This window comes from Actinomadura sp. GTD37 (genome assembly GCF_041951365.1).
In the GTDB taxonomy this organism is placed as follows: Bacteria; Actinomycetota; Actinomycetes; order Streptosporangiales; family Streptosporangiaceae; genus Spirillospora.
In genome coordinates this window covers 2,238,140-2,295,279 of record NZ_JBGNUS010000001.1, presented here as the reverse complement: position 1 = coordinate 2,295,279, position 57,140 = coordinate 2,238,140, and the positions used below count along the sequence as shown (strand labels likewise).

The 57,140-nt window shown below is 70.7% G+C and carries 51 protein-coding genes (1 of these 51 cut by a window edge); 21 read left to right on the top strand and 30 right to left on the bottom strand.

Annotated features, from left to right (window positions below; translation table 11 throughout):
• From ACA511_RS11045 to ACA511_RS11025, 5 genes are all read left to right on the top strand, one after another.
• A protein-coding gene (locus ACA511_RS11045; protein WP_375024019.1) for an endo-1,4-beta-xylanase crosses the window boundary here: on the top strand, window positions 1-999 show its 3' portion. It extends 369 nt beyond the left edge of the window; only the last 999 of its 1,368 coding nucleotides appear in the window; its start codon lies off the left edge, out of view; it ends in the stop codon at window positions 997-999.
• Between the two features lie 157 nt (window positions 1,000-1,156).
• Window positions 1,157-2,938, top strand: coding sequence for a glycoside hydrolase family 15 protein (locus tag ACA511_RS11040; protein WP_375024018.1), 1,782 nt, complete (start codon window positions 1,157-1,159; stop codon window positions 2,936-2,938).
• Window positions 2,939-2,987: 49 nt separating this feature from the next.
• Window positions 2,988-4,040, top strand: a complete 1,053-nt coding sequence (locus ACA511_RS11035) for a glucose 1-dehydrogenase (protein ID WP_375024017.1) — start codon at window positions 2,988-2,990, stop codon at window positions 4,038-4,040.
• Between the two features lie 152 nt (window positions 4,041-4,192).
• Complete coding sequence (locus tag ACA511_RS11030) at window positions 4,193-4,477, top strand: hypothetical protein (protein ID WP_375024016.1); 285 nt, start codon at window positions 4,193-4,195, stop codon at window positions 4,475-4,477.
• Window positions 4,478-4,795: 318 nt separating this feature from the next.
• Window positions 4,796-6,916 (top strand): tetratricopeptide repeat protein, encoded by a 2,121-nt coding sequence (locus ACA511_RS11025; protein WP_375024015.1) that lies wholly within the window; start codon window positions 4,796-4,798, stop codon window positions 6,914-6,916.
• Here ACA511_RS11025 and ACA511_RS11020 read toward each other — a convergent pair.
• Genes ACA511_RS11020 through ACA511_RS11010 form a run of 3 tightly spaced genes read right to left on the bottom strand, consistent with a single transcriptional unit; the run spans window position 6,861 to window position 9,720 of the window.
• Window positions 6,861-7,355 (bottom strand): hypothetical protein, encoded by a 495-nt coding sequence (locus ACA511_RS11020; RefSeq protein ID WP_375024014.1) that lies wholly within the window; start codon window positions 7,353-7,355, stop codon window positions 6,861-6,863. The two genes, ACA511_RS11025 and ACA511_RS11020, sit on opposite strands and share 56 nt — an antisense overlap.
• Entirely contained in the window at window positions 7,355-8,590 is a 1,236-nt protein-coding gene (locus tag ACA511_RS11015; protein ID WP_375024013.1) for a hypothetical protein, read from the bottom strand. Before ACA511_RS11015 ends, ACA511_RS11020 begins: the two co-directional genes overlap by 1 nt.
• A complete protein-coding gene (locus ACA511_RS11010) occupies window positions 8,587-9,720 on the bottom strand; it encodes a hypothetical protein (protein ID WP_375024012.1) in 1,134 nt (377 codons plus the stop codon). Before ACA511_RS11010 ends, ACA511_RS11015 begins: the two co-directional genes overlap by 4 nt.
• Window positions 9,721-9,959: 239 nt before the next feature.
• Between ACA511_RS11010 and ACA511_RS11005 the strand changes: the two genes are divergently transcribed.
• Window positions 9,960-13,091, top strand: coding sequence for a tetratricopeptide repeat protein (locus ACA511_RS11005; protein WP_375024011.1), 3,132 nt, complete (start codon window positions 9,960-9,962; stop codon window positions 13,089-13,091).
• Window positions 13,092-14,262: 1,171 nt separating this feature from the next.
• Window positions 14,263-14,796: a hypothetical protein gene (locus ACA511_RS11000; RefSeq protein WP_375024010.1), complete on the top strand. Its 534-nt coding sequence runs from the start codon at window positions 14,263-14,265 to the stop codon at window positions 14,794-14,796.
• Window positions 14,797-14,948: 152 nt separating this feature from the next.
• On the opposite strand, the gene ACA511_RS10995 is transcribed toward ACA511_RS11000, so the two are convergent.
• Window positions 14,949-15,434 (bottom strand): ATP-binding protein, encoded by a 486-nt coding sequence (locus ACA511_RS10995; RefSeq protein ID WP_375024727.1) that lies wholly within the window; start codon window positions 15,432-15,434, stop codon window positions 14,949-14,951.
• Between the two features lie 116 nt (window positions 15,435-15,550).
• Between ACA511_RS10995 and ACA511_RS10990 the strand changes: the two genes are divergently transcribed.
• Window positions 15,551-16,363: a helix-turn-helix transcriptional regulator gene (locus ACA511_RS10990; protein WP_375024009.1), complete on the top strand. Its 813-nt coding sequence runs from the start codon at window positions 15,551-15,553 to the stop codon at window positions 16,361-16,363.
• On the top strand, window positions 16,360-16,563 hold the full coding sequence (locus ACA511_RS10985; protein WP_375024008.1) for a DUF397 domain-containing protein: 204 nt from the start codon (window positions 16,360-16,362) through the stop codon (window positions 16,561-16,563). Before ACA511_RS10990 ends, ACA511_RS10985 begins: the two co-directional genes overlap by 4 nt.
• Window positions 16,564-16,636: 73 nt before the next feature.
• Here ACA511_RS10985 and ACA511_RS10980 read toward each other — a convergent pair whose 3' ends face one another.
• Window positions 16,637-17,374, bottom strand: a complete 738-nt coding sequence (locus ACA511_RS10980) for an SDR family NAD(P)-dependent oxidoreductase (RefSeq protein ID WP_375024007.1) — start codon at window positions 17,372-17,374, stop codon at window positions 16,637-16,639.
• Window positions 17,375-17,486: 112 nt separating this feature from the next.
• Here ACA511_RS10980 and ACA511_RS10975 point away from each other — a divergent pair, with 112 nt between their 5' ends.
• The gene (locus tag ACA511_RS10975; RefSeq protein ID WP_375024006.1) at window positions 17,487-18,128 is read left to right on the top strand and encodes a TetR/AcrR family transcriptional regulator; all 642 of its coding nucleotides are present in this window, start codon (window positions 17,487-17,489) and stop codon (window positions 18,126-18,128) included.
• A gap of 7 nt (window positions 18,129-18,135) precedes the next feature.
• Here the strand turns inward: ACA511_RS10975 and ACA511_RS10970 are convergent, their stop codons facing one another.
• Window positions 18,136-18,882: an SDR family oxidoreductase gene (locus ACA511_RS10970; protein WP_375024005.1), complete on the bottom strand. Its 747-nt coding sequence runs from the start codon at window positions 18,880-18,882 to the stop codon at window positions 18,136-18,138.
• Window positions 18,883-19,120: 238 nt separating this feature from the next.
• Window positions 19,121-21,901 (bottom strand): AAA family ATPase, encoded by a 2,781-nt coding sequence (locus ACA511_RS10965; RefSeq protein ID WP_375024004.1) that lies wholly within the window; start codon window positions 21,899-21,901, stop codon window positions 19,121-19,123.
• 211 nt (window positions 21,902-22,112) lie between these two features.
• Between ACA511_RS10965 and ACA511_RS10960 the strand changes: the two genes are divergently transcribed.
• Window positions 22,113-23,393: a phosphodiester glycosidase family protein gene (locus ACA511_RS10960; RefSeq protein ID WP_375024003.1), complete on the top strand. Its 1,281-nt coding sequence runs from the start codon at window positions 22,113-22,115 to the stop codon at window positions 23,391-23,393.
• Here ACA511_RS10960 and ACA511_RS10955 read toward each other — a convergent pair.
• From ACA511_RS10955 to ACA511_RS10940, 4 genes are all read right to left on the bottom strand, one after another.
• On the bottom strand, window positions 23,390-24,169 hold the full coding sequence (locus tag ACA511_RS10955; protein ID WP_375024002.1) for an NYN domain-containing protein: 780 nt from the start codon (window positions 24,167-24,169) through the stop codon (window positions 23,390-23,392). The two genes, ACA511_RS10960 and ACA511_RS10955, sit on opposite strands and share 4 nt — an antisense overlap.
• Window positions 24,170-24,269: 100 nt before the next feature.
• Entirely contained in the window at window positions 24,270-25,085 is an 816-nt protein-coding gene (locus ACA511_RS10950) for an SAM-dependent methyltransferase (protein ID WP_375024001.1), read from the bottom strand.
• Between the two features lie 75 nt (window positions 25,086-25,160).
• Window positions 25,161-26,198 carry a phosphotransferase gene (locus ACA511_RS10945; RefSeq protein WP_375023999.1) on the bottom strand — a complete coding sequence of 346 codons (1,038 nt, stop codon included), beginning with the start codon at window positions 26,196-26,198 and terminating at the stop codon, window positions 25,161-25,163.
• Window positions 26,195-27,169 (bottom strand): hypothetical protein, encoded by a 975-nt coding sequence (locus ACA511_RS10940; protein WP_375023998.1) that lies wholly within the window; start codon window positions 27,167-27,169, stop codon window positions 26,195-26,197. Before ACA511_RS10940 ends, ACA511_RS10945 begins: the two co-directional genes overlap by 4 nt.
• Window positions 27,170-27,364: 195 nt before the next feature.
• Between ACA511_RS10940 and ACA511_RS10935 the strand changes: the two genes are divergently transcribed.
• Both ACA511_RS10935 and ACA511_RS10930 read left to right on the top strand, forming a co-directional pair.
• Window positions 27,365-28,495: an acyl-CoA dehydrogenase family protein gene (locus tag ACA511_RS10935; protein ID WP_375023997.1), complete on the top strand. Its 1,131-nt coding sequence runs from the start codon at window positions 27,365-27,367 to the stop codon at window positions 28,493-28,495.
• On the top strand, window positions 28,492-29,427 hold the full coding sequence (locus ACA511_RS10930; protein WP_375023996.1) for an acyl-CoA dehydrogenase family protein: 936 nt from the start codon (window positions 28,492-28,494) through the stop codon (window positions 29,425-29,427). Before ACA511_RS10935 ends, ACA511_RS10930 begins: the two co-directional genes overlap by 4 nt.
• Here ACA511_RS10930 and ACA511_RS10925 read toward each other — a convergent pair.
• The gene (locus tag ACA511_RS10925) at window positions 29,414-30,988 is read right to left on the bottom strand and encodes a FadD3 family acyl-CoA ligase (protein WP_375023995.1); all 1,575 of its coding nucleotides are present in this window, start codon (window positions 30,986-30,988) and stop codon (window positions 29,414-29,416) included. The genes ACA511_RS10930 and ACA511_RS10925 overlap by 14 nt on opposite strands.
• 284 nt (window positions 30,989-31,272) lie before the next feature.
• On the opposite strand from ACA511_RS10925, the gene ACA511_RS10920 reads away from it, so the two are divergent.
• Window positions 31,273-32,898, top strand: a complete 1,626-nt coding sequence (locus tag ACA511_RS10920; RefSeq protein ID WP_375023994.1) for a Coagulation factor 5/8 type domain-containing protein — start codon at window positions 31,273-31,275, stop codon at window positions 32,896-32,898.
• A gap of 112 nt (window positions 32,899-33,010) precedes the next feature.
• Here the strand turns inward: ACA511_RS10920 and ACA511_RS10915 are convergent, their stop codons facing one another.
• On the bottom strand, window positions 33,011-33,604 hold the full coding sequence (locus ACA511_RS10915; protein ID WP_375023993.1) for a TetR/AcrR family transcriptional regulator: 594 nt from the start codon (window positions 33,602-33,604) through the stop codon (window positions 33,011-33,013).
• Between the two features lie 52 nt (window positions 33,605-33,656).
• The gene (locus ACA511_RS10910) at window positions 33,657-34,436 is read right to left on the bottom strand and encodes an SDR family NAD(P)-dependent oxidoreductase (protein WP_375023992.1); all 780 of its coding nucleotides are present in this window, start codon (window positions 34,434-34,436) and stop codon (window positions 33,657-33,659) included.
• Between the two features lie 189 nt (window positions 34,437-34,625).
• Here ACA511_RS10910 and ACA511_RS10905 point away from each other — a divergent pair, with 189 nt between their 5' ends.
• Entirely contained in the window at window positions 34,626-35,192 is a 567-nt protein-coding gene (locus ACA511_RS10905) for a hypothetical protein (protein ID WP_375023991.1), read from the top strand.
• Here ACA511_RS10905 and ACA511_RS10900 read toward each other — a convergent pair.
• Both ACA511_RS10900 and ACA511_RS10895 read right to left on the bottom strand, forming a co-directional pair.
• Entirely contained in the window at window positions 35,149-35,517 is a 369-nt protein-coding gene (locus ACA511_RS10900) for a DUF1330 domain-containing protein (protein ID WP_375023990.1), read from the bottom strand. The two genes, ACA511_RS10905 and ACA511_RS10900, sit on opposite strands and share 44 nt — an antisense overlap.
• Before the next feature lie 195 nt (window positions 35,518-35,712).
• On the bottom strand, window positions 35,713-36,342 hold the full coding sequence (locus ACA511_RS10895; protein ID WP_375023989.1) for an HNH endonuclease family protein: 630 nt from the start codon (window positions 36,340-36,342) through the stop codon (window positions 35,713-35,715).
• Between the two features lie 778 nt (window positions 36,343-37,120).
• Here ACA511_RS10895 and ACA511_RS10890 point away from each other — a divergent pair.
• The 6 genes from ACA511_RS10890 to ACA511_RS10865 are packed head-to-tail and all read left to right on the top strand — an operon-like array spanning window position 37,121 to window position 42,177.
• Window positions 37,121-37,492, top strand: coding sequence for a PEP-utilizing enzyme (locus ACA511_RS10890; RefSeq protein WP_375023988.1), 372 nt, complete (start codon window positions 37,121-37,123; stop codon window positions 37,490-37,492).
• Window positions 37,489-38,349, top strand: coding sequence for a hypothetical protein (locus ACA511_RS10885; RefSeq protein WP_375023987.1), 861 nt, complete (start codon window positions 37,489-37,491; stop codon window positions 38,347-38,349). Before ACA511_RS10890 ends, ACA511_RS10885 begins: the two co-directional genes overlap by 4 nt.
• The gene (locus tag ACA511_RS10880; RefSeq protein ID WP_375023986.1) at window positions 38,349-40,013 is read left to right on the top strand and encodes a hypothetical protein; all 1,665 of its coding nucleotides are present in this window, start codon (window positions 38,349-38,351) and stop codon (window positions 40,011-40,013) included. The genes ACA511_RS10885 and ACA511_RS10880 overlap by 1 nt, the downstream gene beginning before the upstream one ends.
• A 10-nt stretch (window positions 40,014-40,023) precedes the next feature.
• A complete protein-coding gene (locus tag ACA511_RS10875) occupies window positions 40,024-40,812 on the top strand; it encodes an MBL fold metallo-hydrolase (RefSeq protein ID WP_375023985.1) in 789 nt (262 codons plus the stop codon).
• Window positions 40,809-41,372, top strand: coding sequence for a hypothetical protein (locus ACA511_RS10870; protein ID WP_375023983.1), 564 nt, complete (start codon window positions 40,809-40,811; stop codon window positions 41,370-41,372). Before ACA511_RS10875 ends, ACA511_RS10870 begins: the two co-directional genes overlap by 4 nt.
• A gap of 10 nt (window positions 41,373-41,382) precedes the next feature.
• Window positions 41,383-42,177, top strand: coding sequence for a PEP/pyruvate-binding domain-containing protein (locus ACA511_RS10865; protein WP_375023982.1), 795 nt, complete (start codon window positions 41,383-41,385; stop codon window positions 42,175-42,177).
• Here the strand turns inward: ACA511_RS10865 and ACA511_RS10860 are convergent.
• The 14 genes from ACA511_RS10860 to ACA511_RS10795 all read right to left on the bottom strand — a co-directional run bounded on the left by ACA511_RS10860 (window position 42,146) and on the right by ACA511_RS10795 (window position 57,016).
• Window positions 42,146-42,811, bottom strand: coding sequence for a nucleoside monophosphate kinase (locus tag ACA511_RS10860; protein ID WP_375023981.1), 666 nt, complete (start codon window positions 42,809-42,811; stop codon window positions 42,146-42,148). The two genes, ACA511_RS10865 and ACA511_RS10860, sit on opposite strands and share 32 nt — an antisense overlap.
• 104 nt (window positions 42,812-42,915) lie before the next feature.
• Window positions 42,916-43,737, bottom strand: a complete 822-nt coding sequence (locus ACA511_RS10855; RefSeq protein ID WP_375023980.1) for a MaoC/PaaZ C-terminal domain-containing protein — start codon at window positions 43,735-43,737, stop codon at window positions 42,916-42,918.
• Between the two features lie 185 nt (window positions 43,738-43,922).
• Complete coding sequence (locus tag ACA511_RS10850; RefSeq protein WP_375023978.1) at window positions 43,923-45,098, bottom strand: lipid-transfer protein; 1,176 nt, start codon at window positions 45,096-45,098, stop codon at window positions 43,923-43,925.
• Window positions 45,095-45,526, bottom strand: coding sequence for a MaoC family dehydratase (locus tag ACA511_RS10845; RefSeq protein ID WP_375023977.1), 432 nt, complete (start codon window positions 45,524-45,526; stop codon window positions 45,095-45,097). Before ACA511_RS10845 ends, ACA511_RS10850 begins: the two co-directional genes overlap by 4 nt.
• Window positions 45,523-46,599, bottom strand: a complete 1,077-nt coding sequence (locus tag ACA511_RS10840) for an acyl-CoA dehydrogenase family protein (RefSeq protein WP_375023976.1) — start codon at window positions 46,597-46,599, stop codon at window positions 45,523-45,525. The genes ACA511_RS10845 and ACA511_RS10840 overlap by 4 nt, the downstream gene beginning before the upstream one ends.
• Window positions 46,599-47,540, bottom strand: coding sequence for a bifunctional MaoC family dehydratase N-terminal/OB-fold nucleic acid binding domain-containing protein (locus ACA511_RS10835; protein ID WP_375023975.1), 942 nt, complete (start codon window positions 47,538-47,540; stop codon window positions 46,599-46,601). Before ACA511_RS10835 ends, ACA511_RS10840 begins: the two co-directional genes overlap by 1 nt.
• Window positions 47,537-48,700 (bottom strand): acyl-CoA dehydrogenase family protein, encoded by a 1,164-nt coding sequence (locus ACA511_RS10830; protein WP_375023974.1) that lies wholly within the window; start codon window positions 48,698-48,700, stop codon window positions 47,537-47,539. Before ACA511_RS10830 ends, ACA511_RS10835 begins: the two co-directional genes overlap by 4 nt.
• A gap of 17 nt (window positions 48,701-48,717) precedes the next feature.
• Window positions 48,718-50,388: an AMP-binding protein gene (locus ACA511_RS10825; RefSeq protein ID WP_375023973.1), complete on the bottom strand. Its 1,671-nt coding sequence runs from the start codon at window positions 50,386-50,388 to the stop codon at window positions 48,718-48,720.
• A 203-nt stretch (window positions 50,389-50,591) separates the two neighbouring features.
• Window positions 50,592-50,942 carry a hypothetical protein gene (locus ACA511_RS10820; protein WP_375023972.1) on the bottom strand — a complete coding sequence of 117 codons (351 nt, stop codon included), beginning with the start codon at window positions 50,940-50,942 and terminating at the stop codon, window positions 50,592-50,594.
• A 6-nt stretch (window positions 50,943-50,948) separates the two neighbouring features.
• Window positions 50,949-51,698 carry an ABC transporter ATP-binding protein gene (locus tag ACA511_RS10815; RefSeq protein WP_375023971.1) on the bottom strand — a complete coding sequence of 250 codons (750 nt, stop codon included), beginning with the start codon at window positions 51,696-51,698 and terminating at the stop codon, window positions 50,949-50,951.
• On the bottom strand, window positions 51,691-52,455 hold the full coding sequence (locus ACA511_RS10810; RefSeq protein ID WP_375023970.1) for an ABC transporter ATP-binding protein: 765 nt from the start codon (window positions 52,453-52,455) through the stop codon (window positions 51,691-51,693). Before ACA511_RS10810 ends, ACA511_RS10815 begins: the two co-directional genes overlap by 8 nt.
• On the bottom strand, window positions 52,448-54,655 hold the full coding sequence (locus tag ACA511_RS10805; protein ID WP_375023969.1) for an ABC transporter permease: 2,208 nt from the start codon (window positions 54,653-54,655) through the stop codon (window positions 52,448-52,450). Before ACA511_RS10805 ends, ACA511_RS10810 begins: the two co-directional genes overlap by 8 nt.
• Before the next feature lie 41 nt (window positions 54,656-54,696).
• Window positions 54,697-56,109, bottom strand: coding sequence for a hypothetical protein (locus ACA511_RS10800; RefSeq protein ID WP_375023968.1), 1,413 nt, complete (start codon window positions 56,107-56,109; stop codon window positions 54,697-54,699).
• A gap of 145 nt (window positions 56,110-56,254) precedes the next feature.
• The gene (locus tag ACA511_RS10795; RefSeq protein WP_375023967.1) at window positions 56,255-57,016 is read right to left on the bottom strand and encodes an SDR family NAD(P)-dependent oxidoreductase; all 762 of its coding nucleotides are present in this window, start codon (window positions 57,014-57,016) and stop codon (window positions 56,255-56,257) included.
• Between the last annotated feature and the right edge of the window lie 124 nt (window positions 57,017-57,140).

Sequence of the window (57,140 nt, the reverse complement as noted above, 5' to 3'; positions counted from 1 at the left end):
ATCTCGTCCCGCGACGACCTGCTCGGCGTCATGCGCAACCACATCGCGAAGGAGGCCGGGCACTTCGCCGGGAAGGTCGACTACTGGGACGTCGTCAACGAGGCGTTCCAGGACGGTTCCGGCGCGCGGCGCGACTCGGTGTTCCAGCGCGTCATCGGCGACGGCTACATCGAGGAGGCGTTCCGGGCGGCCCGCCAGGCCGATCCGAACGCCAAGCTCTGCTACAACGACTACAACATCGACGGCCAGAACGCGAAGAGCAATGCCGTCTACACCATGGTCCAGGACTTCAAGGCGCGCGGCGTCCCGATCGACTGCGTCGGCCTCCAGGCGCACCTGACCCTGGGGAACGTCCCGTCCGATATGCAGGCCAACATGCAGCGGTTCGCGGCCTTGGGCGTGGACGTCCACATCACCGAACTCGACATCCGCATGAACACTCCGGCGGACAGTTCGAAGCTCGCCACGCAGGCGAACGACTACAAGAAGGTCGTCCAGGCGTGCCTCGCCGTGCCGCGCTGCACCGTCATCACCGTGTGGGGCATCACCGACAAGTACTCGTGGGTTCCCGACACGTTCCCCGGTGAGGGCGCCGCGCTGCTCTTCGACGACAACTACAACAAGAAGCCGGCGTACGACGCGGCCCTCGAAGCACTCGGCGGCGAACCCGGCGATCCCGGCGACCCGGGCGACCCCGGGTCCGTCTCCTGCGCCTACACCCGCACCTCGCAGTGGAACAACGGCTTCAACGGCCAGGTCACCATCACCGCCGGGAGCAGTGCGATCAGCTCGTGGACGGTCGTCATGACCCTGAACTCCGGCCAGACGATCTCCGCTCTCTGGAACGGCAGTGCCGGCACGAGCGGCAACGTCGTCACGGTGAAACCGGTGGGCTGGAACTCCACCCTGGCGGCGGGCACGTCGGCCTCGTTCGGCTTCACGGCGAGCGCGCCGGGCGGGAACGTCTCCGACCCGTCCGTCACCTGCGGCACCCCCTGATATCCCGCGGCAATTCCGGTCTCCGGCACGGCGGCAGCTCCCAGGTCGCCGTGCCGGCGCATTTCCGGATTCCCCGGCGGGAACGACACGCATCCACTATCACGGGGTAGTCGGAGTAGGCCGGACGACCGAATGCGGGGGGTGCGCCGTTTTGGCGTTGAAGATCGAGGATTACGGGCTTCTCGGGGACACGCAGACGGCGGCGCTGGTCGGCCGGGACGGATCGGTCGACTGGCTGTGCCTGCCCCGGTTCGACTCCCCCGCCTGCTTCGCCGCCCTGCTCGGCGACGAGAGCGCCGGGGCCTGGCGGCTCGCCCCCGCGTCCGGCGGCCTGTGCACGCGGCGCCGGTACCGCGGCGACACGCTGGTCCTGGAGAGCGAGTGGGACACCCCGGACGGCACCGTCCGGCTCATCGACTTCATGCCGCCGCGCGGCGAGGCCGCCGACGTCGTCCGGATCGTGGAGGGCGTCAGCGGGCGCGTCCCGATGCGCATGGCGCTGCGGCTGCGCTTCGACTACGGCCGGATCGTGCCGTGGGTGCGGCACCGCGAGGGCGAGCGCAACGCGATCGCGGGCCCGGACGCGGTCTGGCTGAAGACCCCCGTCGAGATGGAGGGGCACGACCTCGGCACGTTCGCCGACTTCGCCGTGTCGGCGGGCGACCGGGTGCCGTTCGTGCTGACCTACAGCCGGTCCCACCTGCCGCGGCCCCACGCCGTGGAGCCCGAGCAGGCGCTCCGCGACACCGAGCGGTTCTGGTCGGACTGGATGCGGAGCTACGACTACACGGGGCGCTGGGACGAGGCCGTCCGCCGGTCGCTGATCACGCTGAAGGCCCTCACCTACGCCCCGACCGGCGGCATCGTCGCCGCCGCGACCACGTCCCTGCCGGAGCAGCTCGGCGGGCCGCGCAACTGGGACTACCGGTACTGCTGGCTGCGGGACGCGACGTTCACGCTCCAGGCGCTGCTCGGCACCGGGTTCGCCGCGGAGGCCGCGGCGTGGCGCGAGTGGCTGCTGCGCGCGGTCGCCGGCGACCCCGCCGACCTGCAGATCATGTACGGCATCGACGGCACCCGGCGGCTCCCCGAGTTCACCCTCGACTGGCTGCCCGGGTACGAGGGGTCCTCGCCCGTCCGGGTCGGCAACGCGGCGTCCGACCAGTTCCAGCTCGACACGTGGGGCGAGGTCCTGGACGGCCTGCACCTCGCGCGGACCGCCCGCATCGGGGCGGACGAGAGCGCCTGGGACCTCCAGCTCGCGCTGATGGACTTCCTCGAAGGGCACTGGAACGACCCCGACAACAGCCTGTGGGAGGTGCGCGGGGAGCGGCGCCACTTCGTCCACTCCAAGGTGCTCGCGTGGGCGGGCGTCGACCGGATGGTGCAGGGCGTCGAGCGGTACGGCCTGGAGGGGCCCGCCGACGTGTGGAAGGCGCTGCGGCAGCGGATCCACGACGACGTGTGCGGCAAGGGCTTCGACGCGGGCCGCGGCACGTTCACCCAGTTCTACGGCTCGCAGGGGCTGGACGCGGCGCTGCTGCTCATCCCGCAGACCGGGTTCCTGCCGTGGCACGACCCGCGGGTCGTCGGCACGGTCGACGAGGTGCGGCGCGAGCTGTACCGGGACGGGTTCATGCTCCGCTACGACACGGACGCGGACGGCGGCGTGGACGGGCTGCCCGGCGCCGAGGGCTCGTTCCTCGCCTGCACGTTCTGGCTCGCGGACGCGCTGCACGGCATCGGCCGCACCGGGGAGGCGACCGAGCTGTTCGAGCGGCTGCTGGGGCTGCGCAGCGACCTGGGCCTGCTCAGCGAGGAGTACGACACGACTACCGGGCGGCAGATCGGGAACACCCCGCAGGCGTACTCGCACGTCGGGCTCGTCAACACCGCGCGGCACCTGAGCGGGACGCGTCCCGCCGCGCGCCGGTCCTGACCGCCCGCGGCCCGCAACGAACGCTGGAAGTCGTGGAAGGAGAAGCGCCATGCGCGCCTTGACCGTCCTGCCGGAGAAGCGCGGCTCACTGGCCGTCGTCGACGTGCCCGACCCCGAACCCGGGGCGAACGACCTGCTCGTCGACGGCATCGCCGTCGGGGTGTGCGGCACGGACCGGGAGATCGCCGCCGGCGACTACGGCTGGGCGCCGCCCGGCCACGAGCGGCTGGTCATCGGGCACGAGTCGCTCGGCCGGGTGCGGGAGGCGCCGCCCGGCAGCGGCTTCTCCCCCGGCGACCTGGTGGTGGGCGTCGTCCGGCGCCCGGACCCGGAGCCGTGCGGGGCCTGCGCGCACGGCGAGTTCGACATGTGCCGCAACGGCCGGTACACCGAGCGCGGCATCAAGGAGCTCGACGGGTACGCGAGCCGGGCGTGGCGGGTCGAGGCCGACTACGCCGTCACGCTGGACCCGCGCCTCGCCGAGGTCGGCGTGCTCATGGAGCCGACGACCGTCGTCGCGAAGGCGTGGGAGCAGATCGAGAAGGTCGGCGCGCGGGCGTGGTTCGAGCCGCACCGGGTCCTCGTGACGGGCGCGGGCCCGATCGGGCTGCTCGCCGCGCTGCTGGGCGTGCAGCGCGGGCTGGACGTGCACGTCCTCGACCGGGTCGCGGACGGGCCGAAGCCGCGGCTGGTCGCCGACCTCGGCGCGACCTACCACCACGAGGGCCTGGAGAAGGCCGTCGAGGGCGGCGAGCCGGACGTGGTGATCGAGGCGACCGGGGCGTCCCAGCTGGTGTTCGGCGCGATGGCGAACAACGCCCCGTACGGGATCGTGTGCCTGACCGGGGTGTCGTCGGCGGGCCGCCCGCTCCAGGTGGACGTCGGGGGGCTCAACCGCGACATCGTCCTGGAGAACGACGCGATCATCGGCTCGGTCAACGCGAACATCGGCCACTACGCGGCCGCCGCGCGGTCTCTGGCGGAGGCCGATCTGGACTGGCTGAACCGCCTCATCTCGCGCCGCGTCCCGCTCGAAGACTACGCGGACGCCTTCACGCCCCACCCCGACGACGTGAAGGTCGTCATCACCCTGGACGACTGACCGTTCGGCGGGGCGGGGCGGCGCCCGGTCGCCGTGGTGTGTCCGAAAAAGGGGACGAAAAGGGCCGAAATTGCGGTCAAGCCGCACGGCCCGGCACGGGAATGCGGCGAAAACCGTGCGCGGGAACCGGCCGCCCGGCCAGGATTCGGGGCATGACCTTCGCGTTGCTGCGCGGGTACGACCACATCAGCGTGGTCGCCCGCCTCGATCCGGTCGCGGCGGTGCGCGGCCGGGAACCCGGCGGGCGGATCTCGCGCCATCCGAAGATCTCCCCCGCCGGCTCCCCCGATTTCGGTCATGCGGTGCAATGCGGAGACGAAGGGGAGATCGGCGACCGCCGGTACCGGATCGTCCGGGTCGAGAGGTTCGTCCACTTCGGCGGCTCCGGCCGTCCGGGACGTCCCGGAGCCGAATCACCTTCCCGGCGCGGCCATTGAGGATGTGCGCCCTCGCCGTCCGATCGCGGCGGCGCCATCGGCCCGCGCCCGGTTCCAGAAGTGCCGTGCGCCGTCACCGCACCTCTCCCCCCAGCTGGGACGACGCCGGAATGGCGGCCCGTCCCGGCGTGCCGGGGGCGGCTTTCGCGGCCTGATTCTGACCCGACTGGTCAGCGCCATTCTGACCCGTTTCCGAGAAGTCGCATGACCAAAATTGGACATCAACGGCGCCTGTTATCGAACAAACCGGGCGTCCGGGTAGATTAGCCATAAAACGGGGCGATCGACACGCCACCGAACCAATGGGATGGATGGAACGTGCAGTCTCCCGACGAACGGGGCCGGTGGACCAACGAACTGACGGGGAGGATCGAGGGTTCCAGCGTCCAGGCCGGGTCCATCGCCGGCGGGGTGCACATCAACGCGCCCGGCCCGAGGCCCCTTCCCGCCCCCGCGCAACTGCCGCCGCCCGGACTGTTCGCCGACCGGCGCAGCGAGCTGCGGCGGCTCGCGGCGCTCGCGGACGACTCGGGGCTCGTGGTCCTCACCGGCCCCGGCGGCGTCGGCAAGACCACGCTCGCGCTGCGCTGGCTGCACGAGATCAAGGACGGGTACGAGGGCCAGCTCTTCATCGACCTGCGCGGCTTCTCCGGCGCCGAGCCGCTGCCGCCCGACGAGCCGCTGGAGCGCTTCCTGCGGGCCCTCGGCGCGGCCCCGGAGCACATCCCGGCCGCCGCCGACGAGCAGTCCGCGCTGTTCCGGTCGATGACCACCGGGCGCCGCCTGGTCGTCATGCTCGACAACGCCGTGTCGGCGGCGCAGGTCCGCCCGCTGCTGCCCGGCGCGGGGGCGTCGCTGGTCGTGGTCACCTCCCGCCACCGCCTGACCGGGCTGGTGGTGGACGGCGCGCGGTTCGCGGACGTCGACCCGCTCGGCGAGCCGGGTGCGCTGGAACTGCTGGAGCGCCTGATCGGCGCGGACCGGCTCGGCGCGGAACGCGACCATGCCCGGTCGCTGGTCGCGCTCTGCGGCACCCTGCCGCTGGCGGTCTGCGCGTCCGGCGCCCGGCTCGCGGCGCGGCGCCGCTGGCCGATCGCCCGCGCGGTGGCCGAACTCGGCGACGAGGCGAGGCGGCTGTCCGCGCTGCGCACCGGCGAGGGCGACATCTCGGTGAGCGCCGTCTTCAACACCTCCTACCAGGCGCTCGACGAGGAGCAGGCGGCGGCCTACCGGCTGCTCGGCGTCCATCCGGGGCCCGATCTCGGCGCCGCCGCCGCGGCGGCCCTCATCGGGACGGACGAGGAGCACGCCGCGAGACTCCTGGACGACCTGGTGGACGCCAGCCTGCTGCTCGAAGGCCCCGGCGACCGGTACGGCTTCCACGACCTGGTCCGCCTGCACGCGCGGGACGCGGGCCGCGCGGCGGCGCGGGACCGCGGGACCGCGTTCGCCCGGCTCGCCGGCTGGTACCTGACGACCGCCGTCGCCGCCGACCGCACCCTGATGCCGGGCCGGTGGCACCTCGGCGAGCAGTACGCGACGCCGCCGGACGACCGCTTCGCGTCCCGCGCGGAGGCGCTGGGGTGGCTCGAACAGGAGCGCCTGAACCTCGCGGCGGTCGCGCAGGAGGCGCACGACACCGGGCTGCACGCCGTCACCTGGCAGCTCGCCGAGGCGATGTGGCCGCTGTTCCTGCAGCGCAAGCACTACTCGGCCTGGATCCGGATGTACGAGCTGGGGCACACCGCCGCCGAGTCCTGCGGCGACATCAAGGCGCAGGCGCGGATGCTGGAGTGCCTGGGGATCGTCTACAACAACCTCCAGGACCACGGGAAGGCGGCCGGTCATTTCGAGACCGCCCTCGCTCTGGAGCGGCGGTCCGGTCACCGGCTCGGCGAGGCGTCGGCGCTCGAAGGACTCGGCGCCGTGGCGCTCGCCACCGGTGCCCCGTCCCGCGCGATCGAGCTGTTCGCCCTGGCGCGGGACGTGCACATCGATCAGGGGCGTCCGCGCGGGATCGCGCTGATGGACCGGCACATCGGCGAGGCGCTCAGCGTGGCGGGCCGGCACGCCGAGGCGGACGCGACGCTGACCGGCGTCCTGGAGAAGTTCTCCCGGCACGACGAGCCGTACCACCATGCGCGGACGCTCACCTGCCTCGGCCAGGCGCGGCTACGGGCCGGACGCCCGGACGAGGCCGCCGCCGTCCTCCACGAGGCGCGCGAGGTCGCGCGGGAGATGGACGCCCCGCATGTGGAGGCCGGGGCGCTGCGCGAGCTGGCCCGGATTGCGGAGGGCCTGGACGACCCGGCGGCCGAACGCCTGCTGCTGGAACAGGCGCTCGGCATCTACACCGCGCTGAGCTCGCCGCAGGCCGCGGAGGTCAGCGCGCGGCTCGCCGATCTGCCGGTCGCACCGCCCGGAGATCCCGCATCCTGACCACCGTGACCGTGTTGTCGCGGACGAGCGTGAGCCGGGTGAGCACGCCGGGCGGCCCGCCCGCCACAAGCCAGGCGTGCAGGGCGGACGCGTACCGGGCCGCGTCGCCCGGCGTGCACGGCCCGCCGAGGACCGGGTCGAGCCGCGCCTCCACGCCGCCGGCCGTCACCAGGCAGCCCAGCCCGGTGACGGTCACCGCGACGAGGCAGCCCGGATGGGCCGCCAGGAGCCGGGCCGGGGTCACGGCCCGGCTGATGATCACGTCCGCGCACGCCAGCCAGGCCGGCGAGGTCTCCTCCGGCCCGGCGACGAGATGCTCGTCGCAGGGCGGCGGCTCCGGGCCGTCCGCGGGCGGACGCCGCAGCGTCAGCGCCCGCCCGCCGGCGAGCACGCGCTCCGGCCCCGCCAGGTCGTCCCAGACCCGTACCAGCCCGGCCATCACGCCGCCCTCAGCCCGCAGGAGACCGGCAGCGGGACCGGCTCGACGTCCGGCGGGCGGTCCCGGTCCGGCAGCCGCAGCAGCCGGTACATCTCGCCGCGGATGAGGCGGGCCGCCTCCCCCGGCCGGGAGCTGATGGCGCCCCGCATCGCGGCATGGACCCGTCCGGTGAAGGCGTGCGCCGCGTCCTCCAGTTGCGGGGCCAGCGGCCGGTCCCAGTCGACGCGCGGCGCGAACGCGCCGAGCCCGGCGACATGCGTTCCCGGCGCCACGCGGTCCTCCGGAAAGGTGCCGAGCAGCACCGGAACGCCGATGGCGGCGCCATAGCAGGTGACCGACCCGTGATCGCCGACGAGGACGTCGGCGGCGACCAGGCCGGCGCGCCAGCCCTCCTCGGGCGGGAACAGCCGGACGCCGAGCCGCAGGCAGTCCGCGTGCCAGGCGAGCACCTGGCGCCTACCGTGGTAGGACCACACATTCGGGTGCAGCGCGGCGACGACCTGGTACCTGTCGCGCGGCAGCCCGGCGGCGACGCGCAGCAGCAGGTCGGGATGTCTGCCGAGCAGCGAGTCCCCCCTCCAGGTGGAACTGACGAAGACGAGCCGCCGGCCCGGCCGCACGCCGAGCGCCCGCCGGTACACGTTCCGGTAGGGCAGGCTCGCCATCAGGCGATCCAGGCAGGGGTCGCCACCGGTGAACCCCACTGGACGCGCTTCCGGGCACTCGCGTTCCAGCATCTCCAGATGCCGGTCGTGCGCCAGGACGATCGAGGACGGCACGACCCGGCCGGCGATGACGAGGCGCTCCCTGATCAGGCCGCTGACCGGACGCGCGGCGGCCGGCCCGGCGCCGGCGCCGCGGGCGACCAGCTTGCCGGGACCCGCCCCGTGCAGCAGGGTCATGACCGGCCCGTGCAGCTTCTCCAGCATTCCGTGACCGGCCGCCACGACGAGATCCCACTTGGTGCTCATGGCCTGCCGCCAGGGCACCACCAAGCCGTCAAGGTCACGCAGATGCGCGTCCAGTCCACCGGTGTAGGCCGATGCAGGCGAGGCCGTGTACGCGACCGCGACCCGCTGGTCGCTCTCCAGCAGCGGCATGACGTCGGCGAGCCGCGTCGCCGCCGTCAGATGGTGCGCGACCGCGAGCACCGCCCGCCGCGCCGGAACGGTCGAGCCCCTGAGCGCGTCCAGCCCGAACGGGCCCGGCACCCACGCGTCCGCCGAGAAGTTCATCTCAGCCCTCCCTGGCAGGCGTGGCCGGGAGACTCCACCCGGCTCTCGATGCGGAACGGCGGCGAGACCGGGTCCGCCACGGGGATCGTGGCGGGCTGCGGCAGCCGCAGCAGCCCGTACATCAGGCTGCGCATGTTGCGGTCGAACCGTCCCGGCTCGGACGTGATCCGCCCGAGGACGGGCCGGACCCGCTCCGGCCGCCACCGCGCCGCGGCCTCGGCCAGCTGCGGCCGGACGGGCCGGTGCGCCGCGAGCCGGACGGCGAGGAGGCGCAGTGCGTCCCCCGGCGGCGGACCGGTGACGATCACCGGGACCCCGATGATCGTCCCGTACCGCGTGACGGGGCCCGGCGGCCCGAGGATCCAGTCGGCGGCGACGAGCGCGGCCCGCCAGTCCGCCTCCGGCGGCATGAGGCCGAGCCCCGACCGCAGGTGGACGGCGAGGCCCGGCCCGTCCGGGCAGCGGTCGCCGCCCGGCTCCGGGACGCCGAGGACCTGGTACCGGTCGGACGGCAGTTCGGCGAGCAGGCGCCGCACGACGTCCGGTGACCGGCGGCACGCGCACGCGCCGCCGGACGAGGGCAGCGCCACCACGACGAGCCCGCGCCGCCCGCCGACGCCCAGCGCGCGCCGGTAGAAGTCGCGCAGCGGGAGGCTCGCCACCAGCCGGTCGTGGTCGGAGTCGCCGACGACGACCCCGCGGCCGTCCCCGGCGTCCGGAGGCCGGTCCAGGTGGTGGGCGTAGGTGAACACGGCCGGCGCGGGCCGGTGCGCGACCTCCGCCGGGATCGTTCCGGGCAGTGCGATGAGCGGCGCGCCCGGCGGGCGCGCCGGAACCCGGTGCGCGGTGACGACCAGGCCGACGTCACCGTCCGCGAGTTCAGACCAGCGCAGCGGGGCTGCGCCCGCGTCCTTGAGCATCACCTCCACCGCGGCCGAGGACGGCCCGGGGGCCGCCGAGAAGAGCACGCGCAGCCGCGGGTCGGTCCCCGCGAGCCGCGCCACGTCCAGTGCGGGCTGCCCGGGTACGGGCGAGCCCACCACAACCAGCACGGTGCGCCGGTCCCCCAGCCGTCCCCACCAGCCGGGGTCGAACCCGCTCAGGGCCCGACGCCATTCGAAGCCGGTCATTGCCGTCAACGAACCCCCTTTGACCTCGGATGCGAACATCCGTCCCTCCGTCGCAGATCGAATAGACCTGCCTCCGGAATCGAGTGTCGATCGGAGAGCTTGACGAAAACTTGCAATCGTCCTGACTTGGTGAGTAGTGAGATCAGGGGGAAGTCGCGTCGAGCACTGCTCGGCTCTGGCCATTCGGTACGCATGATGCCAAAATCGGCGCAGGAGGAGATTTCCACAAAGGGGAACCGGTGGAGTTCCGCGTCATAGGCCCCGTCGAGCTGTGGGTCAACGGCCGGCGGCGCGACCTGGGAACGCCCAAGGAACGCTGCGTGCTCGCCGTGCTGCTGCTCGGCCGGCGGCAGCCGGTGCCCGCCGAGACCCTGATCCGGCGGGTGTGGGACGACGCCCCGCCCGCCAAGGCCCGGCAAGGGCTCCAGGTCTACATGACGCGGCTGCGCCGCAGGCTGGAGGACGTGCAGGGCGCCGCGCTGATCTCCCGGCGGGGGTCCTATCTCGTCGATGTCGACGACGAGTCGGTCGACCTGCACCGGTTCCGGCTGCTGCGCGACCAGGCCCGCGCGATCTCCGAAAGCGGCGATGACGAATACGCCCTCGACCACCATCGCCGGGCGGCGGAGTTATGGCGGGCCGAACCGCTCGCCGACCTGTCCGGGGGCTGGGCGGAGCGCACCCGGCACAATCTGGAACAGGAACTGCTGAGCGCCGCGTTCGTGCGCATCGACCTGGAGCTGAAGCACGGCAACCACGCCGACCTGCTCCGCGAGTTGTCGGACCTCGCCGAACGTCATCCGCTGGACGAGCGTCCGGTCGAGCGGCTCATGATGGCGCTCTACCGCTGCGGGCGGCAGGCCGAGGCCCTGGAGGTCTACCGGCGCACGCGCGGCCTCTTCGTGGCGGAGTCCGGAACCGACCCTGGTCCGGGGCTGCGGCGGCTCCAGCAGCAGATCCTGCAAGGCGATCCGGATCTGCTGCGGGTTCCCGGCACCCAGTTGAGCGTGGACCGGCGCCCGCACACCCTGCCGCACGGGGCGCGGGTGTTCGTCGGACGCGACGACGAGCTGCGGCAGCTCATGGACACGGTGCCGGGCATCGCGGGCCCGCCGGCCGGTTCCGCGGTGACCGTGGTGGCCGTCGACGGCATGGCCGGCGTCGGGAAGTCGGCGCTCGCCGTCCACCTCGCGCACCGGCTGGCGGAGCACTACCCCGACGGGACCATGTACCTGGAGCTGCACGCGCACGACGCCCGGCAGAAGCCCCTCGACCCGGCGGACGCGCTCGACACGCTGCTCCGCATGATCGGCGTCCCGGTGGCGCGGGTGCCGCGAGCGCTGGACGAGCGCGCCGCGCTGTGGCGGTCCGAGCTGGCGGGCAGCCGCGCGATCATCGTGCTGGACGACGCCGCCGGGCACGACCAGATCCGGCCGCTGCTCCCGGCGTCCGCCGGCTGCCTGGTGATCGTGACCAGCCGCCGCCGGCTGACCGGGCTGCACGACGCGTGGCCGCTGTCACTGGAGATCCTGCCCGTCCGGGACGCGATGGTCCTGTTCACCGGTATCGCGGGCCCCGGCCGCGCCGAGACCGACGTCGCCGAGGTGGTGGAGCGCTGCGGGCGCCTGCCGCTCGCGGTGGGCATGGCGGCGAGCCGGCTGCGCCACCGCCGCGCCTGGGACACCCGCGATCTGCTGGCCCGGCTTACCCCCGACGACCGCCGGCTGGACGAGCTGCGCGACGAGGACCGCGAGATCACCACCGTGTTCGAGGTCTCCTACCGCGGTCTCCCGTCGCCGCTGCGGAACGCGTTCCGCGCCTTCGGCCTGCACCCCGGCCCCGACCTGACGGCCGACGCGGCCGCCGCGGCGCTGGCCTGCCCGGTCCGGGAGGCCGAGCGGATCTTGGAGGAGCTGCTCGACCGGCATCTGATCACCGAGCCCGCCCGGGGCCGCTACCGTTTCCACGACCTCGTCCAGGACTACGCCCGCCGCGTGTCCCGCGAGACCGACTCCGCCGAGCATCGGCACCGGATCGTCCTCCGGATCCTCGACCACCACCTCGCGGCCGCCGCCCGCGCGGGGCGCCTGCTGGCCCCGCACCGTCCGGCGGACGACGTCCCGCCCGGCCCGCCGCCGCTCCCGCCGATCTCGGACGAGGCGGCGGCGGCCGATTGGTTCGCCGCCGAGCACGAATGCCTGCTGAACTCCGCCGCCGAGGCCGCACGGATCGGCTCCGCCGACCGTGTCGCCCATTTCGCCCGCCTGCTCGCCGCGCACCTCGAATCGCGCGGTCACTGGGACGCGGCGGCACGGCTGCACGGTGACGCGGTCGAGGCGCTGCGCAGCCTGGACGACCGTCCGGGCACCGCCTGGGCACTGGCCGACCTCAGCCACATCCGTTTCCGCCGCGGCGAATACGACGCCGCGATGGAAGAAGCGGAAAAGGCCCTTGCGATCCACCGCTCCACCGGCGACCGCCGGGGAGAGGCCGAGATTCTCGGCCATATAAGCCTCGTCCACTGGCACCAATCCCGTTTCGCCGAGGCTCTGGTCCGTTGCCGGGAGGCACTGGAGATCCACCGCGCTCTGGGCGACCGGCACGGCGAGGCCGACAGCCTGGACCACATCGCGATCTTCCTGGAGTTCACCGGCCGCTACCGGGAGGCCGAACGCCTCCGCCTGGAGGCCCTCGCGATCTTCACGGAGATCGACGATTCGCGTGGCCGCACGATGGCGCTGAACAACATGGGCGACCTGATGATCCGCATCGGCGACGTCGTGAGGGCGGCGGACTACTACGAGCAGACCGCCGCCACATCCGGGATGAGCCGCCAGCACGAGGCCATATCGCTCATCAACACGGCCAACGTCCACCGCCGCACCGGCGCCCACGAAAAGGCGCTGGCCAATTACCGCGCTGCGCTCGCCATAGCGATGGAGTTGGGTGATCGGCGAAACCAGGTGGAGACCCTCATCGGCATCGGCGCCACTTTTCACAACACCGGACGCTACAGCGAGGCGTTGATTCACCACGAACGAGCCTTGGCTATTTCACGCTCCATAAGCGAGCGTTATGAAGAAACACTCGCCCTCCGCCATCTCGGGGACGCCCTCGCCGCGTCTGGCCGTTACCCGGCCGCCGTCGAGCACCTCCGCCAAGCCCGCGATTTAGCCGACCAGATTGGCGTACCGTACGAGTCGGCAAAATCTCTCGAATGCCTGGGAGCGGCGCTTCTCCATGTCCAGGGAAACGAGGTAGCCCGCATTTGCTGGCAGCAGGCGATCCGCCTCTTCGACACCCTCGGCCTCACTGAAGCCGAATCTCTTCGAACCCGCCTCCACGAACTCGACCAGGTCACCGGCACCTGACCCACGAGTCGCCGCACCACCTGACGGCACTCCCGCGAACGCTGGGCAACGCCGGACGTCCCGTACCAGCATTTGCGGCGTCGGACACGGATGCTGGCAGCGTGGTCAACACGTTCGATTCCATACCTATCGGTACCGCTTACCACCAAAGACTCGACGAACCACTACCACTTTCGCAGTTCGCAGACTTGACAGCGAGTAACTTAGTGTTCGATTCTAGCGGACACCAGGGACGCGACCTGCTGGGCATCCGCTACGCGACTGGGATAGATGCGGATGAATATGGACATTACCTCCAAACTTCAGCTAACCCGACAGAAGATACCTTCAGGCAAGGATTCACACGAAGGCCTGAAATGTTGAGACACGCCGCAGACGCCACCGATAGAGTCGGCGTGCGCGGGGGAACTCGATTTCACATGAGCGAAGAGGACTATCAATGAAGGAAAAGCTCATAAAGGCGATACCCAACATCGCCTTCGCGCTCACGGTGATGGTGGTGCTCGTCCACATGACCTGATGGTCATGTCCGAGGGCTGGGCGAGGTCGGAGCAGGGACCTGCCCGGCCCTCTCTGTTCGCAGGGGTGCCGTCCGGGTGATCGTGGCAGGGGCCCGCGGGGCGGGTGGTCGTCGTCCTGGCGGCCGGGGCCGGGTCTGGGAAGCGGGCGGATGTACGGGTGCGGGCGTTGCCGTCCTCCAAGGTCGGGCAGGTGCGGTTTACCTCGCCGGAGCTGACCGCGCCGGCGTGACCTTTCCGAACGTTCGAGACGTCCAGAACCCGGCGGGTGGCGGTCCTGAGCGACCTGCTGGGCGTCGACCCGTGCAGGCTGCCGGGCGTGCCCGTTCAGGTGTTGCGGATGCATGGCGCTGGGCGTCACCGGAAGGGCGTGTTACTCTAGCCCTACATGGGTAGTACTATCGCTACATGCCGGGAAAGCACACGCGAGCGGCCATCAAGGAGTTAGAGGACGCCGGATGGCAGGTCACCTATACGAGCGGACGGGCTCACGCCTATGCGAGAGCATCCTGTCCTGGCGGCCCCGGCTGCTGCACTCCTCCGTTCTCGATCAACGGGACTCCCGACGTTGACGAACACGAGGCACAGAAGATCCGGAGGCGGATGCGACAGCACGACGCCAAGGCGACCGAACGACAGGAGGGGGAGAACTGATGAGCACCTACTGGTTCGAACTTGAGGTCGGCCCGGTCAGCGACCTTGAGGAGGCCGCGGAGCGGCTGTACTCGCGTTGCGGTGACGGTCAACTCTCCGGCGACGAGCAGGGTGGCACCATCCTGTTCTCACGGGAGGCACGCAACGCGATCGAGGCGATCCTGTCGGCCATCGACGACAGCGAAGGCAGTGGACTGCCGGTGACCGGTGTCATGGAGGACCTGGTGACCATCGACGACATCGCCGAAAAGACCAGCAGGTCCGCCCCGGCGGTCGGGCACTGGACGACCGGTGAACGCGGGCCTGGAGGCTTTCCCGCTCCGGTCATCCATCGCGGCAGCCGCGTCAAGCTGTACTCCTGGGCACAGGTGTCCCGCTGGCTTGCTGATGCCGGGCTCGGGAAGATCGACTCGGTCGCTGCGGAGGTCGCCGCCGCCACCGCTGATGTGGACGCTCTCTTGCGCGCTCGACAGGTGCTCCGTGACGCCCCTTCTGGCAATCGAGAAGCGCTCATGAAGCTGGTTGAGGCTTAGGCGATCTGGAGCAGCACAGTCCGGGCCCGGCTGTGGGGCCGGGAGGACTTGACGCCGGGGGTCGAGTTGGGTGCCGCCCGCCCTGCGAGTGGCGGGGGAAGCCCACCGAGCTGGGGGAACTGGTGGGGCGCGCTTCGCAGGGCGGGGGCAGTCTATGAGTGCAGCCGAGTGGGCTGCCTGTCCACATGAGGCAGGGGCTTGAGGATCGGGCGGCCCGCCTTACGCGCGGCGCCCAGCAGGTATCCGTGGTCGATCGCGATCCGCGCCCATACGGCTTTGCCTTCGGCCAGCTCGAACCATCCGCAGCCGCCGGACGCGAACGCCTGGACGAGGATCAGGCCGCGCCCGGACGTGCCGAACGGGTGGGGCTGCTGGATCACGGGCCGGCCGGGATGGTCGTCCCACACGCACATCTCGACGCCCTGGTCGATCCGGCCGATCCATACGCGGATCTTCCTGCCCTCGCAGAGCCGGGCCGCGTTGGACGCTAGCTCGCTCATGATCTGTACGGCGTCGCCCTCGAAGGCGCCGAGCCCCCAGGAGCCGAGCGCGCTCTTCACGAGTTCGCGTGCGAGATAGACGGTCTCGGGATAAGCCCGGAAGGTCTCACTGAATATGTTTTGCGGGTTTGTGTCCATTATGGGTGTCGCGGACATCGGCCGACCTCTCACTGTCTGCGTTTCTGCCCACAGACTGACGCCAACGAGTACAGTTGTCCTATTGCGTTCGGAGATCACAATCTAGGAGATCTTGAATGGCAAGGGCGGATACCCTCGATCCGGACAACAATCCTTGGCATTGGCTGGCCGTTGACCTGCGGGTATGGCGTATCCGCGAAAATCTTTCACAGGCCGAGGTGGGGCGCTTCTGCGGCGTCGATAATTCTCGGGTTGCCAACTGGGAATCGGCCAGCGCAAAACTGCCGCAGACGCACGCCGAAACTCTTGACCGGGTTTGGAAGACTCGTGGCCATTTCGCCCGTCTTCGCCGACTTGCCGAGAGCGCTCACGATCCGAATTGGTTCGACGTCTTCACGAACTATGAACGTCAGGCATCAATGATCAGCGCCTACTCAGCGCTCGTCATGCCCGGCCTGCTCCAGACACCGGACTACGCCCGGGCTCTTCTGGTGGGCGCACGAGTGGTCGACGACGTGGAGGAGGCGCTGTCTCGGCGCCTGGCGCGGCAACACGTGCTGAGCGGGGACGGGCCTGCGGAGTTGTGGACGTTGATCAAAGAATCTGCTCTGCTCGACCCGATCGGCGGACCAGAGGTCATGCGAGCCCAACTCGCGCACCTGCTGGAGATGAGCGAACGCCCCAACATCGTGGTTCGGGTCGTTCCTCGCGATATCGGCGCGCATCCGGGGATCGACGGATCATTCACGGTGCTCGACACGCCGGCCGGCGCGGTCGCGCGGTCCGATGCTGTGGGCGGTGGTCGGGTGATTACCGATCCCGCCAAGGTACGCGGCTACCGGGTACGGTATGACCGAATAGGCACCGATGCGCTGTCCCGAGGTTCGTCCCGGAGCCTCATAGCTCAAGTCATGGAGGCCATGAAGTGAGTGAATCCGTCGCCTGGCGCAAGTCGAGCCGCTCCGGCTCCGGCGGTGATGGCGGTGAGGAGTGCGTAGAGGTCGCGGCTCTTCTCGAAGGACATGGCATCAGGGACAGCAAGGCCCCCGACGCCGGACACCTCACGCTCTCCGCAGAGAGCTTTGCCCAGCTCGTCACCGCCCTGAAGCGGGGAGAGCTGCACCTCTGACCCCCCGAAATACCGCGAACGGCCTCGCCTTTCGGCGGGGCCGCTGGCGCGTCCGGACGTCCGCCGGGGTCTGCTATTGGGTTTGGTCGGTCGGGCGGATGAGGATCTCGTTGACGGCGACGTGGTCGGGCTGGGTCAGCGCGTACACGACGGCGTTGGCGATGTCCTCGGGTTGCAGGGTGCGCATGGAGGCGGCCATCTGCTGCGCGAACTCCCGGATTCCCGGGTCGGTGATGTGGCCGGCCAGTTCGGTCGAGACGAAACCGGGCTCGACGAGCATGACGCGCACGCCCCGGGTGGTCACTTCCTGGCGCAGCGCCTCGGAGAAGGCGTTGACTCCGAACTTCGTCGCGGCGTAGACGCCGCTGCCTGCGGATGCGATCCGTCCCGAGGTCGAGGACACCTGGAGGACGGTCCCCTTGCGCTCCAGCAGGTGCGGCAGCGCCGCGTGGACCGCGTACATCGAACCGAGCAGGTTGGTCTCGACCATGCGCGTCCACTCGGTGGTGTCCGCGCCCGCGATCGGGCCGTTGAGCATCACCCCGGCGTTGTTCACCAGGACGTCCAGGCCGCCGAAGCGCTCGACGGTCGCGGCGACCGCGGCCCGCACCGAGTCCTGGTCGGTCACGTCCAGGTCCAGGGCCAGCACCTCGCCCGGCGCCTTGTCCGCCAGGGCGGCCAGCCGGTCGGCCCGGCGGGCGCCCGCGGCGACCCGCGCGCCCTCGGCGGACAGGGCCAGCGCCGTCGCCTCGCCGATGCCCGACGAGGCCCCGGTGACCAGCACGATCTTCCCGTTCAGCTTGTCGCTCACGTCGTATCCCTTCGTTCCGGCCCACTAAGCGGACCAGTTGGTCACCTTAGTCTAGCCGCAAAGCGGACCATCTGGTCACGTTAGTTACACTGGTGGTGAAAAGGGGAGGCGCATGACCAGGAGCACGCCCGCCGTCCCGTCCCGCAGCGACGCCGTGCGCAATCGCCGGCTGCTGCTGGACGCCGCGGCCAGGACGTTCGCCGAGCGCGGCGTCGAGGTGTCCATCGGCGAGATCGCGCAGTGCGCCGGCGTGGGCAAGGGCACGGTCTTCCGCCACTTCTCCTCCAAGGCCGACCTGCTGGCGGCGATCATGCTCGGCATGCTCGACGAGCTGCGGAGCACCGCCACGGCGCTGCTGGAGGCCGGCGATCCCGCGCGGGCGCTGCGCGAGTTCATGGCCGCCGGGGTGGAGATCTTCGTCCGGGACCGGGCGTTCTGCGAGGTCGTCGGCCGCCCGTCCCTGCAGAGCGAGCAGGTGCGGGAGGCGATTCACGACCTGCGCGACGTCGTGGAGCGGCTCACCGACCGCGCCCGGCGCGAGGGCGCCGTCCGGCCGGACATCACCGGCACCGATGTCGTCCTGCTGCTGAGCGGCATCCAGCACACCGCGGCGCCGCTGCTGGACGCCGAGCCGCAGGCCTGGCGCCGCTACCTCGAACTGGCCCTCGACGGCATCACCGCCGACACGGGGCGACCCCTGCCGCACCCGCCGCCGCACCGACTGCCCCTGGCCGCCCCGGACCTCGATCACTGACCCGCGGTCACCAGGACCGGCCGCCGGCGCGGACCAGCATCTGGTCGACGGCGACCCTCCGGTCTCGCGTGACGACGTAGCCGATGGCGTCCGCGACGTCCTCCGCGCGCAGGGCCCCGGGGGTCTCCCGGACCGCCCCGCCGAGGTGGTTCATCGGCTCCGTGTCGACGGCGCCGGGTTCCACCACGCTGACCCGGACGCGTTCACCGAGCAGTTCCTGGCGCAGCGATTCGGTGAACGCGTTGAGCCCGGCCTTGGTCAGGGAGTAGACGCTGTTTCCCGGCCGGGCGGCGCGTCCGGCCGTGGAGCCGACGTTCACCAGGTCCGCGACCTGCCGCGGCGACGTCGACGCCGCGTAGATCAGGTGCGGGACGGCGGCGTGCGTGACGTGCAGCAGCGCCCTTATGTTGAGCGAGACCATCCGGTCCCACTCGTCGAGGGTGGTGTGCAGGGCCGAGTTGAGCAGCATGACCCCGGCGTTGTTGACCAGGATGTCCAGGCGTCCGAGCCGGTCGAGCGCCTCCTGCACCGCGTCGTCGGCGCGTTCGGGCTCGGTGAGGTCGGCCTCCACCGCGACGGCGTGCCCGCCGAGGTCCGCGATGTCGCTCGCGACCTGCCACAGGCGGTCGCGGCGGCGGGCGAGCAGGGCGACGGTCGCGCCCTCGCGGGCCAGGCGGCGCGCGGTCGCGGCGCCGATGCCGCCGCCGGCGCCGGTGACGAGCGCGGCGGCTCCCTCTAGCGACTGATCGGACACGACTGCCTCGTTCTCATCCGCGGCCAAGGAGGACTCGATGGCCTGGGGGCGGACGTCCGGAGGCCGGTCGCTGGGCCTGCGCCTCCGGGCGCGTCGGTGGAACGCCGACGGCCCAAGCCTCGTCCGGACGGTCCCCGGGTCGCACCAGGGTGTCCCACTAGCGGGCCGGGGCTAGGGTGCGCCGGGTCCCGGGCGGCCGTCCCGGACGGTTCGCGGCGGGGCGACCGTCCCGCCTGGGCTACGCCGGGGGCGCGGCTCCGGCCTCGTCGCGGGGCAGGACGTCGGGGAGCTGCTTGCGGGAACCGATCCCGAGCTTGGTGAAGACCTGGCGGAGGTGCCACTCGACGGTACGGGGGCTGACGAAGAGGCGGGCCGCGACCTGCGGGTTGGACAGGCCGTCCCGGACGAGCAGGGCGATCTGCCGCTCCTGCGGCGTCAACTCCACGTCCGCCGCGGCCTGGTCCTTGCGTTTGCGGACGGTCTCGCCGGTGGCGAGCAGCTCGCGCCGGGCGCGCTCGGCGAACGCCTCCATCCCGATCGACGTGAACAGCTCGTAGGCGGTGCGCAGGTGGGTCCGCGCCTCGACCCGCCGGCGGTCCCGGCGCAGCCATTCGCCGTACAGCAGGTGGGCGCGCGCCAGCTCGGGGCGCAGGACCGTCCGGCTCAACCGGTCGATCGCCTCGCGGTAGAGGTCGGCCGCGGCGGCGTCGTCGCTCAGCAGCGCCCGGCAGCGGCTCAGGATGCCCTGGGCCCAGTCGGTGTCGCAGGGTTCCGCCGTGTCCGCGAGCTCCGTGAGCGCCCCGCGGGCCGCCGCGTCGTCCCCGGCGCGCACCGCCGCCTCGACGAGTTCGGGGAGCGCCCATTGGGAGACGAGCGTGTTGGCGCTCTGGATGGTGGCCCGCGCCGCCGACAGCGCGCGATCGTAGTCGGCCAGGCCGTTGCAGAGGATCGCCGTCGCCCACTGCGCGGACGCGACGCCCGACAACTGGCCGCCGGCCCCGGCCTCCTCGATCGTGGCGGCGATCAGTGCCGTGGCCTCGGCCTCCTTGCCCTGCAGCGCGGTCAGCAGGAGCTTGGTGTGCTGGGTCATGGGCACGCCCGTCGCGGCGGCGACGGCCTCGGCTTCGGCGACGAGCTCGGCCGCCGCGCCGAAGTCGCCGCCGAGCGAGGTCGGTATCCCGAGCGAGTGGAGGTAGACGGGCAGGTCGGCCAGGGCTCCGGCCGCGCGGACCTCCGCGAGCACTCTGGCGGGCGTCCGCGTCATGACCTGGTCCTGCCAGGTCAGCGCGACCAGGCCGTTGGCCGCCCAGCTCCATTTCAGGAGTTCCTCCAAGGGGGCCTCGACGAGCGTGCTCACCGCCCTCCGCATCACCGGAAGCGCGGCGCTCCGGTCGTCGATGACGAGCGCCGCGTAGGCGTCGAGCACGAGATCGAGGACGCTCGGGTCCCCCTGCGGAGGCGGGAGCTCCCTGATCGCCCGCGAGATCGCGACGAGGCTCTCCCGGTTCGCGGCCCCGTAGGAGGCGCTGCCCCAGGCGATGAGGTACGTCTCCCGCGCCAGGTCCATGTCGAACGGCTCCAGCCGCTGCGCGGCCTCTAGGAGCATCGGCGGCCCCTCGTTGTTGAAGCCGGCCGCGAACGCGATGTGGCTGCGGACGAGGTGGGCGCGCACGCGCTGGAACTCGGTCCGCGCGTTCCGCTCGGCGACGCCGGCCAGTCTCCGCGCGGCGTCGATGTCGCCCGACCGGTGGGCGACGTCGGCGGCCGCCAGGGCGCGTTCCGCGCGCCGCGCGGGGTCGACGCTCAGGGCCACGGAGCGCTCCAGGAACGCCGCCGCGGCGGCGAGCCCGCCGCGCGCCTGCGCCCGGCCGGCGGACCGTTCCAGTTCGGCGGCGACGGCCTCCTCGGGGACGGTCGTGGCGGACGCGAGGTGCCACGCGCGGCGGTCCGGGTCGGTGTCGGCGTCCGTCGCCTCCGCCAGCGCGAGGTGGACGGCCCGGCGGTCCTTGCGCCGCGCCGCCCCGTACACGGCCGACCGCACCAGCGGATGGTGGAAGATCACCCGGGCGTCGAACTCCAGCAGGCCGTCCGTCCCCGCCGCCAGGGCCGCCGCCGGGGCGATCCCGAGGCGTTCGGCGGCACGCCGGACGAGGGCGGGGTGGCCGGTCGGTTCGGCGGCGGCGATCAGCAGCAGCAGCCGGGTCTGCTCGGGCAGGGCCTGGATCCGGGCCAGGAAGCTCTGCTCGATCCGGCCCGGCAGCGCGTCGGCGCGCGGCAGCGCGAAACCGCCCGCCAGCCGCGTCGCGGTCAGCCCGCGCGACAGCTCCAGCAGGGCGAGCGGGTTGCCGTGCGTCTCGGCCACGAACCGGTCCAGGACGTTCCGGTCGATCCTCGCGCGCGTCACCGACTCCAGCAGGGCGTGCGCGTCGGCGACCCGCAGCCCCGCGACCTCCAGTTCCGGCAGCCCCAGCAGATCCTGGGGACGCTCCCGGGAACCGAACACCAGGGCCACCGACTCGGCCAGCAGCCGGCGGGCGACGAAGCCCAGGATCTGCGCCGACGCGCGGTCCATCCACTGCGCGTCGTCCACCACGCACAGCAGGGGCCCGTCCTCGGAGGCGTCCGAGAACAGCCCCAGCACCGCCAGCCCCACCAGGAACCGCTCCGGCGCGGGGCCCGCCCGCAACGCGAACACCGTCTCCAGCGCCTCGCGCTGCGGCTCGGGGAGATTGCCCAGCCGGTCCAGCAGCGGCGCGCACAACTGGTGCAGGGCTGCGAAGGGCAGCTCCATCTCCGACTCGACGCCGCCCGCGCGCAGCACGCGGATGCCGTCCACCGCGCGCTGGGCGTACTCCAGCAGCGCCGACTTGCCGACTCCCGGCTCGCCGTGCAGCAGGAGCACGCGGCTCTCCCCGCCGCGGACGGCCGCGATCATCTCGTCGAGAAGGGCGCACTCGGTGGCGCGTCCGAACAGCCTGGCGTTCCCGCCGTGCCCGGCCCCGCGCGTACGTCGGTCCACCGCCACCCACCCTCATTGCGGCCATACCGCTAGCGCTGTCAATTATGTCCGAATTCGCTGGATGCGGAGGCGCTGTCGGCGATCACCGCCTTCGGCATGGACGGCCGGGGGTCATTACGCGGCCTTGCGCGAGTGTTGGCGTCCGGCCGGTGGGGGCTTCACCGGGCGTGCGTCATGATCGGCGGGCTGGTGTCCGCCGGGAGGGGCGTCGATGCGGGTCGGGCTCGTGGGCTTGGTGATCGTGGCAGGGGTGGGCGCGGCCGGGGCCGTCCCGGCGTTCGCGGACGCGGCCGGGGCGGACGGCGCCGGGTCCGGGGAGCGGGCGGGGACGCGGGTGCCGCCACCGCCGGCCGGCGTCGGTGAGGTGCGGTTCACCTCGGTCGAGCGGACCGCGCCCGGGGTGACCTTCCGGACGTTCGAGACGTCCGGGGCCGGTGGACGCGTGCGGGGCGGCCTGCTGGACGTCGACCTGGACGATCGGCGGGTCTCGGTGGGGTTGCTGCGCCCGCCCTTGGTCGCGGCCCGCCGGACGGTGTCGGGCATGGCGGACGCGCAGGGCGCCGTCGCCGGGGTGAACGGCGACTTCTTCAACATCGCCGAGACGCGTCCCGGGGTGGCGGCCACCGGGTCGTCGTCCGGCCCCGAGGTGGACGGCGGTCGCCCGCTGAAGGGCGCGGTGCCGGACGGGCAGCGGTTCGGGCCCGCGCTGCCGCCCGGGGCGTCCGGGGAGAGCGTCGTCGGCGTCGGCGCCGACCGGCGGGGGCATGTGGCGCGGCTGCGCCTGACCGGGACGGTCCGTTCGGGCCGGACGGTCGTCCCGCTGCGCGGGCTCAACCAGTACGCGCTCCCGGTCGGCGGCGTCGGGGTGTTCCAGCGGGAGTGGGGCGAGGTCTCGCGAGCACGGGCGGTCTGCGGGACGGACGACGAGCGCGGCGCTCCGTGCAGCGCGGACACCGCCGAGGCGACCGTCCGGCAGGGCGTGGTCAGGGCGCTGTCCGCGAAGGTGGGCGGCGGCGCGATCCCGGCGGGGACGACCGTGCTGGTCGGACGGGAGAAGGGCGCGGCGGCGCTGCGGCGGCTGCGGGTCGGCGACCGCGTGCGGGTGTCGTACCGGCTGAGCGGACGGGTCCGGTTCCGTTTCGCGGTCGGCGGGTCCCCGATCCTGCGGGACGGCAGGCCGCTCGACGCCGCCGCGACGGGCCCCGCGCCGCGGACGGCCGCCGGGGTCAGCCGCGACGGGCGGCGCCTCTACCTCGTCGTCGCGGACGGCCGGTCGGCGGACAGCGGCGGCCTGACCCTCGCCGAGCTGGCGGACCTGCTCGGAGGCGTGGGCGCCGACGACGCCGTGAACCTCGACGGCGGCGGCTCCTCGACCCTCGTCACGCGCGACCCCGGCGCGGCGTCGGTGACCGTCCGCAACGTGCCGGCGGACGGGACGGAACGCGCCGTCGCGAACGGCATCGGCGTGTTCCGCGCGGGCGGCCCCGGCTAGGAGCCCGGCTTCTTGTCCTGGTGGCGCTTGTCGCGGACGTACATGTTGCCCGCCTTGCCGTCGCCGGGGCTGCGGCGGTCCACGACGAACAGCGTCGTCGCGGCGATCAGCTCGCTGAGCTTGGCGTAGCCGTAGTTGCGGGCGTCGAACTCGGGGCGCTGCTTGGTGATGATGGTGCCGACCAGCCCGAGGGGCGCCCATCCGTCCTCGTCGGAGGCCGCCTCGACGGCGTTGCGCAGCAGGTTGACGAGTGCGGTGTCCTGCTTGAGCTTGGCGGCGGGCGTCTGGGGCGAGGGCTTCAGCGCGGTGGCGGCCGGCGCGGCCGAGCCCTGGTCGTAGGCGAGGTTCTCGATGTAGATGAACTTGTCGCACGCCGCCACGAAGGGCTTGGGCGTCTTGCGCTCGCCGAACCCGTACACGGTCAGCCCGGACTCCCGGATCCGCGCGGCCAGCCGGGTGAAGTCGCTGTCGCTGGAGACGAGGCAGAACCCGTCGAAGCGGTCGGAGTACAGCAGGTCCATCGCGTCGATGACCATCGCCGCGTCGGTGGCGTTCTTGCCGGAGGTGTAGGCGAACTGCTGGATCGGCTGGATCGACTGGTCGAGCAGGTGTTCCTTCCAGCCGCGCAGGTTCGTCCCGGTCCAGTCGCCGTAGGCGCGCTTGACGTGGGCGGTCCCGTACTTGGCGACCTCGGCCAGCAGCCCCTCGACGATCCCGGGCTGCGCGTTGTCGGCATCGATGAGCACCGCCAGCCGGTCGGTGTTCTCGTTCACCACGTCACGCCTCCCTGGAAGCCACCGGGCGCGCCCGCCCAACCGAGACGCGTCCAGTACATCAGAGGTCGCCCGCACCACGCTCGATCTGCGGCACCCCGCGCTAGGCGGGTTTGCCGGCCATTCCGCCCCACAGGACGGCGGGCGCGGCGGCCTCCAGTTCGGAGCGGGGGCGCCAGCGGGAGACCTGGACGACGCCGGGCTCGACGAGGTCCAGGCCGCGGAAGAAGCCGGAGACCTGCTCGCGGTCGCGCAGCGTGACCGTCTCCGCCGTGTTCGCGTTCATGGCCTGGGCGAACGCGGCCATCTCCTCGGGGAAGATGTCCTTCGCGGTGTGGGACACCACCAGGTGGCTGCCCGCGGGGACGGCTGCCATCAGCGTGTCCACGATCTGCTGCGGGTCCGCCTCGTCGGGGACGAAATGGAGCACGGCGATGAGCATGACCGCCACCGGCTGGGTGAAGTCGAGCGTGCGGGACGCCTCCCGCAGGATCTTGCCGGGGTCGCGCAGGTCGGCGTCGATGTAGTCGGTCGCGCCCACGCCGGTGCCCCTCAGCAGCGCCTCGGCGTGAGCCAGCACGATCGGGTCGTTGTCGACGTAGGCGATCCGGCTTTCGGGCGCGACCGCCTGGGCGACCTCGTGGGTGTTGTTGGCCGACGGAAGCCCGGTGCCGATGTCCAGGAACTGGCGGATCCCGGCTTCGGCGACCAGGTGCTCGACCGTCCGCGCCAGGAACGCGCGGTTGGCCCGCACGGACTTGACCGTGGACGGGAAGGCTTGCAGCCCGGCCTCGGCGGCCGCCCGGTCGGCGGCGTAGTTGTCCTTGCCGCCCAGCCACGCGTCATAGACCCGGGCAGGGTGAGGGATGTTCGTATTGACCCGGGAAAGCTTGTCCTGGCCTGGCGAATCCGATGCCACGAACGTCTCCTCAAAGACCGTTGCCGATATCGCTCGACAGCATATAAGTGCTTTGCCGTCCCGGCCGCCGATATGTCACCCGATGAGGGACAAGGCGTGCAGGTCCAAGGCGTGGTGGGCGTGGCGGGTGGTCATTGTGCAGAACATTTCGTCGCCGCGCGGGGTGCGCTCTACGAGCATGGAGGCGCCGATGGCCATGACGATGCCGTGGAAGGCGTGGTGGCGGTAGGCGGTCCAGCAGTCGTCCCAGGCGAGGTGGACGCCCTGGCCGGTGAGGGCCTGGTGGTAGCGCTGGACGAGGTCCTGCTCGTGTGCGCGGCGGACCTCGACGGGCAGGCTGGAGCCGAGGAAGTACGACAGGTCGGCGAGGCCGGGGCCGTACGCGCAGGTCTGCCAGTCCAGGACGGCGGCGCGGGGGCCGCCGAACAGGAGGTTGTCGGCGCGGAAGTCGCCGTGGGCGAGAGTGGACGGGCCCTCGCGGTCGGCCAGGTAGGCGGCGAGCGAGGGCATGAAGTCCTCGATCAGCGCGATGACCTCGGGGCCCAGGTCGGCGGCGTAGCGGTCCTTGAAGCCGGTGTAGAGGTCGGTGACCATCGCGGCGGTGAAGGCGGCCGCGTCGGCGTCGTGCCGGTTCAGCCAGGTGAGGGCGGCCAGGGCGGGATCGTCCCAGCCCGCGGCGTGGAAGGCCGCCAGCTCGGTGATCGCGGCGGCGGCGTCCTCGGGGGTGATTCCGGCGAGCTGGTCGCCGGGCCGCGCGGGCGCCAGGTCGGCCAGGAGGACGGTGTACTCGTCCGGCTCGGGATCGTAGGCCGAGAAGTAGCAGGCGGGGATGCCCGCGTCCAGGCCGTGCGCGAGTTCGGCGTAGAACTTCGCCTCGACCTCGTAGGTGCGGATGGCGCGGGCGGCGGCGCGGCTGGACGGGTCGGCCGCCGGGACCTTGGCGACCATCGTGGGCGGCAGCGCGGTCTCGTCCGCGTAGGAGAGGTGCAGGCGGAGGCTGTCGGAGACCTGCCCGGTGCCGACCGGTTCACCGCGGACGGCGGTCACCTCGATTCCGAGCGCGTCGGTCAGCCAGGACGCGGTCAGCCCGCCGGCGCCCGGGACGGGGGTCATGCGCCCTCCTCGGCGAGGTGGGTCCAGCCGTGGTCCTCCCAGCCGGGCGGCTGGTGCCATTCCGTCCAGCCGTGGCCGGTCCGTCCGTCCTCGGTCTCGAAGCGGCACAGGGCGCGGGGGAACCGGGCCTCGCGGCCGTCGGGCGAGGTGACGGCGACCGGCGCGAACGCCACCGGGGTGACGGTCATGGGCGCGCCGGGGAAGCGGAGGTCCGAGCGGGCGGGCAGGCCGCCGGCGAAGGACGTCTCGGCGGAGAAGCCGTCGCGGTGCTCGATGCCGCCGTCCGGCGGGACGGCGAAGCACGGCCACGGCAGCGGGAAGCCGACGTTGGCCTGCATCCCGTGGACGAACGTGCCGTCGCCGAGGCGGCCGGACGTCCAGAGCCAGGACACCTTCCACCAGTCGCGCTCGCCCCAGCTGTGGTCGCGCTCCCCGTGCGCGTCAACGGCGATCTTCTCGCCGCCCACGCTGACCAGGCCGGAGACGGTGCACGGGATCTCGTAGCGCGGGATGTCCTTGTAGGGGTAGGCGCCGCCGGCGGTGTCCCAGCGCAGGTCGAAGGAGAGCCCGGCGGTCTCGGCGGCGCCGAGGCCGCCGTAGGCGGCCGTCGGGTCGGGCAGGACGGACGCGGTTCCGCGCAGGGTGACCCTGGCCGGGCCGAAGGGGTCGGTGATCTGCTGCGTCGCCGTGTAGGTCTCGGCGTGGACGTCCGCCGTTCCCGGCTTGGGCAGCGGCGCGTCGTTGTCGGCGATGAGGAGGAGCGGGCGGCCGGGCCGCACCAGCGCCGCCCAATACCAGGCGCGGTCCCAGTTCGGGTAGAGGCCGAGCCGCACGTAGCCGGCGAGGGAGCCGTCCGGGGCGGCGAAGTCGAAGTAGTAGGACTCGTTCCACAGCGGTTCGGGGCCGGGTTCGTGCAGGCCCTCGTCCTCGGGCCGCAGTGTCCAGGTGCCGTGCTCGACGATCCTCGCCATGGGCCCTCCGGAGATTCCGAACGCGATTCTAGAGCGTGATCTTAACCACGTTCCGTCCCCGCCGACAGGGGTTCGCGCACGGCCGGCCTCTTCGGCGTCGCCCAGGTCCGGCGGGGCATCTCACTGGGCGGGAGGGGGCGGCGGGGGTGCGGGAGGGGGGTTACTCTACCAAACAGTTGTTAGAAAGAGGTTCTCATGGATCTTGAGTTCGGGACGGCGGACGAGGCGTTCCGCGCCGAGGTGCGGGAGTGGCTGCGCGCGCACGTTCCGGCGGAGCCGCTGCCCTCGCTGGAGACCGAGGAGGGGTTCGCGGCCCACCGGGAGTGGGAGCGGACGCTCGGCGCGGCGCGGCTCGGGGTGGTGTCGTGGCCCGCGGAGTACGGCGGCCGCGGCGTGTCGGTGCTGCAATGGCTGGTCTTCGAGGAGGAGTACTACGCGGCGGGCGCGCCCGGCCGGGTCAGCCAGAACGGGATCAACCTGCTGGCGCCGACGCTGCTGAAGCACGGGACGCCGGAGCAGCTCACGCGGATCCTGCCGCCGATGGCTGCGGGCGAGGTGATCTGGGCGCAGGCGTGGTCGGAGCCGGGCGCGGGCAGCGACCTGGCGGCGCTGCGCTCGACCGCGACGCGGACGGACGGCGGCTGGCTGCTGGACGGGCAGAAGACGTGGAGCTCGCGGGCCGCGTTCGCCGACTGGGGTTTCGGGCTGTTCCGGTCTGACTCGGAATCGTCCCGCCACAAGGGCCTCACGTATCTGATGTTCCCGCTGGACGCCGAGGGCGTGACCGTGCGCCCCATCGGGCGGCTGGACGGCAAGCCCGCGTTCGCCGAGCTGTTCCTCGACAAGGTGTTCGTCCCGGACGCGGACGTCATCGGCGCGCCGGGCGAGGGCTGGCGGGTCGCGATGGCCACGGCGGGCAACGAGCGCGGGCTGACGCTGCGCAGCCCCGGCCGGTTCACGGCGGCGACCGAGCGGCTCGTCGAGCTGTGGAAGGAGCGCGCCGACCCGTCCGACACGGCGCTGCGGGACCGGGTCGCGGACGCGTGGATCAGGTCGCGCGCCTACCGCCTCAAGGGCTTCGAGACGATCTCGCGGGACGACGACATCGGCGCCGAGTCCAGCCTGAACAAGGTCTTCTGGTCGGAGCTGGACGTCGCGCTGCACGAGACGGCGCTCGACCTGCTCGGCCCGGACGGCGAGCTGGCGTCGGAGTGGCTGGAGAACTACGTGTTCTCGCTGGCCGGGCCGATCTACGCGGGCACCAACGAGATCCAGCGCAATGTGATCGCCGAGCGGCTGCTCGGACTGCCGAGGGGGGCGCGGTGAAGTTCGTTCTGGACGCCGAGCAGCGGATGTTCGGCGAGACGCTGCGCGGGCTGCTCGCCGACGCGGGCACCGCGAAGACCGCGCGCGCGTGGGCGGCCGGGGACACCGGGCCGGGCCGGGCGCTGTGGTCGGCGGTCGCGGAGGCCGGGGTGTTCGCGGTCGCGGTGCCGGAGGAGTTCGGCGGCGCCGGGCTGCTGCCGGTCGAGCTGGTCGTCGCGGTGGAGGAGCTCGGGCGGGCCGCCGCCCCCGGGCCCTACGTGGAGACCCTCGCGGCGGCCGAGCTGCTGGGCGAGTCGCCGTGGCTGTCGCGGATCGCGGAGGGCGAGGCGGTCGTGTCGCTGGCCGTCCCGCACGCGCTGGACGCCGACGTCGCCGACCTCGTGCTGACGCTGGACCGGGTGGAGCGGAAGGCCGGCGAGCCGCTCGCCTCGCTCGACCCGGCGCGGCGGCTGTTCCGCGTCGAGGGCGGCGCCGGGTTCACCGACGCGTTGCGGAGGGGCGACTCCCCGGCAGGAGCCGATCTGGGCGTGCTGCTGTGCGCGGCGCAGCAGGTCGGGATCGGGCAGGCGCTGCTGGACGTGTCCGTGGAGTACGCCAAGACGCGGCAGCAGTTCGGGCGCCCCATCGGCGAGTACCAGGCGATCAAGCACCATCTGGCGAGCGCGATGGTCGAGCTGGAGTTCGCCCGCCCGCTCGTGTACGGGGCCGCGCTGTCCCACGGCACGCCGGACTTCGCGCGGGACGTCTCCGCCGCGAAGGTCGCCGCCTCCGAGGCGTCCTACGGGCTGGCCAAGACCGCCTTGCAGGTGCACGGCGCGATCGGCTACACCGACGAGTACGACCCGTCGCTGTGGATCCGCAAGGCGCGCGCGCTGTACTCGGCCTGGGGTTCGGTGGCCGAGCACAGGGCCCGCGTCGTCACCGCTCTTTGAGCTCCAGTCCCTTGAGCTCCAGACGGCGGACCTTGCCGGACGCGGTCTTCGGGAGGTCGTCCACGAAGACGACCTCCTGGGGGACCTTGAAGTTCGCGAGCCGCTCCCGGCAGTGCGCGATCAGCTCGTCCGCCGTGGCCGTCCTGCCGGGGCGGAGCCGGACGTAGGCGCGCCCGACCTCGCCCATGCGCCGGTCCGGGACGCCGATGACGCCCGACTCGGCGACCGCGTCGTGCCGGGCGAGGGCGTCCTCGACCTCGGCCGGGTACACGTTGAACCCGCCGGTGACGAACATCTCCTTGGTCCGCCCGGTGATGGCGAGGTTGCCGCGCTCGTCGAGCCGCCCGCGGTCGCCGGTGTCGAGCCAGCCGTCGCGGATCGCCTCGGCCGTCGCCTCCGGGTTGTCGAGGTAGCCCTTCATGACGTTGTAGCCGCGGACGAGGATCTCCCCGTCCGTGCCCGCCGGGACCTGCTCGCCCTTCCCGTCGACGATCTTGACTTCGACGTCGGCGATGGCCCGGCCGGAGGTCGTCGCGATGGTCTCGTCGTCGTCGTCCACCGAGCAGGCGGTCACGGTGCCGGACGACTCGGTCAGCCCGTACGCGGTCACGACCTGCGGGAACAGCTCCTCCTTGATGCGCCGCACCAGCGCGACCGGCACGTCCCCCGCGCCCGTCACGGCCAGCCGGAGGGAGGAGAGGTCCCGTTCGCCGCGGCCCGGCGCGTCCAGGAGGGAGGTGTAGATGGTCGGCGGCCCCGGCAGCACGGTGATCTTCTCCTGCTCGATCAGCCGCAGCGTCTCCGGGACGTCGAACGTGCGCTGGAGCACCATCGTGGCGCCGCCCATCACGCACGCCAGCACGCCCGCCTTGTAGCCGAACGTGTGGAACATCGGGTTGACGATCAGGTAGCGGTCGCCGGCCCTCAGGCCGGTCCGGCCCATCCACGCCGTGTAGGTGCGGACGTTCTGCTCGTGGGTGACCACGACGCCCTTGGGCCGGCCGGTCGTCCCGGACGTGAACAGGATGTCGGCGACGTCGTCGGGCCCGACGCCCGCCGTCCGCGCGTCGGCCTCCTCGGCCGGTACGGCCTTGGCGGTGAACTCGCCCCAGGCGGCGACGCCCGGCCGCGCGGGCCCGTTGAACGTGACGATGGTCTGGAGGCCGGGCAGCCCGGGGACGGCGCCCGTCTCGTCCAGGCCGAGCATGCCGGGGTAGTCGATGCCGAGGAACCCGTCCTCCACGAAGAGGATCTTCACTTCGGCCTTGGTGAGCGGCCACCGGGCCTCGTCGCCCTTGTACCGCGTGTTCAGCGGGACGAGCGTCGCGCCCGCGCCCTGGGCGCCGAGCACGGTGACGATCCAGCGCAGGCCGTTCGGCGCCCAGATCGCGATGCGGTCGCCGGGCTCGACGCCCGCGCCGATGAACGCGGCCGCGGCCTCGCGGACCTGGTCGCGCAGCTCCGCGTAGGTGACCCGGACGTCGCCGTCCACGACCGCCTCCGCGTCCGGAAAGTCCCTCGCCGCCCGTGCCAGCACACCCGGGATCGTCAGCTCGCTCATAACCCTCCATGATGGGCGCGGCGGGGCCGTCCGGGCCAGGGCGTCCCGCTCATCGGTACCGGACCGGCACGTCCGGCGGCCAGTGGTATGGCGCCTCGGGAAGCGCGGAAGCACGCGCGCCGGTCACGCGGGCGGCGACCCGGCGGTGGTGGCGCTCGGCGCCCGGATGCTATGGGCGTACCTCACAGATCTCACGGCGGATCCATAACGTGAGGCTTGTTCACTTTCTCCTCGATCGGTGATTCACTCGGCACAGATGGCCCCACCCCCGGTCGAGGTGCCCCATGCCGTTCCGACGCTCCCTCCGACGTGCCGCCTGCATCCCGCTCGTCCTCGCCCTGCTCGCCGGTCTGGGCTCCGCCCCGCCGGCGAACGCCTCGCCCCCGCCGCCCGCCGCCGCCGGCGGCGAGGTGCGCGGCTACATCGACGCCCACAGCCACCTGATGTCGTACGAGGCGTTCGGAGGGCAGCTGATGTGCGGCAAGCCGTTCGACCCGGACGGCATCGAGGAGGCGCTCCGCGACTGCCCCGACCACGCCGGGAACGGCGCGTTCGCCTTCTTCGAGAACTTCACCCGGCACGGCACCCCGTTCGGGACGCACGACCCGACCGGCTGGCCGACGTTCAAGGACTGGCCCGCCTGGGACTCCCGCACCCACCAGCAGGTCTACTACGCCTGGCTGGAGCGGTCCTGGCGGGCCGGGCAGCGCGTCCTGGTCAACCAGCTCGTCGCCAACCGGCAGCTCTGCGAGATCTATCCGCTCAAGCGCAACACGTGCGACGAGATGGCGATCATCCGCCTCGAAGCGCGGCGCATGCGCGAGATGCAGTCCTACATCGACGGGCTCAGCGGCGGGCCCGGCAAGGGCTGGTTCCGGATCGTGCGCGACGCCGGGGAGGCCCGCGAGGTGATCGAGGCGGGCAAGCTCGCCGTCGTCCTCGGCATCGAGACGTCCGAGCCGTTCGGCTGCCGCGTGATCGGCGGCGTCCCGCAGTGCACGCGCGGCGACATCGACGCGGGCCTGGACGAGATGAGGGAACTCGGCGTGTCCTCGATGTTCCTGTGCCACAAGTTCGACAACGCCCTGTGCGGGGTGCGGTACGACGGCGGCACGACGGGCGCCGTCATCAACGCGGGCAACTTCCTCGGCACCGGACGGTTCTGGCAGGCGGAGACGTGCACCGGCGCCGCGCACGACAACACCATCGCCCCGGCCGGTGCCGTCAACGGGCAGGTCGCCGAGTTCCTGCGGCTGCTCGGGCAGGCCGGGATCACGCTGCCGCTGTATCCGGACGCGCCGCACTGCAACCTGCTCGGGCTGAGCGACCTCGGCTCGTACATGGTGAAGGGGCTGATGAAGCGGCACATGCTCGTCGAGGTCGACCACATGAGTGTGAAGGCCGCCGACCAGACCCTCGGCCTGCTGGAGGACGCCGGGTACTCGGGCGTCGTCTCGTCCCACAGCTGGACGGACGACACCTACCTGCGCCGCATCTACCGGCTCGGCGGCATGGTCACCGGCTACGGGAGCTCCGCGGACGGCTTCGCCGCCGAGTGGAGGCGCAACAAGGAGGCCCGCGACCCCCGCTACACGTTCGGCTACGGGTACGGGCTGGACGCCAACGGCATGGGCCCGCTGCCCCGCCCCCGCGCGGACGCCAAGGAGAACCCGCTGCGCTACCCGTTCACCTCGCCGATCGACCCCGCGGTGAAGCTCGACCGGCTCCGCACCGGCCAGCGCACCTGGGACCTCAACACCGACGGCGTCGCCAACTACGGGCTCGTCGCCGACTGGATCGCCGACATGCCCGCCTTCGGCGGGCAGGCCCTCGTCGACGACATGGCGCGGGGCGCCGAGGCGTACCTGGAGATGTGGGGCCGCGCCGAGAACTGGACGGGCGGCGCGTGAACGAACCGGCGGCCCGGCGCCGGACCCGCGAGGGGGGGCGCGGGGCCGCCGGCTGACGCGTCAGGGCTGGAGACAGCCTTGACGCGTCAGGGCTGGGGGGTGCCTTGACGCGTCAGGGCTGGAGGGTGCGCCAGATCCGGGGCGGCAGGACGGCGGCGGCCTCGTCCAGGTCGGCCGACCCCGGGTCGGACAGCCACCGCCGCGCCGTCTCGGCGACCGGCCCGATGAGCAGCATCTCCATCATCACCGGCGACAGCCGCGCGACCCGTCCGTCCGCCACATGCGGCGCCATCCAGGCGACGAGCTTCGCGATGCGCGGCGCCTTCAATTCGGCGATGACGGCCGCGTGCTCCGGGAGATACGCCGCATAGGCCGACGAGTGGATGAACCGTGCCGCGTCACGATTCTCTCGCGTGAACCGCAGATAAGCCCGAGTCACCGCCTCCACGCCCACGCGGGGGTCGCCGACGTCGTCCAGCGCGTCCAGCAGGGTGTCGAGCAGCTCGGCCATGCAGCGTGCGTAGAGGGCGGCGGCGAGGCCGTCGAACGAGCCGAAATGGTGGTAGAGGCTGCCGCTGCTCATCCCGGTGGCCGCGATGACGGCCTTCATCGTGAAGCCCTCATGCCCGCGTTCCGCGTGGACGCGGAGCGCCTCGGTCAGGATCCGCGCGACGGTCTCGTCCGTGCCCTGGTGTTTAGGCGACATGGTGTTTAGGCGACATGGTGTTTAGGCGACATCGTGCTTAGGCGACATGTGTTTAGGTGACATCGAGGACTTTCTCGGCGTCCGCCCAGAGCCTTGCCGCCAATGGCGCGTCGAGCGCCTTCGCCTTCAACGGCGTCTCCTTCTTCACGTTGAAGTACCGGCCCGTCCCGTCCGCGGTGATCAGGTCCGCGACGGGGGGCCCGCTCTTCGATGGGGGCTTCAGCGTCCACTTGATCGTCTTCAGCAGCGCTCCGAAGAGGCCCGTGCGGGCGCCGAGGTCCGTCCGCAGCACTCCGGGATGCACCGCGTCGATCGTCAACCCGGCGTCCTTCCACCGCTCGGCGAACAGCGGGACCATCATCAGGTTCGCCAGCTTGGTGTTGGCATATGTGTGGACGGCGTGGAAGTCGTCCCCGGTCGGCGTCCTGTCCGCGTCCACCCGCCCGGTGACGTACAGGCCCGCGCTGACCTGCACCACCCGCCGCAGCCGCTCCTCCAGCAGCCGGTTCAGCAGGAACGGCGCGAGATGGTTGGTGAAGAACGCCTGCTCGAACCCGTCCTCGTTGAGCTCCCGGCGGCTCGGCCAGAGCCCCGCGTTGTGGACGAGCACGTCGACGCCGGGGAGGGCGCCGGCCAGCTCGCGCACCGCCCGGACGGACGACAGGTCGCCCACCACCAGTTCCGCGCCGATCTCGCGTGCGGCGGCCTCCCCCGCGTCCGGCCGCCGCGCCACGATCACCACCCGGTGCCCGCGCCGGGCGGCCTCGGCCGCCACCGCGCGCCCCACGCCCCGGTTCCCACCGGTGACGGCCACCCGCAACGCCTCGCTCATGCGGGGCAGCCTAACGATGCAGAGAGCTTCTCTAGAGAACGTCTCTAATTGCGCCGGACGTGGTACCGGCCGCCGCCCGTCTGCGCCGTCCGTCGTACGGGCGATGCCGCCGCCCACCGGACGACACGCCCCGCACCCGCCCAGCATCGTCGTGTCCAGAAGGACGACGTCCAGAAAGGACCCGGAGACATGGCCATACAGGAGCAGGACCGCATCCGAGCCCGCCCGGACGGCCGCTTCCGGCTCGGCAGAGGGTGGCGCAGGACGACACTGGTCGTCCACATCGTGTCGGCGGGCGCGTGGATCGGGATCGACGTCATGGTGGCGGTCCTGGTCCTGACGGGCCGCTTCGGCACGAGCGACGAGGTGCGCGGCCTGGCCTACCAGGCGCTCGCGACCTTCGTCGTGTGGCCGATGCTGACGTCCGCGCTGATCTGCCTGGTCACCGGGCTGATCCTGGGCCTCGGCACGCGCTGGGGGCTGCTGCGCTACTGGTGGGTCGCGATCAAACTCGCGCTCAACCTCGTCCTGTGCACGCTCATCGTGGTGGCCCTCCAGCCCGGCATGGACGAGGTGAACGACTACGGCCGCACCCTGACCGCCGGCACCCCCGAACCCGCCTTCATCTCGAACCTCTTCTTCCCGCCCGCGGTCTCCCTGACGACGCTGGCCCTCGCCACCGTCCTCGCCGTCGCCAAGCCCTGGGGCCGGATCAGCCGCCGAGCTGGACGGTCGCCTGGAGGACGGCGTCGCTGAGCCCCTCCGTCCGGAAGTGCGCGACGGCCTGGAAGTCGGGGTCGGCGACCATCTGGGCGAACACCTCGCGGGACGGGTACCGCACGAGGAGGACGGCGTCCCAAGCCTGCCCGTCCTCGGCGACCAGCGCCGTCGACCCCTTGCCGTAGTAGAGGACCTCGGCGCCGTAGCGGGGGAGGACGGTCTCGCCGACCGTCTTCGAGTAGCGGGCGTAGCTCCGCTCCCCGCCCTCCCGGAAGCGCAGCAGGTTGAGCATCACCACCGGCCCGCCGGGGTCCTCCGCGAGGAGCCGCTTGAGCCCGTCACCGGTCGGGTTCACCGCCATCACGCACCTCCGCCACCAATTCAGAACCAAATTCTAGAATGATCCTCAATCTAGCTGCCGGCACCGAGCGCCGCCAAGGCCGCGGCGTTCCTCCTCGTCCTGCCGGACTTGCCGGTCGTGGACGCGCGACGCCCGGGATCGCGGCGCCGCCCAGGGCGCGCAGCGACTCGACGAGCCCATCGCGCCGTCCGGGGCTCAGCAGGTGCCGAGCATCGAGGTCAGGGCGCTCTTCTCGGCGCTGTCGAGGGTCAGGTCGTAGTACCACTTCACCTGGATCCAGGCGCGGGCGTAGGTGCAGCGGAACGCCGAGAGCGACGGCTGCCACTCGGCGGGGTCCTTGTCGCTCTTGGCCTGGTTGACGTTGTCGGTGACGGCCCACAGCTCGGGGCCGCCGAGGTCGTTGGCGTACGACTGGCGGCGGGACGTGGTCCAGGCCCAGGCGCCGGACGCCCACGCCTCGGCGAGCGGCACCATGTGGTCGATGTCCAGGTCGGACGCGGCGGTCCAGGTGGCGCCGTCGTAGGGCGAGTACCAGCTGCCGGACGTCGCGGCGCAGGACGAGTCGGTGACGACGTTCGTACCGTCCCGCTTGAGGACGGTCTCCCGGGTGTTGCACGCCCCGGAGATCGTGATCCAGTGCGGGAACAGGTCGCGGTCGTAGGTGCTCTGGTGCGATTCGGCGGCGACGGTGAGTTCGGCCAGGCGGCTCGCGGCCGTGGCGGCGGACGGGATGTTGGGCGGGGTCGCGGACGCCGGCGCGTCCAGGGCGGCGACCAGCGCCGCGGCCAGGACGGCCGGGAGCAGGAACAGCAGCAGGCGTCGCATCGGGGGAGCCCTTCCGCGGCCGTTCCCGGCCAGGGCGGGGGGCGCCCCGAGGGGGATCGGGAACAGCGGCACTGCGACGGTGACATTTACGGCAAATACGTATAAACGTCACCCATTGCCCACACGCGCCCCCACCCTTGGTCGGAAGCTGCCGTCACCACCCCGCCACCAGCCCCGTGAGCTGGGGAATCACGATCAGAACCACATCCGGCCCGGCCCCGACAAGAAGGATCAAGACTCGCCGAACCCGGCATTACCGTTGAGCGAACGGTCATGCGAAACGGGCACGGCGGCGGCGAGGGCGACTCGCTCACGCGGGCACGGGGCAGGCCCTATCCCCGGCGTATGACACGCGGCGTCGTGGCTGACGCCGGAGGGAACAGACCGAGCCGCGCCTGCCGCTGGGCACGCCGGGGCCGGTCGTCGAGCTGCACAGCCGGTTCAGCGCGGTGATGCTCAGATTCCGAGCCGCACAGCCACCTCCCATGCCCAAAAAATGGAAGAACCAGCCATTGGCTAGGACGGAACCCCCGAAAGCCGCCCGGCCGCACTCCGCTCTCGAGGTGATCCGAAGCACGAACAGGCCGCGGCCAGCTCGGCCACCTCCCTGCAGCACCACCACAAAATCCATTTAAGTAACATCCGGAACAGCTTCGCTCGTCGAGTTCCCGGAAAAGTACACAGAGATCCAGGGATTCCGCGGCTTGCCCCACCACTAATCACGTGACTAGCCTCTAGAGGGAAGTCCGTTAACGAATAAAGATCTTGGGGGTGATTCGTGACGGCCACGCGCATCGAACCGATGAATCATACGTGTCTTCTGGTCAAGGGCTCCGTGGCCAGTCATGGGTTGGCCGCCGCGCACCTCGTGATCTACACGGACGGCCGGTTCGCCATCGGCGACACCTTGCGGGAGGCGATCGTTTACGTGCGCGACGCCTTCACTCCCGAGATAGCGATCCGCTGCCAGTTGGAACACGCCTCAGGCATCATCACCTCACGCGGGGGCATCCTTTCCCACGCCGCCTCACTCACCCGCGAGGCCCATATTCCCTGCCTTATGGGAGTGGGAAACCTGTCGGACATCGGCCCGACGACCTGGGCGTCGATCGTCACACCGGCGGCGACCGCGCATCTCTGGCAGCGATGAAGTTCCGTCATCTGATCGCAGTTCCCTTCGAGGGACGAGGCTCCGAGCTCACCGAGATCAGCGCCGACGGCCACGAGACGTCGATCATCCCGGCATGCGAGATCACCGTCTTCGAGTTCAACCTCATCGTGGGTGGTTTCACCCGGCTCGCCGAAATCTTGGAAATTCCTCACCAAAGGGCCACTCAGTTTACTTTTCATCAAAAAGAAAACGCCATCCACTACACCGACCTGCCGGCGCCGACAGAGATATCCGATCATCTCTTGGCCGAGCCGGTGTCCCTCCTCCGGTATGCGCTCAGACGAGAGTCATATATAATCGAACTGTATTCCCTGCTCTCTGAAATCGCCAGCCTTGGGCCAGGCATGGGGCCGGAGTCATCAGTCGATCCTTGCCGCCGTCTCGTCGAACTCGTCCAGCATGCGGTGCAATGGATTCTACCGACGGTCTGCTTTGACGAAAGACTGATCGCGCTGGTGCTGGCCGAACAACCAGACCTGCTCAGGGAGCTGCGGAGCCCGTTCACGCGGGCATGGCGAGACCAGAGCCCGGTGCCCAGTTATGTGAAGCGTCTCCATCCTGGGACCGATCTCTGGTTCTGCGCGGTACGGCCGACCGCCTTCTACACCCCCGACGATCTCGCCGAAGCACTCGAGACGGCGAGTGACACGGCTATCCAGCGCGCCTGTGCGCTCATCACCCACGATATGGCTGAGGAGCTCGCTTTCCTGTGGTCAAGCGTCTTCATCACCATGAGCACCCTGATGACCAGGGCGGTCGGAGACTACACGGGCCTACTGGAACTTCCCGTTGACGAAGCTCTGACTCGAATAGCGCGGGAGTGGAAGGAGGGCTGATGCTCACCTCGAGGCGCACCAGGATTCTAAGAATCCAGACCTTTGATATAGGAGCTCTCCCTCCGCTGGACGACATACTTGAGCATCTGCGCGGTCTCGGCCTCAACGCAGGCTTCCAGCAGCGCAATTCCAGGTTCTTCGACCCTGGCTACTCCAAGCCCCTCATCGTCGTACAAGGAAGCCCGCAGACAGAGGAAATAACCTCTTGCTTTGACGGCACCGGGCACAGCGCGCATAGCCGCCACCTGATACACGGAGATCTGCAGCACTCCGTGTACATCAGCGCCAGCGGGATCGGCTGCCTCATCCTGGACACGGAAATCCACCATGACATGTCCACGCAGGACATGTTGCAGGCAGCCAACCTTCTGGCCTCTCCAGATTTTTCCGCGACGCTCTCCAATAATACGCAGGTCAATCCGCGGATCTTTGCGGAGAAGATCAAAGACACCCTTCGTCCGCTGGTGAAGAGCACCCGCACGAACTTCCAGCGAATATACACAATGATACACATCATTGAACTCTGCACGGAGGCGCACGAAGAGGCAACGGCCAAGATGATGCCCGTCTACGATCTCTACGAGCACGAATTCCATGCACTTTCAGTGCGGGTGATCATCGACTGGGAGAAGCGTTATCCGGCAGGATTGAAGTACAACGAGCCGAATCAGTCGCTGTCCCCGGCCGGAGTATTACGGGTGAACACCCGAAACACGCTCGTCTACGATTACCCCTACACTCGCAAGGATATCGAGGATCTCTACTATCCCGCGATCACCGAGGTCCGCATTTGGGACATGCTGATCGCCTGCCAACTCCAGCATGTTCAACGCTTACTCGCACGTTACGAGGTGCACCCGCCCACAGAGGTGTCGGCCCAGTATGTTGAGGATGTGCGCCAGGACGTACTCCGCACTTTCAATGAGATAGACGGGTTCTATCTTGCCACCGCGAAGCGTACTCGCAATTTCTACCGACACGCCTACGAAGAGTTCCACATCAAGGACCTGCGCACTCTACTGGAAAGCAAGACGGGTCAACTTGAACGCTTGCTGGACATAGCGCAGGCCAGCAGCAAGGCCGCACGCCAGATGGAGGCGATCGACCAGCAAAGGCACCTCTTGCAGAAGTCCCAGGAGCGTGCGGAAACCGAGCGAGCAACCAATTTCACGCTGATTCTGATAGCCATCACCACCGGCGTCTCCGCCGCCATCAACCTGGGCACGGCGTTCAAACTCCAGTCCTGGCTCCTCCCGATAGCCCTTCTCACCATCGCGGCATACCTATTGGTCTGGCTGATCGGTAAGAGAACCCGCCGGGCCCGGCCGGCTCGGTTCACCTTTTCCCACGAGATTCCCGCTGACCGAACCCTCGCGGACATAGAGCAGAGCCTCGTCGCCGACCAGAGATGCAGGTCACTCACTGTCGGAAATACCAACCTGGCATGGGAGTTCACGGTAAAGTTCCGCGGTGGAAAATACCTGGTCCACGCCAGCACCACCCTCCAGACGGCGGGCAGTGACCCCGGAAGCACGCTCCTGCTCTGCACTGATGTGAGCGCCACTTATTCCTGGAAGAAGCATAGATCCCTGCCTCCATCTCAGGTCCTCAAAGAAGAGGCACGGACAAGGGCCCTGTCAATGATGAAGCCGAAAAAAACATAGGAGTATAGCCATGCAAATCACCCCGCTGGGTTTCTGGGCGGTAAGTTCCACGGGCGAGACGACATCGTTCCTGGTAGCCGGCAGCGACTGCAATGTCCTGCTCGACTGCGGGCTCAACCCGGCCAGGCAACTCCAGATCTTGGATATCCCACTCACCACGCTCGGGCATATCTTCATCTCCCACGTCCACTCCGACCATCTGAGCGGGTTCGCCAACCTCGTCTTCACCCGGACCGTGCAGGAGCGGCGTTACGGCAAGGCGCAACCGCTGCAAGTCCACGGACTGCCGGAGGTGCTCGCAACCGGCCGCGCACTGTTGAATGCCTACTATCCGGAGCGGGAGTTCCAGGTGGAATGGGTGCCAGTGGCCGACGGCGAGTCGCATGATATCGGTCAGAAAATGCAGCTCACTCCCTTCACAGTGGACCACACCGTTCCTACCGCGGGTATCGTCGTCAGCTCTGAGGGGCGACGGCTGGTGGGGTTCACCTCGGACACGGCACTCACCGAAAAGCTCGTGGCAGACCTTCATGGCGTTCCGCTTCTCATCGGCGAGTGCTTCGGCACCGAAGAGGAATTCGGCATTCCCGCGACTCAGTTGAAACACCTTACTGCCGAGAATCTCGCCGTCCTGGCCACTCGTACCGGAGCAGACCGGCTCATACCGTTTCACATGCAGGCGCCGTATGCCGCCTCCGAAGGAAGGGACAGACTCATGAGCACGCTGAGGCAGGGATTTCAAGGCGAGGTGATTTTTCCACAGCAACTACACCCGGTCGACTGCGGGCGCGCCTCATGAACGACGACACGGTCAACGTGTGGATCGGACGATTCCAACCATTCCACCTAGGTCACTCTTCCATGCTGCTCAGCACGCTCGAACAGCTTGGATCGCCCATCGCCGTCATGGTGATCGACAGCAGGAATTGGGCTCCCCCGCGCACTGCGGGCAATATCTCCCAGAGTCAGCACATCTCTGACAAGAACCCGCTGACCCTCTGGGAGCGGATGACGATGATTCGCATCTTTCTCGATGCGGAGGGGGTGAGCCGACAGATCAGTGTCCAATCGATCCCGCGCCCGGACATCTACTGGGACATCGCCGAACTCTCGTTCCCACCACATCGCAGAATTTGCAACAACGGACGCGATGACTTCGAGCGAGAAAAGGCGAACATGTGGCGCGGACGCGGTGAAGAAGTTGTGGTCCTAGACCATAAGAGGTGGCTCTCCAATTCGTCCACTAACCTGAAGCAGCGTCTCCGGGAGGGGGGCGACTGGCGTCCTTTCCTCCATGAGTCGACGTTGGACTACTTCGCCGCAATCAACGGTCCCGAGCGGTTCTCTGAAGCGATATGAAGAGGGCACTGTGAAGCTCTTCGCACCAAATGCCGCCATCCCCGCGCCCTACGACGCGGGAGGCAAAGCGCGCAACCTCATCACGATCGCCGACCGGGTGCGTGTTTCGGACTTCCTCGTCTGTGCTTCGCACTCGGGCGGCGATACCGCACTTCCGGCGACCTTGGCCCGCGATGTCGCGGCAGCGCTGGACGAGGGCGACGGGGTGGCGGTGCGCAGTTCGGCGAACCTCGAAGGCGTCGCGGCGTCTCAGTTCTCTGGGCTCTTTCGCAGCCACCTGGCCGTCCGAGAAGGTGCGCTCAAGGAGGCGGCCCGCGACGTTCTCCTCAGTCTGAACCATCCCGCGGTCATCGACTACTGCCGGTTGCGGGGAGTAGAGCACAAAGCGCTGCGGATGAGCGTGATCTTTCAGCGGATGGTCGTGGCGGACTTCTCTGGTGTCTGCGTGTCGAGACTCGGGGACGAATCCGATGATGCTTATGTCGAGCTGGTCGCCGGACTGGGGTCCGGCCTTGCCTCCGGTGAAAAGCACCCCGAGAAGTTCACCGTCTCGAGAACCACTGAATATGGCGTACGTCGGTGCAGCCGCGCGCAACCCGCAACGCTCGACCATCAGCCGGTTCCAGCCTCCCGCGACACCAGTGATCCGGCTCTCCCGTCCGGGATTCCCACAGGTCTGCTGACGGCCCTGGTTGATTCCGTGCTCATCGTTGAGAAGGCTCTGCACTCTGGTCCGGTGGAGGTCGAGTGGGCCTGCAGGGATGGCGAACCCTTCATCCTGCAGGCGGGAAGCTTCCGCTTGTGATCGCCTCGCATACGTCAACGAATTCACGATGCACAATGTCGCTCGTCCTGCTCCCGTCAACATGCAGCGCCCTGCCTCGACCGGACATCAGGGCCTTGAACTTCTCCTCCCGGTCCCGATAGTTCAAGAGACGTTGCTCGACGATCCGTCTGGAATCGTCGTAGCGCTGCCTTATCCGGGCGCCGCAGGACTGGCAGGTGGCACTTTCCAAGTCACTCGCCATGCCGCATTGTTCGCAGGTACGCCGTCGGGTAAGCCGCGCGACAAGCTCCTCAGTCGGAACTTCGAGGTAGAGCAGGGCGGTCAGCGGCACCGCGGAGCGTCCCTCGAGGAAATCGAGTTGCTGCCCGCTTTTAGGGAATCCGTCTAGTAGGACAATTCCATCGTTCGCAGAAAGAGCGCGATCCAATGGATCTCTCAGGATGGCACAGATCACTTCGTCCGGGCATGGGAGGCCAAGGCTGCTGTAACGGTAGAACGTTTCACCCAATTCGGTCTGCCGTTTTGCCTCGTCTCTCAAGTACTTGCCCGCGACGAACAGTCGCCCGCCTGTCGCCTCGGCGAGCCGGGACGACTGCGTCGTTTTGCCGGCCCCCGGGAGGCCCCCGATCGAGATGATCGCTAACGCGTCCATGCGCTGGATGGTACCAAAAGGCATAAGACTGTCGACTGTGGTCATTAGCGAAAACCCGGATCTCGTGCGACCTCAGCCGGACAACATCCGCCTTGCCCACTAACTCACGTGAAACGGACCTTGGCTGCAGAAATCACCGTCTGGTCGCCCGCTTTGGCGTCGAACCGGATGGTTGCGCCGTCGTCGTCCTTCCAGGTTTCGACGCGGAGGGCGTCGCCTGGGAAGACCGGGGCCGCGAAGCGGCCTTCCAGTTCCCGCAGGTCGGCTGGGTGGGCGCCCAGGGACGACGCCAGGGGAAGGGTCAGCGCCGCCAGAGTGCACAGGCCGTGCATGATGGGGCGCGGCATCCCGGCCGTCTTCGCCGCCTCCGGGTCGATGTGCAGGTGGTGGCGGTCGCCCAGAAGGCGGTAGAGAGCCGCCTGGTTGGTGGCCGTCCGGACGTCCAGCGTGCCGGACGGGGGCGTTTCGGGACGGCGGCGCGCGGACGGGCCGCGCTCGCCGCCGAAGCCGCCCGCACCGGGCGCGAACACCGACCAGATCGCCTCGAAGTACTCGCTCTCCACGGCCACGTCGAAGACCGCCGCCGAACCCTTGTCCCAGACCTCCGCGACGCGGGCGCTCATCTCCACGGCCCCGGAGCGCGGGAGGTCCTTCAGGACGCGGAGGCGCTGCGTGCCGTGGACGGCCGTCCCGCTGTCGAACGCGCCCGCCGCGCCGAGGGAGTCCAGCGCCCATTGGGCGAGGGTCAGCGCGAACGTCGGCAGGACGCGCAGCCTCTCCTCGAAGACGAGGTCGAGGTCGGACGCGTCCGCGCCGACCGCCAGCGCGTAGAGGATGGCCCGGGTCTCGTCATAGGTGACGGTCCGGTTGCCCAGGTCCTTGCCGCTCCACTCGCTCGTGCTAGCTGTGGAGGGGCGACCCCCCACACCCCCCGGCTCGCTTCGCTCGGTCTTGTTGCCCGTGGAGGGGCGACCCCCCACACCCCCCGGCTCGCTTCGCTCGGTCCTGTTGCCCGTGGAGGGGCGACCCCCCACACCCCCCGGCTCGCTTCGCTCGGTCTTGTTGCCCGTGGAGGGGCGACCCCCCACGCCCCCCGGCTCGCTTCGCTCGGTCATTGGTCCGCCCCCAGAACCAGGCCGCTGGTCGGTACGCCGGTTCCGGCGGTTACCAGGACGTTGTGGACGTCCCCCGGCTGGTTCGCGGACGTGCCGCGCACGAGGCGCACGCCCTCCGCGATGCCGTTCATGCCGTGGATGTACGCCTCGCCGAGTTGCCCGCCGTGGGTGTTGGTCGGCAGCCGTCCGCCGAGTTCGAGGTTGCCGTCCGCGACGAAGTCCTTGCCCTCGCCCTTGGCGCAGAAGCCCAGCTCTTCGAGCTGCGGCAGCACCAGCGGCGTGAAGTGGTCGTAGAGGATCGCGGCCTGGACGTCGGCCGGGGTGAGGCGCGACTGCGCGTACAGCTGCCGTCCCACCAGGCCCATCTCGGGGATGCCGGTGATCTCGGAGCGGTAGTAGCTCGTCATCATGTGCTGGTCGTTGCCGGACCCCTGCGCGGCGCCCCAGATCAGCGCGGGACGGTGCGGCAGGTCGCGGGCGCGTTCGGCGGACACGACGACCAGCGCCTGCCCGCCGTCGCTCTCCTGGCAGCAGTCGAGGAGCCGGAGCGGCTCGGCGATCCACCGGGACGCCTGGTGGTCTTCGAGGGTGATCGGCCGCCCGTGGAACCACGCGGCCGGGTTCTTCGCGGCGTGCGCGCGGTCGACGACGGCGACGCGGCCGAAGTCCTCGCTGGTCGCGCCGTACTCGTGCATGTAGCGGCGGGCGAACATGGCGACCCACTGGGCGGGGGTCGACAGGCCGAACGGGTTCATCCACGCGTACGCGGCGCTGTCGGCGCTGACGTCCATCGGGCGGTTCGCCTGGCCGAGGCCGTAGCGGGTGCCGGAGCGCTCGTTGAACGCGCGGTAGCAGACGACGACGTCGGCGACGCCCGTCGCGACGGCCATCGCCGCCTGCTGGACGGTGCCGCAGGCCGCGCCGCCGCCGTGCCCGACGCGGGAGAAGAACTTCAGCTCGCCGATGCCGAGGTTGCGGGCGATGTGGATCTCGGAGCTGGTGTCGGCGGTGAAGGTCACCATCCCGTCCACGTCGGACGGCTGGAGCCCCGCGTCGGTGATGGCGGCGAGCACGGCCTCGCAGGCGAGCCGCAGCTCGCTGCGGCCGGACTCCTTGGAGAACTCCGTGGCGCCGATCCCGGCGATCGCCGCCGCACCTGGCAGGACGCTCATGCGCCGCTCCCTTCCAGCTCGACGGCGGGCAACTGCACGACGACCGTGCCGGTCACGTGCGGGCCGATCTCGTTCACGCCGCGCACCTTGATCTCGACCCGTCCGCCGTCCCGCTTGTCCGCGACGGCGCCGGTCAGGACCATCGTGTCGCCCGGGTAGTTGGGCGCGCCGAGCCGGATCTTGATGGCCTTCACGACGGCGGCGGGCCCGGCCCAGCCCGTGACGTACCGCTCGACGAGCCCGTTGGTCGTCAGGATGTTCATGAAGACGTCCTTGGAGCCGCGCTCGACGGCGAGCGACGGGTCGTGGTGGACGTCCTGGTAGTCGCGGCTCGCGAGCGCGGTCGCGACGATCATCGTGCGGGTCAGCGGGATGCGCAGCTCGGGAAGCTCCTCCCCCACCGCGACCTCGGCGTAGCTCCGGCTCACAGCGCCGCCCCCAGCAGGTCCAGGTCGGCGGACGCGCCGCCGAGCGTCCCGGCGATCTGCTTGCCCCACAGGAAGTGGCGGTGCACCGGGTAGTCGACGTCCACGCCGATGCCGCCGTGCAGGTGCTGGACGCGGTGGACGACGTTCAGCCCGCCCTCGTCCGACCACCACTTGGCGACGAGGACGGCGGTCTCGGCGTCCTCCCCCGCGGCGACCAGCGAGACCGCGTGCCACAGGCAGACGCGGAGCGCGTCGATCTCGATGTAGCAGTCGGCGAGCTGGTGCTGCGCGGCCTGGAACGTGGCGAGCGGGCGGCCGAACTGCTCGCGTCCGGTCAGGTAGTCGGCGGCGGTGCGCAGCGCGCCGTCGGCCACGCCGACCTGGACTGCGGCGAGCGAGACGCGGGCGAGCCGCAGCGCCTCCGCCGCGGCGCCCTCGCCGAGGGCCTGCGCCGGGACGCCGTCGAGGGTGAGGTGGCCGGCCCGGTCGTGCGCCGTGGTCTCGGCGGTCTCCCAGGAGGCCCCGGCGGCGGACGTCTCGACCAGGAACAGCCCGGGGCCGTCCGGCGAGGACGCCGACACGAGCACGTGGCTCGTCCCGGACGGCGTGGGAACGACCGCCTTCGTGCCGGTCAGCAGCCACCCGTCCCCGTCTCGGACGGCGGCGCAGCGCGGCGACTCGGGGGCGGACGGCCCGAACTCCTCCAGCGCGACCGTCAGCCGCGCGGACCCGTCCAGCACGGACGGCAGGATCTCCCGCTGCGCCGCCGACCCGTGCGCGGCGAGCGTCATCGCGGCGACGACGGCCGGCCAGATCGGCAGGGGCGCGACCGCGCGGCCCTGCTCCTCCAGCAGGACGGCCAGCCCGGCGGCGCCGAGCCCGGCCCCGCCCGCCGCCTCCGGCAGCGCGACACCGAGCAGGCCCGCGCCGCCGAGTTCCGCCCACAGCCGCTCGTCGAAACCGCGCTCGGACGCCTCCGCGGCCTTGATCCGCGCCTGCGTGGCCTGATCGGCGAAGATCTGCCGGGCCAGGTCCCTGACCGCCTCCAGCTCCTCACCAAGCGTGAAGTCCATCAGCGCTCCTTAGCTTCGGCCGGGCGGAACGCCGGCAGGGACAGGTCGGGGTCCGGGTCGATCCAGTCGACGACGACGGGCATGCCGATCTCGACGTCCGCCGGCGCGACGCCGGTCATGTTCGCGATCAGCCGGGTGCCCTCGGTCAGCTCGATCACCGCGACGACCAGCGGGTAGTCGAACGCCGGGTGGCGCGGATGGTGGTTGACCACGTAGCTGTAGACGTGGCCGTCCCCCTGCGCCTCGACGGTGTCCCACGCGAACGAGCCGCACTGCGGGCAGCACGGGCCGGGCGGGTGCCGCAGCGACTTGCAGTCGGCGCACCGCTGGATGACGAGCCGGTGCTCGCGCGCCGCCTCGAACCAGAACGCGTTGTCGGGGTTGACCGGGGGCCGCGGCCGCAGCGCCTTCGGCTGCGGCTTCGCGGCGGGGCGGAAGCGCAGCAGCCGCCACCCCTGGGTGGCGACGACCTCGCCGTCCGCGTCCCGGTACGTCCGGAGGGTCGAGATGAAGCGTCCCGCGCCGAGCCCGGTCTTCTTCTCCGGCGAGATCGACTGGACGACCTCCTCGACGCTGACCCGGTCGCCCGGCGCCAGTTCCCGGACGAACTCGAACTCCGAGTCGGTGGCGACGACCGAGGTGTAGCCGCCCTCGGCGAGCAGCGCGGTCAGCTCGTCCGACCCGGTCGGCGCCGGATCGGGGCGGATGGACGCCGCGTAGCCGCGCATCGTCCACGCCTGCACCATCGACGCGGGCGCCACCACGCCGTCGCGCCCGGTCTCCCGGGCGGCGGCCTCGTCCAGGTGGACGGGGTTGTCGTCCTCCATGGCCTCGACCCAGTGCCGGATCATGGGGACGTTCACCGGGTCCTGCCCGAAGCGCCGGGTCAGCAGCTCACGCCCGACCCACGCTTGGAGCCGTGCTTCGTAGTCGTCGCTCATGACCGCTTCATCCTCGGCAGGCCCAGCCCCTGGACGGCGACCATGTCGCGCAGCACCTCGTTGACGCCGCCGCCGAACGTGTTGACGATGCCCTGCCGGGACAGCTGCTCGATCTGCCCGTGCAGCACCGCGCCCGGCGACTCGGGGCGGATCCGCCCGGCCGCGCCGAGGACGCCGGTCAGCGTCCGCTGGACGAAGATGTGCGTCTCCGTCCCGTACGTCTTGACGGCCCCGGCCTGCGCGCCGGTCAGCGTCCCGGCCTCCACCGCCATGGTCATCTTCCAGTTCATCAGCCGCATCGCCTCGAGCCTGGCGTGCGTCCGGGCGAGGTCGGCGCGGACCCAGGGCAGCTCCAGCGCCCCGTTGTCGCGGGCCCAGTCCCGGACGTCCTCCCACAGCCGGATCATCCGGCCGCCGAGCGCGGCGAGGCCGATGCGCTCGTGGTTCAGCTGGGTGGTGATCAGGCGCCAGCCGCCGTCGACGTCGCCGACGACCGACGACGCGGGCACCCGGACGCCGTTGTAGTACGTCGACGTCACGACCATGCCGCCGACCGTCGGGATGGGGCTCCACGAGAACCCGTCCGCGTCGGTCGGGACGATCAGGATCGAGATGCCCTTGTGCTTCGGCGCGTCCGGGTTCGTGCGGGCGGCGAGCCAGATGTGGTCGGCGGTGTTGGCGCCGCTCGTGAAGACCTTGCTGCCGTCGACGACGAACCCGTCGCCGTCCAGGACGGCCTTGGTGCGCAGCGACGCGAGGTCGGTGCCGGCCTCGGGCTCGGTGTACCCGATGGCGAACACGATGTCGCCGGACAGGATGCCGGGCAGGTACTTCTTCTTCTGCTCGTCCGTCCCGAAGCGCATGAGCGTGGGGCCGACCGTGTTGACGGTGACGAACGGGAACGGCAGCCCGGCCCGCTGCACCTCGTCGAAGAACACGTACTGCTCGGCGACCGACCTGCCCTGCCCGCCGTACTCCTCGGGCCAGCCGTAGCCGAGCCAGCCGTCGTTGCCGAGCATCTTGACGATCTCGCGGAACCGGTCGCCGCCGACGCCCTGCTCGCCGGCGCGGCGCCGCACGTCCTCGGGCAGCAGGCCCGCGAAGTACGCCCTCAGTTCCGCGCGCAGCTCGCGATGCGCGTCGGACTCACGCAGATCCATACCTGCCCTTTCTCAGCTCACGGGAGGAAACGGCGGCGGCCGGCGGCGGTGAACTCGTCCCGCAGCGCCGCCTTGTCCGCCTCGGTCATCGGGACGTACTCGGGCGCGCCCCTGCCCGCCCACCGGAACACGGGGTCGTCGGTGCGCCAGCCGTCGAGCTGGAGCTCCTTCTTCTTCAGCTTGCCCGAACCGGTCGTCGGCAGCGCGTGCGAGACGCGCACGAACCGCGGGGCGCCCTTGGTGCCGAGGTCGTCCTGCGCGGCGAGGAACGCCGCGAAGTCCAGGTCCTCGAACGCGACGCCCTCGGGGATCTCGATCGCGGCCATCACCTGGTCGCCGGAGCGCGGGTCGGGGACGCCGAACGCGACCGCGTCCACGATCCTCGGGTGGCGGCGGACGACGTTCTGGGTGAGCAGCGCGGAGATGTTCTCCGAGTCGACCCGGATCCAGTCGCCGGACCGCCCGCCGAAGTACAGGAACCCGTCGCCGTCGACGTAGCCGAGGTCGCCCGTCCAGTACCAGCCGTGCCGGACGCGCTCGGCGTCCGCCTCGGGGTTCTTGTAGTAGCCCTCGAACTTGGCGGCGCCGTGCACGTCGACGATCTCGCCGACGGCGGCCTCGGCGTTGGTGACGCGGCCGTGCTCGTCCAGGACGGCGCGGGCGCAGGTCTCGCGCGTCTCGGGGTTCACGATGCGGACGCCGTCGTGGGCGGGGCGGCCGAACGCGGTCGGCGGCGTGGCCGGGTCCCGCTTGATCATGCCGGCGCTCTCGCTGGAGCCGTAGCCCTCGACGAGCCGCGCGCCGAACCGGCGCAGGAACTCGGCCTTGTCCTCGGGGGACGCCTCCGTGCCGAACCCGTGCGTGAGCGTGTTGTCGCCGTCGTCGGGCCGCTCCGGCGTGGCGAGGACGTAGCCGATCGCCTTGCCGACGTAGTTGAAGAACGTCGCGCCGTAGAACCGGACGTCCGGCAGGAACCCCGACGCGGAGAACTTCGGCGCCAGCACGACCGTCGCGCCGGCCGCGAGCGACGGCGCCCACAGCGCCATCAGCGCGTTGCCGTGGAACAGCGGCATCGAGCAGTAGCTGATGTCGTCGCGCTTGATGTCGTACTTGGCGCTGTTGTCGCGGCCCAGCTCGGCGAGGCGGCCCTGCGAGCACCGGGCCGCCTTGGACGCGCCGGTCGTCCCGGACGTGAACAGCAGCAGCAGCTGCGTCTCGGGGGTGACGGACGCGTCGGCGGCGGGCTCGCAGGCGTGGGCCGCGACGCGCGCCGCGTAGCCGTCGTCGTCGATGAGGACGAAGCGGTCGCGGGGGACGCCGATGTCGAGGCCGTCCAGGAGCTTCAGCCCGGCCTGGTCGGTGACGAGGAGCCGGAGGTCGGTGTGCCGGACCTCCTGCTCCAGGTAGGCGCCGGTCCGGGTCGAGTTGATGCCGACGACCGTCGCGCCGCCCAGCGCCGCCGCGCCCAGCCACAGGACGTACTCGGGGACGTTCTCCAGCAGCACGCCGATGTGGAACGGCCCCTCCGGGCCCCGCTCCCCGCGGTGCAGCTCGCGGGCGAGCGAGGCGCGTGCCGCGCTCTCCCGGACGACCTCGTCCCACGTCCAGGTCCGTTCGCGGCTGCGCAGGCCGTGCCGGGTGTCGCCCACCCGGTCCAGGAGCATCGCCGCGATCGTCTCGTCACGCACTAGCACTACCCCGGGCCGTCTCGGTGGACAGGACGCAGTGCGCACAGGGATTCAGGTAGTTCATTCAGAGTCCTCCATCAGGCCCAAACGTTAATCAGCGGGATGTCCGGGCACTCCGGACATCCCGCTGACCGGGAGCTACGACCGTCGACTTGCGGCGTGTTGTTGTTATGAGGCGTCGGATAACACCAACACGCCGCAGGTCAACGGGACTTCAGGGCCTCGGCGATCTGGTCGGACTGGGACTGCTGCTCTACTAGCTGGCGTAGGAGCCACAGGCGCAGCACTCGCGTCACCGCAGCGGCCAGGTAGAGGGCCGCGCCCAGGACGGTCACGGCCAGGAAGCCGAGGGCGAGGGTCTGGAGCGAGCCGACGTCGCGCATGTCGTCCTTGGTCAGCGAGACGTTGTAGGCGATGAACACGCCCACGACGCCGGCCACCATCGCGACGGCGCCGGCGATGCGGAGGACGCCGTCGAAGCGGGACTGGTCGGTCTTCAGCTTCTGGCCCGCCACATCGTCCTTGAACTGCTGGCGTCGTTCCTCGGTGAGCATTTGGGGTCAACCTCCCAGGTAGTCGCTGGACAGCCGGTCTTCGATCTCTTCGGGCGGGCCGGCCGCCACCACGCGCCCGTGCAGCATCAGCGCGGCGGTGTCGGCGATCGGCAGGACGGCGCGGGCGAACTGCTCCGCGACCAGCACCGACAGGCCGCCCTCGACCAGCTCGGCGACCGTCTCGTACATCTTGGTGACGATCATGGGCGCGAGGCCCATGGACAGCTCGTCGAGCAGCAGCACCGCCGGATCGGTGCCGAGCGCGCGCGACAGCGCGAGCATCTGCTGCTCGCCGCCGGACATGGATCCGGCGAGCTGGTGGCGGCGCTCCCCGAGGCGGGGGAAGCGGGCGTACGCCTTCTCCTCCAGGTCCGCCAGGCTCGCGCCGGTCCCGGTGGCGGCCCACAGGTTCTCCCGCACCGTCAGGTTGGGGAAGATCCCGCGTCCCTCGGGGATCGAGCAGACGCCGAGGCGGGCCGCGTCCTGCGCGGAGATGCCGTTGACCTTGCGCCCGGCGTACCGCAGTTCCCCGCCGGTCGGCGGGTGCAGGCCCGCGCACACGCGCATCGTCGTCGACTTCCCGCCGCCGTTCGGGCCGAGCAGCGCCAGCAGCGAGCCCGGCTTCAGCGCCAGGTCGACGCCGTGCAGCACCTCGATCGCGCCGTAGCCGGCGCGGACGTCCACCAGTTCGAGCAGCGGCTCGGCGCCGGCCCCCGCGCCGTCGGCGGCGCGCGGCTCCGGGATCACCTCAGCCATGCGATGCCTCCTCCGTGCCGATGTAGGCGGCGATGACCTCGGGAGACTCCTTGATCTCCGCCGGGGTGCCGGACGCGATGAGCGCGCCGTAGTCGAGGACGTGGATGGTCGAGCACAGCTTCATGACGAGCGGCAGGTCGTGCTCGACGAGGCAGATCGCGAGGCCCTCGGCGGCGAGGACGGCGAGCATCCCCGCGAACGCGTCCGTCTCGCGCTCGGTCTGGCCGGACGCGGGCTCGTCCAGCAGCAGGACGCGCGGTGAGGTCATCAGCGCGCGCGCCACCTCCACGACGCGGGCCCGTCCGATCGGGATGTCGGACACATCGCGGTCGGCGATGTCGGTGAGCCCGGTCCGTTCGAGGATCTTGTCGGTCTGCTCGTCCAGGTCGAAGCGCTTGCGGGTGTTGCTGCGCAGGATGTCGCCGGCGACGCGGACGTTGTCGCGGACCGACAGCGACAGGAACAGCTCCAGGCGCTGGAACGTCCGCGCCATCCCGCGCCGCGCGCGCTTGGCCGGGGACAGCTTGGTGATGTCGTCCCCGTCCAGGAGCACCTGGCCCGACGCCGGCTTCTGCAGGCCGGTGATGGTGTTGAACATCGTCGTCTTGCCGGCGCCGTTCGGGCCGATCAGCCCGGTGATCTGCCCCTCGCGCATGGTGAGGCCGACGTCGTCGACGGCGGTGTTGCCGCCGAACCGGACGGTGATGCCTCTCGTTTCGAGCAGCGCCGTTTCGAGCGGTGAGGGCGTCTCAGGCACGGGCCCCTCCCTTCAGGCCGAGTTCGCGGTCGAGGCGGGCGCGCAGTTCCTCGGTGTAGGGCTCGTCCACGCCGATGAGTTCCAGCGGCGTCGGACGGGTGCGGCCCTCCTCCAGGTACATGCGGCCGATGACGGGCAGCAGGAAGACGACGCACAGGGCGACGAGCGCGAACGTCCACGTCCCGATCACGCCGGTCAGCGCGAGCACGTAGAGGACGACGCCCAGCGCGCCTGCCCCGTAGAGGACGGGCCTGGCCTCCCGCATCGCCCGGTAGCCCTCGATGACGTCGTGGACGAACCCGCTCGGGTTCCGGCCGACGCCCATCCCGACCAGCGCCGTCCCGACGAGGACGAGGTGGCCGAGCGCCTTGTAGATCGTGGCCATGCCCTCGTTCTCCAGGGCCAGGTCGCTGAACGTCGACACCAGGACGGCCGAGCCGACGCCCGCCATCAGCCCGCCGACCAGCGCGCCGCTGAGGTAGCCGATGCCGGCGACCACGACGAGCATCAGCAGCGCGAGGCTGCCGATGAAGGTGAAGTTGTCCTGCGCGACGGTGCCGGTCGCCGACGACATGAGCACGCCGCCGAGCCCCGCGATCGCCGCGGAGATCATGAAGACGCTCAGCTTCAGCCGGACGAGGTTCTGGCCGAGCATCGCCGACGCCGCCGGGCTGTCCTTCATCGCGGCGAGCCGCCGCCCGTACCCGCTGCCCCGCAGGGCGGCGAGCCCGACGGCGATCAGCGCGAACAGCACGGTGGCCGTCATCAGCGACGTCGTGCCGTTCCGCAGGTCGAGCGGGCCGACCTTCAGCGGCGGAACGACGAGCGACCCGTCCGGGAACAGGGTGAACTTCATCCCGAACAGCTCGTGCTCGGTGGTGTCGCGCAGCACCATGTTGGACAGGAACTCGCCGAACGCCATCGTGGCGAGGGCCAGGTAGAGGCCGCGGAGCCGCAGCGCCGGCAGCGCGACGAGCCCGCCGACGAGCGCCGCCGCCGCGACGGCCAGCAGCACGCCCTGGATGTTCATCCGCGCGGCCAGGCCGCTGCCCTCCACTCCGGCGTGGAACGCCACGACCGTCGCGACCGCCCCGAACGCCAGCGGCGCGAGGTTCAGCTCGCCCGCGTAGCCGGTGAGGACGGTCAGCGACAGCGCGATGATCGCGAACGTCATGCCGAGCGAGAACGTCGTGATGGCGCCGTCCGACAGCAGCAGGCTGTAGAGGTACACGACCGCGACGAGCACGAGGCCCCACACGGCCGCGGACCGGACGGTCGGCACCCGGTACCGCTCGCGGGTCCGGATCGCGGCGCCGCGCAGCCGGTCCTGGGGCAGCACCACCAGCACCACGAACAGCAGGATCATCGGCAGCGAGACGCGCAGGTTGCCGGTGAACGTGCCCGCCGACGGCAGGTAGGCGAGCACGTAGTTGGCGGCCAGGCCGAGCACCATCGCCCCGACGAACGTGCGGGGGATGCTGCGCAGCCGGCCGAACATCGCCGCCGCGAACGCGTCGATCACCAGCAGGGTCAGCATGTTCGCGTCCAGGCCGCCGCCGCTGATGGGCACGATCAGCACCCCGGCGAGGACGGCGAGGGTGGAGCCGAGCGCCCACGACAGCATCGCGGCGCGCTCGGGGTCGTGGCCGTTCAGGCGCAGCAGGTCGGGGTCGTCGACCGAGCCGCGCATCACCACGCCCGCCCGGCTGCGGGTGAACAGCACCCGCAGCCCGACGGCGATCGCGACGGCGGCGACCAGGCAGACGATCTCGTGGTACCGGATCACCACGCCGGCCAGCGTGATCTTCGCGCCCGCGCCGAAGAACATGTCCACGGTGTGGGCCTCGTCCGGGTTCCAGACCCACTGGGCCAGGTACACGGTGCCGAGCAGCACCGCCACCGTCACGATGATCTTCGTGACGTCGGCGGTGCCGCGCAGCCCCTTCATGATCGCGGCGTGCAGCGCGGCGCCCATCGCTGGACCGACCACCCCGATCACGACGATCAGCGCGAGCCACACCGGCCAGCCCCACCGCTCGGTGAAGTGCCAGTACAGGAACGTGCCGAACATCGCCTGCGCGCCGTGGGCGAAGTTGAAGATGCCCGAGGTGTTGTACGTCAGTACGAGCCCGGAGGCCGCGATCGAGTACACCGAGCCGAGGACCAGCCCCAGGATCGTGTACGTCAGGAACGTCGTCACTTGCTCACCGCCATGTGGTCACCGCCTCCGGCGGGGTCGGATCAGGAGGACTGGGGCTTGATGACGTCGTCGGTCAGGAACTTCGTCGAGATCCGGTCGCCGTTCAGCTGCACGCCCGAGGCCTTCGGGTCGGTCTTGACGACGAACTCGGGACCGCACTCGAACTCGCCGACGTTCTTCGGCAGGATCTGCTCGTACTTGGTCTTGTCGAGCTTCACCATCAGCGAGCAGGACGCGGGCTTGTTGTTGCCCGGGTCGGTCGGCGCGTGCAGGCCGCCGCCCGTCCACTCGTGCACCTTGGACAGCTCGTTGATCACGCACTGCCGGGTCAGGTCCGAGCCGCACTTCTGCGCCGACTGCGCCCACAGCAGGAAGGACGACGTGGCCTGCATGCCGAGCAGCGCGACCTTGCCCTGCTTGCCGTTGACGAGGTCCACGTACTGCTTGACCGCCGGGACCTTCTCGGCGTTCTCCAGCGGCTGGAAGATCATGCCGATGTGCAGGTTGTCACCCGCGCCCGAGGTGTTCCACTTGGACACCATCGTGCTGTACCAGGTCGCCTCGAACACGTACTTCGGCTTGGCGCCGGCCCGCTCGATCGACTCCAGCAGGCTGAACTGGCCCGGGTCGGGCGAGTCGGACGACCACAGGTAGCCCGCCTGGCACTTCTTGATCTTCTCGGCGAAGGGCATGTAGCTGCTCTCGCCCTTGTCGTTCAGCCGGACGCCGCACTCCAGCGGCTTGACGCCGATCTCCTTCATGGCGCCGGCGATCTTGCCGGTGCCGGTGCTGACGGCCGGGGACGTCGACAGCAAGAGGTCGGTCTTGTCCTTGAAGTCGGGGAACAGCTTCTCCGCGAGGCGGAGCCCCCCGATGTTCATCATGTCCACCGGGTACGGGACGGACTCGTACTTCATCGGGCCCATCGCGGCGTTCGGGCCGACGGTGAACCCGGCGACCGTCGGCAGCTTGCAGCCCACCCGGTACTGCTCGGCGGCCTCGTCCATCGCGAAGCCCTGCCCGACGAGCATGAAGTCCTGCTTGCAGGACTCCTGCACCACCTTCGCGGACTGCATGTAGGCGGCGTCGTACTGGTTGCCCTTGATCTTGCGCCCGTTGATGCCGCCCTGCTGGTTGCACCAGTCGATCATCGCGGCGACGGCGTCGCCCATCTCCTTGGACAGGCCCGGCGCGGAGGTGAAGCCGCGGTCGTCGCCGAAGCCGATGGAGATCGCGTCGTCGGTGACGCCCTGGTCGGTCTTGCCCTTGGCGTCGCCGGCGCCGCACGGGGACGCGAGCGTCCCGAAGGACTTGCTCGCCGCGGCGGAGCCGCCGTCCGAGCCGGTGCCCTCCGACACGCCGTCCGTGCCCGAACGCTCGCTGGAACAGGACGCGGTCACGAGCGCGACCGCGAGGACGCCCGCTGCGAGGCGTCCGATCTTGTCGACCTTCATAGGTCGTACTCCTTTCACCGGCCGCCGGAGCGGCAAGTGGTGATTCGGGCAGGCGGGGGACGAGTTCTGGGGTGTGGGTCACTCACCGGCGCCCCTCTGGCACGCCGGTACTGGGATGGTGCGGGTCGGTCCGGGCCGGTGGCCGTCAGCCGAAGTTGGCCTGGCCGCCGTCCAGCGGGATCGTCGCTCCGGTGAGGTAGCGCATCGCCGGCTGGACGAGCGCGACGACGGCCTTGCCGATGTCGTCCTCGCAGTCGCCGATGTAGCCGAGCGGGATCGTCCTGCGGAACTCCTCGGCCGCCTCGGGGTTGTTCTCCGCCCACCACTTCAGCCCCGGCGACAGGGCGTGCGGGGCGATGTTGTTGGCGCGGATGCCGTCCGGTCCCCATTCGGCCGCGGCCGTCCGGGTCAGTGACCGGAGGGCCTGCTTGGCGGCCGCGTAGGCGCCGTACGTCGCCGGGTCCCAGCGGACCATGGCGGACGTGACCAGGTTGACGATGCTGCCGCCGCCGCGCGCCTTCATGTGCGGGTGGCACGCCTTCATGAACGCGAACGCCGCGAACGGGCCGGTGACGAACCCCTTCTGGAACTTGGCGTCGGTCATCTCCAGCAGCGGGCCGTAGGAGCCCGAGTAGGCGTTGTTGACGAGGACGTCGATGCCGCCGAACGTCTCGGCGATCCGCGCCACCGCGTCCGGGATCGCCGCGGTGTCCGCGACGTCGCACGCGAACGGCTCGGCCCGCGCGCCGCGTTCACGGATCAGCTCGCAGGTCGCGTCGAGTTTGGCCGCGGTGCGGCCGAGCACGGCGATCGCCGCGCCCTCGGACGCCAGGGCGAGCGCGATGCCCTGCCCGACGCCCTGCCCTGCTCCGGTGACGATCGCGACCTTGTCGCTGAGGCTTGCCATTGGTTCTCCCACTCAGTACTGCTTGCGCGCCCAGCCCGTACTGTCAGGTCATGCCTGGTCAGTCCGGTCTGCTCAGTCCTGGTGGGGTCATGGTGATGTGACGCGGGGCACGCAAAACGTCGAG

Bases quoted from the DNA above. Each gene is read 5' to 3' on its own strand.
- ACA511_RS10820 (WP_375023972.1), bottom strand. From the start codon at position 50,942: ATGCTCACCGAGGAACGACGCCAGCAGTTCAAGGACGATGTGGCGGGC.
- ACA511_RS10850 (WP_375023978.1), bottom strand. From the start codon at position 45,098: ATGAGCGTCCTGCCAGGTGCGGCGGCGATCGCCGGGATCGGCGCCACG.
- ACA511_RS10830 (WP_375023974.1), bottom strand. From the start codon at position 48,700: ATGGATCTGCGTGAGTCCGACGCGCATCGCGAGCTGCGCGCGGAACTG.
- ACA511_RS10815 (WP_375023971.1), bottom strand. From the start codon at position 51,698: ATGGCTGAGGTGATCCCGGAGCCGCGCGCCGCCGACGGCGCGGGGGCC.
- ACA511_RS10925 (WP_375023995.1), bottom strand. From the start codon at position 30,988: ATGAGCGAGCTGACGATCCCGGGTGTGCTGGCACGGGCGGCGAGGGAC.
- ACA511_RS11035 (WP_375024017.1), top strand. From the start codon at position 2,988: ATGCGCGCCTTGACCGTCCTGCCGGAGAAGCGCGGCTCACTGGCCGTC.
- ACA511_RS11020 (WP_375024014.1), bottom strand. From the start codon at position 7,355: ATGGCCGGGCTGGTACGGGTCTGGGACGACCTGGCGGGGCCGGAGCGC.
- ACA511_RS10960 (WP_375024003.1), top strand. From the start codon at position 22,113: ATGCGGGTCGGGCTCGTGGGCTTGGTGATCGTGGCAGGGGTGGGCGCG.
- ACA511_RS10945 (WP_375023999.1), bottom strand. From the start codon at position 26,198: ATGACCCCCGTCCCGGGCGCCGGCGGGCTGACCGCGTCCTGGCTGACC.
- ACA511_RS10920 (WP_375023994.1), top strand. From the start codon at position 31,273: ATGCCGTTCCGACGCTCCCTCCGACGTGCCGCCTGCATCCCGCTCGTC.
- ACA511_RS10795 (WP_375023967.1), bottom strand. From the start codon at position 57,016: ATGGCAAGCCTCAGCGACAAGGTCGCGATCGTCACCGGAGCAGGGCAG.
- ACA511_RS11015 (WP_375024013.1), bottom strand. From the start codon at position 8,590: ATGAACTTCTCGGCGGACGCGTGGGTGCCGGGCCCGTTCGGGCTGGAC.
- ACA511_RS10940 (WP_375023998.1), bottom strand. From the start codon at position 27,169: ATGGCGAGGATCGTCGAGCACGGCACCTGGACACTGCGGCCCGAGGAC.
- ACA511_RS10835 (WP_375023975.1), bottom strand. From the start codon at position 47,540: ATGAGCGACGACTACGAAGCACGGCTCCAAGCGTGGGTCGGGCGTGAG.
- ACA511_RS10910 (WP_375023992.1), bottom strand. From the start codon at position 34,436: ATGAGCGAGGCGTTGCGGGTGGCCGTCACCGGTGGGAACCGGGGCGTG.
- ACA511_RS10875 (WP_375023985.1), top strand. From the start codon at position 40,024: ATGCAAATCACCCCGCTGGGTTTCTGGGCGGTAAGTTCCACGGGCGAG.
- ACA511_RS10935 (WP_375023997.1), top strand. From the start codon at position 27,365: ATGGATCTTGAGTTCGGGACGGCGGACGAGGCGTTCCGCGCCGAGGTG.
- ACA511_RS11010 (WP_375024012.1), bottom strand. From the start codon at position 9,720: ATGACCGGCTTCGAATGGCGTCGGGCCCTGAGCGGGTTCGACCCCGGC.
- ACA511_RS10895 (WP_375023989.1), bottom strand. From the start codon at position 36,342: ATGCGACGCCTGCTGCTGTTCCTGCTCCCGGCCGTCCTGGCCGCGGCG.
- ACA511_RS10885 (WP_375023987.1), top strand. From the start codon at position 37,489: ATGAAGTTCCGTCATCTGATCGCAGTTCCCTTCGAGGGACGAGGCTCC.
- ACA511_RS10800 (WP_375023968.1), bottom strand. From the start codon at position 56,109: ATGAAGGTCGACAAGATCGGACGCCTCGCAGCGGGCGTCCTCGCGGTC.
- ACA511_RS10880 (WP_375023986.1), top strand. From the start codon at position 38,349: ATGCTCACCTCGAGGCGCACCAGGATTCTAAGAATCCAGACCTTTGAT.
- ACA511_RS10840 (WP_375023976.1), bottom strand. From the start codon at position 46,599: ATGGACTTCACGCTTGGTGAGGAGCTGGAGGCGGTCAGGGACCTGGCC.
- ACA511_RS10975 (WP_375024006.1), top strand. From the start codon at position 17,487: ATGACCAGGAGCACGCCCGCCGTCCCGTCCCGCAGCGACGCCGTGCGC.
- ACA511_RS10900 (WP_375023990.1), bottom strand. From the start codon at position 35,517: ATGGCGGTGAACCCGACCGGTGACGGGCTCAAGCGGCTCCTCGCGGAG.
- ACA511_RS10905 (WP_375023991.1), top strand. From the start codon at position 34,626: ATGGCCATACAGGAGCAGGACCGCATCCGAGCCCGCCCGGACGGCCGC.
- ACA511_RS11030 (WP_375024016.1), top strand. From the start codon at position 4,193: ATGACCTTCGCGTTGCTGCGCGGGTACGACCACATCAGCGTGGTCGCC.
- ACA511_RS10990 (WP_375024009.1), top strand. From the start codon at position 15,551: ATGGCAAGGGCGGATACCCTCGATCCGGACAACAATCCTTGGCATTGG.
- ACA511_RS10915 (WP_375023993.1), bottom strand. From the start codon at position 33,604: ATGTCGCCTAAACACCAGGGCACGGACGAGACCGTCGCGCGGATCCTG.
- ACA511_RS10995 (WP_375024727.1), bottom strand. From the start codon at position 15,434: ATGGACACAAACCCGCAAAACATATTCAGTGAGACCTTCCGGGCTTAT.
- ACA511_RS10870 (WP_375023983.1), top strand. From the start codon at position 40,809: ATGAACGACGACACGGTCAACGTGTGGATCGGACGATTCCAACCATTC.
- ACA511_RS11000 (WP_375024010.1), top strand. From the start codon at position 14,263: ATGAGCACCTACTGGTTCGAACTTGAGGTCGGCCCGGTCAGCGACCTT.
- ACA511_RS10860 (WP_375023981.1), bottom strand. From the start codon at position 42,811: ATGGACGCGTTAGCGATCATCTCGATCGGGGGCCTCCCGGGGGCCGGC.